The sequence below is a fragment of the Azonexus sp. genome, assembly GCF_030824335.1.
Taxonomy (GTDB): domain Bacteria; phylum Pseudomonadota; class Gammaproteobacteria; order Burkholderiales; family Rhodocyclaceae; genus Azonexus.
Map to the genome: position 1 here is coordinate 1 of NZ_JAVBXX010000016.1, position 55,063 is coordinate 55,063.

Here is a 55,063-nt window from a genome sequence, read left to right on the forward strand (position 1 = left end):
GTCGTGCAAAGCAGCGAAACCGGCACCGCCTATCTGGTCAAGGACACGATCACCGTCAGCAACCTGGCCAGCATCACCGGTGCCGCCGACAACCAGTTCAACAGCGTGACGATCAGCGCCGCCGGCACCAACACCAATCTCCCGGCCACGGGCTTGGTCGATGGCTCGTACAAAGTTTATGCCGTCGATGCCGCCGGCAACCTGAGCGCTGCCGCAGCCAATCTGGTCACCATCGACGGCAGCGCGCCCACGGCCAGCGTCACCACGGCCAGCCTCCAGCCCAGCGGCAATGCCGTCGTGCAAAGCAGCGAAACCGGCACCGCCTATCTGGTCAAGGACACGATCACCGTCAGCAACCTGGCCAGCATCACCGGTGCCGCAGACAACCAGTTCAACAGCGTGACGATCAGCGCCGCCGGCACCAACACCAATCTCCCGGCCACGGGCTTGGTCGATGGTACTTACAAGGTCTATGCCGTCGATGCCGCCGGGAATCTGAGCGCTGCCTCGGCCAATACGGTCACCATCGACACTTCAGCGCCCACACGGCAATCCAGCACCCCCGCCGATAACGCACTGGCAGTGGCCGTCGGCGCCAACATCACGCTGACTTTCAGCGAGCCGATGCTGGCGGCAAGTGGCAATCTGCTGATCAAGAAAGCCTCGGACGACAGCGTGGTCGCCAGCATCGCCATTGGCGATGCCAGCCAGATCACCATCAGCGGCAGCACCGTCACGATCAATCCGACCAACGACCTGGCGGCTGGCGTCACCTATTACGTCGAACTCGCCAGCGGCGTGCTGACCGATCAGGCGGGCAATGCCTACGCCGGCATTAGCGACAAGACGACGCTGAATTTCACGACATCGCCGGCCAATGTGCTGTTTCCGGTGGCCTCCACGCAAGGTGCCGCCAACGGCTTGACCTTTGGTTTTCTCGATGTCAATGGCAATGGTGCGGTAAATACCGATTACACCGGGAATAACGCCGATGATCGCGTCACCTGGACCGAGTTTGATACCCTTGATCAAGCCGCCCCTGCCTGGCGCATGGCCACCAAGCAGGAATTGATCGACTTGTACGCCGACCCGCTCATTAGCAATCCCCCCACTGGCTGGTCGGCAAGCTACGGTCTTTATTGGTCTTCCGACTTGTCGGGCGGAAATCACTGGGGTGTAGACCTCATTGGCGGAGGCTCCGATGCTTCCGCCGGCCTGGATATATACGCTGCTGTGGTGCTGGTCGAACCAGATACCACCGCCCCCACCCTGCAATCCAGTACGCCGGCTGACAACGCACTGGCGGTGGCCGTTGGCGCTGACATCACGCTGACTTTCAGCGAAGCGATGAAAGCCGCAACGGGCAACCTGTTGATCAAGAAAACCTCGGACGACAGCACGGTTGCTACCATCGCCATTGGCGATACCAGCCAGATCACCGTCAGCGGTTCCACCGTCACCATCAACCCGACCAACGACCTGGCGGCAGGCGTCACCTATTACGTCGAACTCGCCAGCGGCGTGCTGACCGATCTGGCAGGCAATGCCTACGCTGGCATCAGCGACAAGACGACGCTGAATTTCACCACCGGCAGCAGCGTACTGTTCCCGGTCACCTCAACCAATGGCGCCGCCAATGGCCTGACCTTCGGTTTTCTCGATCTCAATGGCAGTGGCACGGTGGATACGGCTTATGGTGGCAGTGGCTCGACGACCGACGATTACGTCACCTGGACCGAGTTCGACATCCTCGACCAGGCCGCCCCGGCCTGGCGTATGGCGACCAAGCAGGAATTACTGGATTTGTACGCCGACCCAACTATCGCCAACCCACCCGCTGGCTGGGCGGATACCGACTACTATTGGTCTTCCGACCCGGCCGGTGCGGGGGATCACTGGATTGTGTTCCTCACTGCAGGCTACACCAACGACAACTACGACGGCGACGGGAGATACGCTGCGGTGGTGTTGGTTGGGTAGGGTTGCCCGGCGTGTGGCCCATCAAGGGGCGGCGGATGCCGCATCGGGCCACCGGCTTTGTTCTTTGACATTTGATATTTCGATCAGGCACACAGGGAAGTGTCTGGCTCCCGAAGGAGGCCAGGGTCAAGGCCCGGCCCAAAGGGCAAGAAGGGCATCACGGGCGTTTTCCCAACCCCGGTCGCTTGGCGTTGCCCAATAGGTCGGGGTTGATCGAGCCAACCGGCACTGCCGCGTGGAAGATGGCTTGCATCAGAGTGGCGAAGGGTGCGTGGAGAAGGCGGTGGATGGCTTCTCGAACCGCCCGGTGCGGACCCGCATGCCGGGTGGTGTGGCAGGGGCGCAGCCTGCAATGGCTGCCCCCTATGCCGATGCAATTTACTTGACCCGCATCCCCGGTTGCGCCCCGGAATCGGGCGAGAGCAGGAAGATGCCCGGTGTCTTGCCTTCGACGTCCGAAGCCGCCAGCACCATGCCTTCGGACAGGCCGAATTTCATCTTGCGTGGCGCCAGGTTGGCCACCATGACGGTCAGGCGACCAATCAGTTGGGCCGGATCGTAGGCCGCCTTGATGCCGGCAAAGACATTGCGTGTTTCGTCATTGCCGATATCCAGCGTCAGACGAACCAGCTTGTCGGCGCCTTCAACGTGTTCGGCGTTGGCAATGCGGGCAATGCGCAGGTCGACCTTCATGAAGTCGTCGATGCTGCACAGCGAACCGGCCTCGGCGGCGATTTCGGCGGCTGCGGCTTTGACCTTGCTGTCTTTCTGCTGCTGTTCGGCGTGGCGCTGCTGCGAGTGTTGCTGCCCGGCGGCTTGCGCTGCCCCGGCCTCCGTAGCCGGGGCCAGCGATTCGCGGTTGGCTTCGATCAGCTTTTCGATCTGCTTTGGATCGATGCGGGTCATCAGGTGTTCGTAGGTGTTGATCGCATGACCGGCGGCGAGCAGGCTCTGCGTGTCGTTCCAGGTCAGCGGCGCGATATTGAGGAATTGCTCGACCTTGCCGGCGAGCACTGGCAACACCGGCTTGAGCAGGATGGTAAGCAGGTGGAACAGGTTCAGCGCATTGCTGCAGGCGGCGTGCAGTTCGCTTTCCTTGCCTTCCTGCTTGGCCAGTTCCCAGGGCTTGACGCTATCGACGTACTGGTTGGCACCATCGGTCAGCGCCATGATTTCGCGCACGGCCTTGCTGAATTCACGCGCTTCGTACAGTTCGGCAATGCGCGGTGCGGCTTCCTGGATGGCTTTGATGGCCGGCAGACTGGCATCGGTCGGCGCCAGCTGGCCGGCGAAGCGTTTGGCGATGAAGCCGGCCGAGCGGCTGGCGATGTTGACGAATTTGCCGACCAGGTCGGAATTGACGCGGGCGCAGAAGTCCTCGAAGTTGAGGTCGATGTCTTCCATCGTGTTCGATAGCTTGGCGGCAAAGTAATAGCGCAGCCATTCCGGATTGAGGCCGGTTTGCAGGAAGCTGTCAGCGGTAATGAAGGTGCCGCGCGATTTCGACATTTTTGCCCCGTCGACCGTAAGAAAGCCGTGCGCGAAGATCTTGGTCGGCGTGCGGAAGCCGGCATGCTGCAATTCGGCCGGCCAGAACAGCGCGTGGAAGTACAGGATGTCCTTGCCGATGAAGTGGTACAGCTCTGTCGTTGAATCGGGCTTGAACCATTCGTTGAAGTCCAGGCCATTCCGGGCGCACAGGTTCTTGAACGAACCCATGTAGCCAATCGGCGCGTCGAGCCAGACGTAGAAATATTTGCCCGTGCTTTTGCCAAACTCGTCGGGGATTTCGAAGCCGAAGTAGGGCGCGTCGCGCGAAATGTCCCAGTCGGTCAGTTTATTGTCGCCGGGCGCACCCAGCCATTCCTGCATCTTGTTGGCGGCTTCGTTCTGCAGCACGCCGTTGGCGCGGCCGGTGTACTGGCGCAGGAAAGCTTCGCAACGCGGGTCGGAGAGTTTGAAGAAGTAATGCTCGGAGTTGCGCAGTTCGGGCTTGGCGCCGGAAACTGCCGAGAATGGCTCGATCAGGTCGGTTGGCGCGTAGGCGGCGCCGCAGACCTCGCAGTTGTCGCCGTACTGGTCCTTGGCGTGGCACTTCGGGCACTCGCCCTTGATGAAGCGGTCGGGCAGGAACATTTGCTTGACCGGGTCGTAGTACTGCTCGATGGTCCGCACATCGATCAGGCCGGCGGCTTTCAGGCGGCCGTAAATGTCGTTGGCGCACTCGCGGGTTTCCGGCGAATGGGTGCTGTAGTAATTGTCGAAACCGACGCCGAAACCGGCAAAGTCGCGCGAATGTTCGCCATGTACGCGCTCGATCAGCGCTTCCGGCGTGATCCCTTCCTTTTCGGCGCGCAGCATGATCGGCGTGCCGTGCGTGTCGTCGGCGCAGACATACCAGCATTCGTTGCCGGACATTTTCTGGAAACGCACCCAGATATCGGTCTGGATGTATTCGACCAGATGGCCGAGGTGAATGGCGCCATTGGCGTAGGGCAGGGCTGAAGTGACGAGAATCTTGCGCGGCATGATGAGGGCCATGAATGTGAAGGCCGCAATTTTAGCGCGAGCGGACGCCAAGACGGACTCTGCGTTATACTGTACAGAATTACTCGGGTATTTCCCGGCCCTTCTGGAGAATTGCATGAGCGTATCTGAACAAAGCGTCAAGACAGCCCTGTCTACTGCGGTCGACCCCAATACCGGCAAGGATTTCGCGGCTGGCAAGGCGGTCAAGAACATCCGGATCGATGGGGCCGATGTGGCTTTCGACATCGAACTGGGCTATCCGGCGAAGAGCCAGATCGACGGCATCCGCCAGCAGGTGATTGCGGCGGTCAAGACCGTGCCGGGTATCGGCAACGTCTCCGCCAACGTGTACAGCAAGATCATTGCCCATTCGGTCCAGATGGGCGTCAAGCTGCTGCCGGGCGTCAAGAACATCATCGCCGTGGCTTCCGGCAAGGGCGGTGTGGGCAAGAGCACGACGGCGGTGAATCTGGCGCTGGCGCTGGCCCAGGAAGGCGCCACGGTCGGTCTGCTCGATGCCGACATCTATGGCCCATCGCAGCCGCAGATGCTCGGTTTGAGCGGCCGCGAGCCGGAGTCGAAGGATGGCAAGAGCATGGAGCCGCTGGTGGCTTACGGCGTGCAGGCCAATTCCATCGGTTTCATGGTCGATGTCGAAACGCCGATGGTCTGGCGTGGTCCGATGGTGGTGCAGGCGCTGGACCAGTTGCTGCACCAGACCAACTGGCATGACGTGGATTACCTGATCGTCGACATGCCGCCGGGTACCGGAGATACCCAGTTGTCGCTGGCCCAGAAAGTGCCGGTCACCGGCGCCGTGGTGGTCACGACGCCGCAGGACATCGCGCTGATCGATGCGCGCAAGGGGCTGAAAATGTTCGAGAAAGTGAATATTCCCATTCTCGGTATCGTGGAAAACATGAGCATCCATGTTTGTTCGAATTGCGGTCATGCCGAACATATTTTCGGCGAAGGCGGCGGCGAGCAGATGTGCAAGGATTACGACGTCGAATTTCTCGGCAGTCTGCCACTCGAAATGGCCATCCGTCAGATGGCCGATGGCGGCAAGCCGACCGTGGTTGGTGCACCGGATTCGCCGTCGGCGGAAATCTATCGCAAGATCGCCCGCCGGGTGGCCGTCAAGGTCGCCGAGAAGGCCAAGGACATGAGCTCGAAATTCCCCAACATCGTCGTGCAGAACACCTGATTTTTGTCGACATGCAGGGCAACAAAGGCGGGTAAAATCCCGCCTTTGTTTTTGTCGACCGCAGCAGGGAAAAATGACCATCAAATCAGACAAGTGGATACGCCGCATGGCCCAGGAGCACGGCATGATCGAGCCGTTCTCGCCGGAGCTGGTGCGCGAGGCCAACGGCCAGAAGATCGTTTCCTACGGCACCTCGAGCTACGGTTACGACATCCGCTGCGCCCGCGAATTCAAGGTGTTCACGAACATCAACTCGACGGTGGTGGACCCGAAGAATTTCGATCCCAAGTCCTTCGTCGAGATCGAATCCGACGTTTGCATCATTCCGCCGAATTCGTTCGCGCTGGCCCGGACCATGGAATATTTCCGCATTCCGCGCTCGGTGCTGACCGTCTGTCTGGGCAAATCGACCTATGCGCGCTGCGGCATCATCGTCAATGTGACGCCGTTCGAGCCGGAATGGGAAGGTTACGTGACGCTCGAGTTTTCCAACACCACCCCGCTGCCGGCCAAGATTTACGCTGGCGAAGGTTGTGCACAGGTGTTGTTCTTCGAGTCCGACGAAGTTTGCGAAACCTCGTACAAGGACAGAGGCGGCAAGTATCAGGGCCAGGTCGGTGTGACCTTGCCGAAAATCTGACGCCAGCTTGTAACAAAACCGTCTTATTCTTCGACCCGCTGCGGCGGGTCGCCGTCTTTCAGGGATAACACCATGCGCTTTCATTTTCCGGTCATCATCATCGATGAAGACTTCCGTTCCGAGAATGCTTCGGGACTGGGTATTCGTGCCTTGGCCGACGCCATGCAAAAAGAGGGACTGGAAGTGCTGGGCGTCACCAGCTACGGCGACCTGACCTCATTCGCCCAGCAGCAATCGCGCGCTTCCACCTTCATCCTGTCGATCGACGATGAGGAACTGGCGCTGGAGCCGGAAGAAACCTTGGCTGAACTGCGTGCCTTCGTGAGCGAAATCCGCCACAAGAATGCCGAGATTCCGATCTTCCTGCATGGCGAAACGCGGACCTCGCGACATATCCCGAACGACATCCTGCGCGAATTGCATGGCTTCATCCACATGCACGAGGACACGCCGGAATTCATCGCGCGCAACATCAAGCGCGAAGCCAACGCTTATCTCGATTCATTGCCGCCGCCGTTCTTCCGGGCGCTGGTCCATTACGCCGCCGACGGTTCCTACTCCTGGCACTGCCCAGGCCATTCGGGCGGCGTCGCTTTCCTGAAGTCGCCGGTCGGCCAGATGTTCCACCAGTTCTTCGGCGAAAACATGCTGCGCGCCGACGTCTGCAACGCCGTTGAGGAACTCGGCCAACTGCTCGATCATACCGGCCCGGTGGCTGCCTCCGAACGCAATGCGGCGCGCATCTTCAATGCCGATCATCTGTATTTCGTCACCAACGGCACCTCGACCTCGAACAAGATCGTCTGGCACTCGACCGTCGCGCCGGGCGACATCGTCGTGGTCGACCGCAACTGCCACAAGTCCATCCTGCACGCGATCATGATGACCGGCGCGATCCCGGTCTTCCTGATGCCGACGCGCAACAACTTCGGCATCATCGGGCCGATCCCGAAATCGGAATTCCTCTGGGAAAACATCCAGAAAAAGATTGCCGCCAACCCGTTCATCATCGACAAGAGCGCCAAGCCGCGTGTCTTGACCATCACCCAGTCGACTTACGACGGCATTCTGTACAACGTCGAGGACATCAAGGCTGAGCTGGATGGCAAGATCGATACGCTGCACTTCGACGAAGCCTGGCTGCCGCATGCCGCCTTCCATGACTTTTACGGCGATTACCACGCCATCGGTGCTGATCGGCCGCGCTGCAAGGAGTCGATGGTTTTCTCGACGCAATCCACGCACAAGCTGCTGGCTGGTTTGAGCCAGGCATCGCAAATCCTGGTGCAGGATGCCGAGAACAACCAGCTTGACCGCGACATCTTCAACGAGGCTTACCTGATGCACACCTCGACCTCGCCGCAGTACTCGATCATCGCGTCATGCGACGTGGCGGCGGCGATGATGGAAGAACCCGCCGGCACCGCGCTGGTCGAGGAATCGATTGCCGAGGCGCTGGATTTTCGTCGTGCCATGCGCAAGGTGGACGAGGAGTGGGGCGCCGACTGGTGGTTCAAAGTCTGGGGGCCGGATGACCTGTCCGAAGAGGGCATCGAGGAGCGCGACGCCTGGATGTTGAAGCCGGGTGAGCGCTGGCATGGCTTCAACAACCTGGCCGACGGCTTCAACATGCTCGACCCGATCAAGGCGACGATCATTACACCGGGGCTCGATGTTGATGGCGATTTTGCCGACGACATCGGTATCCCGGCGGCCATCGTTACCAAATATCTGGCCGAGCACGGCGTTATCGTCGAAAAGTGCGGCCTGTACAGCTTCTTCATCATGTTCACCATCGGCATCACGAAGGGCCGCTGGAACTCGCTGGTCACTGCTCTGCAGCAGTTCAAGGACGATTACGCCAAGAACCACCCGCTGTGGAAAGTGCTGCCCGAGTTCGTGCAGAAAAATCCGCGTTACGAGCGGATCGGCCTGCGCGACCTGTGTACGCAGATTCATGGGGTGTACAAGAAAAACGATGTGGCCCGCCTGACCACCGAGATGTACCTGTCGGACATGGTGCCGGCGATGCGTCCGGCCGATGCGTTCGCCAAAATGGCGCATCGCGATATCGAGCGCGTGCCGGTCGACGAACTGGAGGGCCGCGTTACCGCCGTGCTGCTGACGCCTTATCCACCGGGTATTCCGCTATTGATTCCTGGCGAGCGTTTCAATCAGACCATTTGCAGCTATCTGAAGTTTGCCCGCGAGTTCAACGCCGCCTTCCCTGGCTTCGAGACCGATGTGCATGGTCTGGTCAAGGGGACCGACGGGCGTTATTACGTCGATTGCGTCCGCTGATTTAAGCTTGCTGGCGACGCCGCCAGCTGACAAAAGAAAACCCCGTTCCGCTGCTGCTGGACGGGGTGTTTTTTTGCGCTATTGTCCAGTCGACCGCAGAAATCTCGGGAAACCACGTGTCGCCCTCGGGGGCGAGGTCGACTTCGGTGATTTCCAGGCGGTCGGCCAGTGCGATGGCCTGAGCGTAAATTTCGGCGCCGCCGATGATGAAGATATTGGCCGAATTGGCGGCTGATAGGTCGTTTGTTGCGGTCGACGCTAAAACAAGCGCATTTTCCAGCGAGCTTGCGATTTCTGCGCCGGGGGCGACGTAGTCGGCCTGCCGGCTGATCACGATATTGCGCCGACCGGGCAAGGGGCGAAAACGTGGTGGCAGCGATTCCCAGGTTTTTCGTCCCATCAGCACGGCTTGCCCGGCGGTCAAGGCCTTGAAATGCGCCATGTCTTCAGGAATGTTCCACAGCAAGCGGTTGTCCTTGCCGATGACACCATTTTTGGCAACGGCAGCAATCAGGATGATTTCAGGCATGCTCAACTCCGGAATTGACGTAAGTGCGTAATCAGGCCGCGTGTCGAGTCGTCCAGCGTATTGTCCTGACGCTCGCCGCGCAGGATCGGCGCCAGCCGGCTGGCCAATTGCTTGCCGAGCTCGACACCCCACTGATCGAAGGCATTGAGATTCCACAGCACGCCGAGGCAGAAAACTTTGTGCTCATACAGTGCGAGCAATTGACCAAGGGTAAATGGCGTCAGTTTGGGCAGGATGATGGTGGTCGATGGCTGGTTGCCGGGAAAGGTCCGGTAAGGCAGTAGCGCAGTCTCGATGCCGCTGGCCCGCGCTTCGTCGGCCGTCTGGCCGAAGGCCAGGGCCGAGGACTGGGCCAGGCAATTGGCCAGCAGGCCGCTATGGTGGCCGGGCAGCGGGAAATCCGAGCGGGCCAGGGCAATGAAATCGCAAGCGACCAGTGCGCTGCCCTGATGCAGCAACTGGAAAAAGGAGTGCTGGCCGTTGGTGCCGGGTTCTCCCCACAAAACCGGATTGGTGGCGTAGTCGACCGCCAGGCCGTTACGGTCGATACGCTTGCCGTTGCTTTCCATTTCGAGTTGCTGGAGATGGGCCGGCAACAGGCCGAGCGAATGGCTGTAGGGGAAAATGCCGTGGCTGTGGGCATTCAGGAAGTTGGTGTTCCACAAGCCGAGCAGGGCCAGCGTCAGTGGCAGGTTGCTTTCAGCCGGTGCGGAGAAAAAATGCTCGTCCATGTTTCGTGCGCCGGCCAGCAACTGCTCGAAGTGGCGAAAGCCGATGGCCAGTGCGATGGGCAGGCCGATCGACGACCAGAGCGAAAACCGTCCGCCGACCCAGTCGCTGAAGGCGAAAACGTTTTCTGGTGCGATGCCGAAGGCACTGGTCGCTGCCAGATTGCTCGAGGCGGCAACAAAGTGCTGGCTGATGGCACTGTGCCGGCCTGCGGCGGCCAATAGCCAGTTGCGTGCCGTTTCGGCATTGGTCAGTGTTTCCAGCGTGGTGAAAGTCTTGCTGGCAACGACGAACAGCGTGGTGCGCGGGTTCAGGTGGGTCAGGGTGCCGGCCAGGTCGGCGCTGTCCAGATTGGAGACGAAGTGTACGCGCAGGTCGGCCTGCTGAAACGCAGCCAGCGCATGGACGGCCATGCGCGGGCCAAGGTCGGAGCCGCCAATGCCCAGGCTGACGATGTCGGTGATGCGCTCACCGGTGTAGCCACGGTATTGTCCGCTGTGAATGCGTTCGCAGAAATCGGCCATGCGTACCAGCACCTGGCGGACTTCTTCGGGGGCCTGTTCGCCGGCGCGCAGTCTGCAGTGACCGACGGCCCGGCCTTCTGTGTGATTGATCGCCTCGCCCTGGCGCATGCGCGCGATCCAACCTTGCCAGTCGGCTTGCGCCGCAAGCTGGCGGAGCAGATCAAGGGTGGTGGCGGTGATGCGCTGCTTGGAGAAGTCAAGCAGCAACTGCTCGTGCGTCAGTGAGAAACGGGTGAAGCGTTCGTCGTCTTCGGCAAACAACTGGCGCAGATGTTGCGGTCGGATTTCTTTGGCGTGCGTATCCAGTGCTTGCCAGGCCTTGGTTTCGGTTAGGCGCTGCATGTTTAAACAGCAACCGGTGCCGCGATATGCGGATGCGGGTCGTAGCCATCGAGACGGAAATCCTCGAATTTGAAGGCAAAAATGTCGTCGACCGCAGGATTGATCCACATTGACGGCAAGGGGCGTAGCTCACGCGTCAGCTGGAGGCGCGTTTGTTCGAAGTGGTTCGAGTACAGGTGCGCATCGCCGAAAGTGTGCACAAATTCGCCCGCACGATAACCGCAGACCTGGGCCAGCATCAGGGTCAGCAAGGCATAGGAAGCGATGTTGAACGGTACACCGAGGAAAATGTCGGCGCTACGCTGGTACAACTGGCAGGAAAGCTTACGCGGTTCATCCGGGTGGCTGGCCGGAGAAACGTAGAACTGGAACAGGCAATGGCAGGGCGGCAAGGCCATGCTGTCCACATCGCCGGGATTCCAGGCGGAAACGATATGCCGACGCGAGTCGGGATTGTGTTTCAGGCTATGCACCAACTGGCTGATCTGGTCGATCAGGCGACCATCCGGCGTTTCCCAGCGGCGCCATTGCTTGCCGTAAACCGGGCCGAGATCGCCTTGCTCGTCAGCCCATTCGTCCCATATCTTGACGCCGTTCTGTTGCAGGTAAGCGATATTGGTATCGCCCTGCAAAAACCACAGTAATTCGTGAATGATCGATTTCAAATGCAGTTTCTTGCTGGTCAATACCGGAAAGCCCTGTGCCAGGTCGAAGCGCATCTGCCAGCCGAATACCGAACGGGTGCCGGTACCGGTACGGTCCGATTTGTCCTGACCATTTTCCAGAACGTGACGCATCAGGGCGAGGTATTGCTGCATGGCTATTGTTCATTTATGAAGTGATTTTCGGCATTCTAACGTTCCCGACGGGTTTTCGCTGCCCTCGCGAGTGGCATAGAATGGGCGACCGGTGCCGATATGCTGGCCGTGTTTGGTGCCAGACCGGCTGAGAGATTCCGAGGAGAACGAGTTGCTGAACAAGATGGCTAATCTGGGAGGGCTGTTCGAGAAGAAGGTCGGCCACCCGCTTGCGGACTCTCGAGAGTTGCAGAGGATTATTAGTGAACTGCCGAAAGACAATGCTTTCAAGGCGCTGGATGAAATTGCCGGTTGGCTTGAGTCCTTGCTGGCCGCCGATGATTTTCCCGTCGAGCGCTTGTTCGAGACCGGACGGCAACTGGAAGATGCGGCTGGCGCGCATTTGCGGCGACTGGCACGGGATTATTTGCAGACCTTGCGCTTGTCGAAGGCTGAAGAGAAGCGTCTATGGCTGATCAATGGCGGACTCTGGCGTTTGCTGTCCAGCGTGTACGAGCGGGCGCTGGATGGCCTGCTCGGTTTGGGTGTGACCGCCGATTTCAAACGGAACACCTTGCCGGCGCTGAGTACGCGCCTGATTGCGGCGTTGCGGGCTGTCGTCAAATGGGAGCAATTTCATTACGGGCCGATGCCCGGGGATATTTGGCAGCGTCTGGGGCGGGTGCTACTCGTCGCCGAGGCGGCTGGCGTGGCAGATCGGCCGGTTAGCCTGGGTGGCTTGCTCGGTGGCAGTTCGGCGATTCGCGAGTATCAGAAAGTCATGGTCTTCCAGGCGGCTTCGATGGACAGCCTGCTGCCGCTCGAAATTGAAATTGCCGAACGCTTTATCAATCACTTTCTCGGCCTATTCGAGTTTCCTTTGCTGGCCGAGCACGATTGCGTTTATTGGGCCGACTTGTCTTTGCCGCAGCCGCCGCAGCGTTTGGCGAAAATGCCGGCCGTTGCGACGCCATCGCTGCGCTTTTTCCGACCGGGGCGCGCGCATGCCGCCATGCAGGAAGTTTTGCGAGGGCTCGAGCAGGGCCTTGAGCTGCCGGCCGATATCAAACTCAATGGGGAGTTTCCGGCGCGGACCCTGATCCCGGTCTTGCGCCATCTATGCGCTTACCTGGCGCCCGTGCCGCCACAGCGCCGGCACGACCGGCATCGGGTCAAACACCGGATGTCGGTGCTCAATGGGCTGATCAATGCATTCGTTGTTTTTTCCGGTGAGTTCGGCGGTCGACCGGCGGGCCTGCAGATTGAAAGCTGGGTGGTAGAGAATGTCAGCCGGGGCGGGTTTGGTGCCTTGCTTAACGATATTCCCGGCGAATGGCTGAAGGTCGGTGCCTTGCTGGCAATTCAGCCGGAAGGCGGCGATAACTGGTTGCTCGGCTGTGTGCGACGCTATCGCCGGGAGTCTGTTACCGAGGCGCATGTCGGGATCGAAACGCTGGCCCGTCTGGTTCAGGCTGTTGAGTTGAAGCCTAAAATGGCCTCCAGCTATGCGGCCGTGGCGGGGATTCCATCCTTGTTGCTGCTCGAAGGAAATGCGCCGGGTGAGGTGCGCGCCATCCTGCCGCAATACACCTTTGATCCGCGCGATTCCCTCGAATACCAGCAGGACGGGCGTCGGGTGGTGCTTGAGCCTGTACTGCTGGTCGAGCAGACCGCCGATTATGAACTGGCCCGCTATCGGGTGTTGAGCTGAGGCGGGTTGAGTCGAGCCGTCTGACGCGGGTCAGTTTGCCTGTGTCGGCGGTTTGATTGCCGATTTGGGGCGAAATGCCTTGATCACGTCGGCATTCGTTTCGGCGTAAGGGCCGCCGATCAGGTCGATGCAATAAGGAACCGCCGCAAAAATGCCGACGTGAGCCACGCTGCCGTCGGCATTGCGGACGCCTTCCAGCGTTTCCCGAATCGACTTCGGCTGGCCCGGCAAATTGATGATCAGGGCCTGCTTGCGAATTACCGCAACCTGGCGCGATAGGATGGCGGTCGGTACGAAATTCAGGCTGATCCGGCGCATTTCTTCGCCGAAACCCGGCATTTCCTTGTCGGCCACTGCCAGCGTGGCTTCCGGCGTGACGTCGCGCAGGGCTGGGCCGGTACCGCCAGTGGTCAATACCAAGTGGCAATTATTGCGGTCAACCAGCTCGATGAGGGCTTTTTCAATACTTTCGCGATCATCGGCAATCAGCCGGGTTTCCGCTTGCCACGGGCTGCTCAGTGCTGCGGTCAACCATTCATGCAGGGCTGGAATGCCTTTGTCTTCATAGACGCCGGTTGACGCGCGGTCGCTGATTGAAACGAGGCCGATGCGTAGCACGTTGCCGATATCACTCATCTGCCGCCTCATCGGTCGCCGCGTCAGCCTCTGCCGTCGGCGTGGCGTCGAGTTCCTTCAAAATCTGGAAAATGGCGCGGAAGCTCTTCGGGGGCTTGTTGCCTTCCTGCTCCTTCAATGCATTGCGCCGCAACTGGCGCAGGTGCTGGATATCGACACCGGGCCACTGGTTGGCGATTTCGGTCAGCACACTTTCATCTTCCATCAAGCGAACCCGGAAACGTTCCAGGCGGTGCATGCGGGCAATTTCGGCCGATGATTCGCCACGCAGCAGGGCGAGGCCGGCGCGGATCGGTTCGTCGTCAACGCCGCGCATCAGCTTGCCGATGTACTGCATTTGCCGGCGTCGCGCCCCGTGTGCGGTGATTTTCTGGGCTTCGCGCACGGCACTGAGCAGTGTTTCCGGCAGGTTGATGCGCTTTAATTGGCTGACGGAAAGTTCGACCAACTCCGCACCGAGGTCGCGCAGCTCGTGCATCGCCTCCTTCTTCTTGGTTTTGGAAGGACGGCGGTCGTCTTCGGTAAAGTCTTCTTCTTGCATGGCGTGCATCCGGTACGGCAATGGCGGGCTGCTATGATAGCGACTTTTCCCCCAAACGACGCCGCTTCCATGCCCGAGACCGCCGCTTTTTCCTACGCTTTCCCTGCGCTGCAACAACTCGCCGAGGATGTCCTGACACATGCCCGAGCCAAGGGAGCGACTGCCTGCGAGGTTGATGTATCCGAAGGCTTCGGTCAGTCGGTCACGGTGCGCTGCGATGAGGTCGAGACGATCGAGTTCAATCGCGACAAGGGTATCGGTATCACCGTCTATGCCGGCCAACGCAAGGGGTACGCCAGCACCTCCGACTTCTCGGCACAGGCTTTGCGCGAGACGGTCGAAGCGGCGCTGAACATTGCTCGCTTCACCGCCGAAGACGATTGTGCCGGTCTGGCCGAGGCCGGGCTGATGGCGAAGGATTGTCCCGATCTGGATTTGTATCATCCATGGGCGTTGACCGTGGAAGACTCAATCGAAATCGCCCAACGTTGCGAACAGGCGGCTTTTGATAGTAGTCCGCTGATCGATAATTCCGAAGGGGCGACGGTTTCGACGCAGCAGGCGCATTTCGTTTCCGCCAACAGCCTGGGTTTCATGGGCGGCTATCCGACCTCGCGCCATTACATTTCGGCCTCGGTGATCGCTGGCGAGCGCGAGCAGATGCAGCGCGACGACTGGTACACCACGCACCGGAATGCAAGTCGACTGGAGAGTCCGGAAAGCGTCGGCCGAATGGCGGCCGAGCGTGCAGTAGCACGCCTCGGTGGGCGCAAGGTCAAGACTGGCGAATTCCCGGTACTGTTCGAGGCGCCGCTGGCCGCAGGTCTGCTCGGCAGTTTGGTGCATGCGGCGAGCGGTGGCGCGCTGTATCGCAAGGCGTCGTTCCTGCTCGATCACTTGGGCAAGAAAATCATGCCGGATTTCGTCAAGATCAGCGAGCGCCCCCATATTCCCTGCGGCCTGGGCAGCGCATCGTTTGATAGCGATGGCGTGGCAACGCGCGATAGCGATGTCGTGGTCGGCGGGGTGTTGCAACGTTACTTCCTGTCCACCTACACGGCGCGCAAGCTGGGTATGCAGACGACGGCCAATGCCGGCGGCAGCCACAACCTGATCATCGAACCGGGCGACCTGGATTTTGAAGGTATGCTGGCCAGAATGGGCCGCGGTCTGCTGCTCACCGAAATGCTTGGTCACGGAGTCAATTACGTGACCGGTGACTATTCGCGTGGCGCCGCAGGCTTCTGGGTGGAAAACGGCAAGATCGTGCATCCGGTCGAGGAAATCACTATTGCTGGCAATCTGCGCGACATGTTTGCCGGCATTCTGGCGGTCGGTAATGATGTGCAGATCCGGGGTACGAAGCAGACCGGCTCCATCCTGATCGACCGCATGATCATTGCCGGGGAGTGAGTGAAGCGGCAGGGCTTTTTCGGCATTTCTCATCCTCGGTTGCTCAGCTACAATAAGCTCGCTACAACCCCCGATGTTCCAAACACACAAGAAGGAGACACAAGATGCAACGTCGTGATTTTCTGAAAAAAGCTTCGCTGGGCGCCGTCGCTGGTGCTGCGGCTACCGTCGCAGCTCCGGCCATTGCTCAGTCACTGCCCAATATCAAGTGGCGGCTGACTTCAAGCTTCCCGAAGAGCCTGGATACGATTTACGGCGGTGCTGACGTTCTGGCCAACCGCTTGCGTGCGATGACCGGTGGCAAGTTCGATATTCGTGTCTTTCCTGGCGGTGAAATCGTCCCCGGCCTGCAGGCACTGGATGCTGTGCAGCAAGGTACGGTCGAAATGTGCCATACCTGCTCCTACTATTACGTGGGCAAGGACAAGACCTTCGGGTTTGGTACGGCAGTGCCTTTCGGCATGAATGCCCGTCAGCAGAACGCCTGGATTTACTACGGTGGCGGTCAGAAGCTGCTGGATGATTTTTACGCCAACTACAATGTGGTCTCCTTTGCCGGCGGTAATACCGGTACCCAGATGGGCGGTTGGTGGCGCAAGCCAGTAAAGACCGTGGCCGATCTCAAGGGGGTAAAGATGCGTATCGCCGGTCTTGGTGGCACGGTCTTCTCCGAACTCGGCGTTGTGCCGCAGCAGATTGCCGGTGGCGATATCTATCCGGCGCTGGAAAAAGGCACCATTGATGCGGCCGAGTGGGTCGGTCCGTTCGATGACGAAAAGCTCGGTTTCTACAAGGTAGCCAAGAACTACTACTACCCGGGTTTCTGGGAATCTGGTCCGGCCATTCACTTCTTCGTTAACAAGAAGGAGTGGGACAAGTTGCCGAAGGAATACCAGGAAGCCTTCCAGGCGGCTGCTTACGAGGCCAATGTGACGATGATGGCTGAGTACGATCACAAGAACCCGATCGCACTTTCCAAGTTGTTGCAGAATGGCGTCAAGCTTCAGGCATTCTCCGATGAAATCCTGAATGCGGCCTACAAGGTGACTCAACAGGTGTATGCCGATGAGTCGGCCAAGAATCCGGCATTCAAGAAGATTTACACGGAGTGGGAAAAGTATCGCAAGACGCAGAATGCCTGGTTCAGTGTCGCTGAAATGCGAATGGACCGTTTCCTGCAGTCACGCAAGTAAGTTCGTACCTCGGCAGCAGAAACCCGCGAGTTTCGCGGGTTTTTTTTTGGCCAAAAAAACGGGGCCGGTGATGGCCCCGTTTTCCGGATGTGTTGAGCTAGCTTCTTAGTTGTCGTTGCTTTGCAGGCCCTTCAGGAGTTCTCCATCGCCCTTTGTTTCCTCGCCATCGTCACCCTGCGGAATCAAGGTGTCCAGATTGATGACGGGGGCGGTGCCTTCACGTTCCATGCGCTGCATTTCCTTCTGCGCCGGATCGCCGTAGCTGACGATGTTCGGGAACAGGATGATCAGGGCGACCATGATGATCTGGATGCAGACAAACGGAATGGCGCCCCAGTAAATGTCCGTGGTCTTGATGGCTGCCGGGGCAACCGAGCGCAGGTAGAACAGCGCGAATCCGAATGGGGGATGCATGAAGGAGGTTTGCATGTTGACCGCCAGCAGCACACCGAACCAGACCAGGTCGATCCCCAGCTTGTCTGCTACCGGAGCCAGCAGGGGCACGATGATGAAGGCGAGTTCGAAGAAGTCGAGGAAGAAGGCCAGCAGGAAGACCATGATGTTGACCACGATCAGGAAGCCGACTTCGCCACCAGGGAGCGACAGCAGCAGATGCTCGACCCACAGGTCGCCGTTGACGGCACGGAAGGTCAGGCCGAAGACCGTGGAGCCGACCAGGATGAAAACCACGAAGGAGGACAGCTTGCCGGTGGTTTCCATTGCCTGCTTCATCAGCTTCCAGGACAGGCGCTTGCGGCTGATGGCCAGGATCAGTGCACCGGCTGCACCCATTGCACCACCTTCGGTCGGTGTTGCGATACCGAGGAAGATCGTACCGAGGACCAGGAAAATCAGGATCAGCGGCGGAACCAGCGAGGTCAGGGCGCGGGTCATCAGCTTGAGACCGCGCAAGCTGCGGGCTTCCGGCGGCAAGGCCGGGGCTGCGTCTGGCTTGATGATTGTGATCAGGGCGACGTAGCCAAAGTAAAGGCCGGTCAGGACGAGGCCGGGGATCATCGCGCCTTCGTACATGTCGCCGACCGAACGACCGAGTTGGTCGGCCATGATGATCAGCACCAGCGATGGCGGGATGATCTGGGCCAAGGTGCCGGAGGCGGCAATAACCCCGGTGGCGAGGCGTTTGTCGTAGCCATAGCGCAGCATGATGGGCAGCGAGATCAGTCCCATCGAGATCACCGAGGCGGCCACCACGCCGGTCGTTGCGGCGAGCAGTGCGCCGACGAAAATCACTGCGTAGGCCAGACCGCCGCGAATCGGGCCAAAGAGTTGCCCGATGGTGTCGAGCAGGTCTTCGGCCATGCCGGATCGTTCAAGGATCAGCCCCATGAAGGTAAAGAAGGGGATGGCCAGCAATGTGTCGTTGGCCATGATGCCGAAGATGCGCTCGGGTAGTGCCTGAAATAGTGCCGGCTGCAATAAGCCGAGTTCAATGCCGATCAGTCCGAAAACAATACCGTTGGCGGCCAGTGCAAAGGCGACCGGATAGCCGAACAACAGGAAGGCGACGAGGGCGCCGAACATCAGCGGCGCCATGTTGGCGATGACCCATTCCATTATTTTGCCTCCTGGGCTTTGGCTGCAGCGATGGCGGCGGCCAGTTGTTCTTCGGGGGTGGGTTCTTTCTTCTTGGCGTTGGGGTCTTCAATCATGCCGGCCAGGAAGGCGAGGCGCTTGATCAGTTCGGAGATGCCCTGCAGCGCGAGTAGTGTGAAGCCGATCGGCAACAGAATTTTTACTGGCCAGCGGATCAGGCCGCCAGCGTTGGCCGACATTTCATTGATTTTGTAGGATTCCGCGATCAGCGGCAGCGACAGCCAGAGGACAGCGATAACCATTGGCAACAGAAAAAACAGCGTGCCGATGATGTCGATGATGGCGAGACCGCGTGGTGATAACTTGCCAGATAGTACGTCGATGCGGACATGCTCGTTCTTCTGCAGCGTGTACGGAGCGCACAGCAGAAAGATGGCAGCAAACAGGTACCACTGGATTTCCAGCAGACCGTTGGAGCTGTAGTCGACGGTGAAACGTACGGTTGCGTTGCCGGCACTGATCACGGTCATGATCAGGACCAGCCAGAAAGCGCCTTTGCCGACGCGTTCGTTCAGCCAGTCGATCAACTGTGAAAGCTTGAGTAATAAGGTCACGAAAATTCTCCTCCGTTGATAGAATTCCCGGCTTCTGCTGTGGCCGGAATCTGGTGACGTTCACCGCTACCCACAATGTACTCGAATCTTCTGGAGGCAACATGCTGGAAACCCCGACCAGTGTGCCCACGCGCATCTGTCTGGTGCGTCATGGTGAGACCGAATGGAATGCCGCACGTCGCATCCAGGGTCAGATCGACATCGGTCTGAATGAAACCGGTGTACGTCAGGCCGAGGCAGCAGGCCGATGGCTGAAAACAGCCGGTATTGTCGCGCTTTACAGCAGCGACCTCAAGCGCGCGTGGCGTACCGCAGAGGCGATTGGCCTGGTATTGGGCCTCGCGCCGCGTGCCGTTCCGGCGATGCGTGAACGACGTTACGGCGTTTTTGAAGGCCTGACCTACGCCGAGGCCGAGGCGACGTTTCCTGCTGGCTATGCCGCCTTTGAAGGGCGTAATGCCGATTATGATTTTGAGCATGGCGAAAGCCTGAAAGTCATGTTTGCACGGGTGACCAATCAACTGCTTGAGCTGGCTGGGCGGCATCGTGGACAGCAAATTGTGGTTGTGGTTCATGGTGGCGTGCTGGATGTGATCAATCGCTTTGTGCGCGGCAATCCGCTCGAAATGCCGCGCGATTTCCTGATTCCGAACGCAGGCATTAACTGGATTTCCACGGTCGACGGCCGGTGGACCGTGGAAACCTGGGGCGAAACCGCACATCTGGCAGACGGTGCGCTGGACGAACTGCCTTCGTGATAAAATTCCTGCCCTTTTCAACGGCTTGAGGCATTCCCCCATGTTTTCTGCGCAAGATACCCTGGCAAAAGTTGATCCCGAACTCTGGCAGGCCATCGAGGCCGAAGTCCAGCGTCAGGAAGACCATATTGAACTGATCGCGTCCGAAAACTACGTGAGCAACGCCGTGATGGAAGCGCAAGGCTCCCAGCTCACCAACAAGTACGCCGAAGGTTATCCGGGCAAGCGTTACTACGGTGGCTGCGAGCACGTCGATGTCGCAGAGCAGATCGCCATCGACCGCATCAAGTCGCTGTTCGGCGCCGATGCCGCCAACGTCCAGCCGAACTCCGGTTCGCAGGCCAACCAGGCCGTGCTGATGGCCTTCTGCAAGCCGGGCGACACGATCATGGGCATGAGCCTGGCCGAAGGCGGTCACCTGACCCACGGCATGCCGCTGAACATGTCCGGCAAGTGGTTCAACGTCGTCTCCTACGGCCTGAACGAAAAGGAAGAAATCGACTACGACAAGATGGAAGCGCTGGCCCGCGAACACAAGCCGCGCCTGATCGTCGCCGGTGCCTCGGCCTACGCGCTGCGCATCGATTTCGAGCGCTTCGCCAAGATCGCCAAGGAAGTCGGCGCCATCTTCTGGGTGGACATGGCCCACTACGCCGGCCTGATCGCCGCCGGTTTCTACCCGAACCCGGTGCCCTTCGCCGATGTCGTCACCACGACCACGCACAAGACGCTGCGCGGTCCGCGCGGCGGCGTCGTGCTGATGAAGGCCGAGCACGAGAAGGCGATCAATTCCGCCATCTTCCCCGGCCTGCAGGGTGGTCCGCTGATGCACGTGATCGCCGCCAAGGCCGTCGCCTTCAAGGAAGCCGCATCGCCGGAATTCCGGAACTACCAGGAACAGGTGATCATGAACGCCCGTGTCATGGCTCGCGTGCTGGGTGAAGAGCGTGGCCTGCGCATCGTTTCCGGGCGCACCGAAAGCCATGTCTTCCTGGTCGACCTGCGTTCCAAGAACATCACCGGCAAGGAAGCCGAGGCCGCACTGGGTCGTGCCCACATCACCGTCAACAAGAACGGCATCCCGAACGACCCGCAGAAGCCTTTCGTCACCTCCGGCATCCGCATCGGTTCGCCGGCGATGACGACGCGCGGTTTCACCGAGATCGAAGCCGAGCAGGTTGCCCACTTGATCGCCGACGTGCTCGATGCGCCGAACGATGAAGCCGTGGCGGCAACGGTGCGCGCCAAGGCTGCCGAACTGTGCAAGCGTTTCCCGGTTTACGGAAAATAAGCCGCGATGAAATGCCCTTTCTGCGGCAATGACGAAACCGGGGTCGTCGATACCCGGGTTTCCGATGAAGGCGATATTGTTCGCCGCCGCAGAAAGTGCAGTGCCTGCGACAAGCGTTTCACCACCTACGAGCGGGCCGAAATCCAGCTGCCGCAGGTGGTCAAGAAGAACGGCCTGCGCGCCGACTTCAGCCGTTCCAAGCTGCGTGCCAGCCTGGAACTGGCCTTGCGCAAGCGGCCGGTATCGATCGAGTCGGTCGATGCCGCGGTCGCCGATATCGAAGAAAGGCTACTGACCGCCGGCGAGCGCGAAATCAGCACGCAGCAACTGGGCGAATTGGTGATGCGCGAGTTGAAGAAGCTCGACAAGGTCGCCTACATCCGCTTTGCCTCGGTCTATCGCAATTTCGAGGACGTCGACGCCTTTTCCAAGGCGATTCGCGAAGTTTCTCCCGCCAGTACGCCGCGGAAAAAATGAGTTTCACCGCCGACGACTATCGGCTGATGGCGCGTGCGCTGCAACTGGCCGAGCGGGGGTTGTGGACGACTTCACCCAATCCTCGCGTCGGTTGCGTACTGGTTCAGGCTGGTGAAATCGTTGGCGAAGGCTGGCACGCAAAGGCCGGCGAGCCGCATGCCGAAGTCCATGCGCTGAAGGCTGCCGGTGAGCGGGCGCGGGGCGCAACGGCCTATGTCACGCTGGAACCCTGCAGTCATTACGGCCGTACGCCGCCCTGCGCCGAAGCGCTGATCGCGGCTGGCGTTTCCCGTGTGATCGCGGCGATGACCGATCCGAACCCGCTGGTTGCCGGCAAAGGCCTGGCCATGTTGCAGGCGGCCGGCATCGAGACGGCGAGCGGCGTGCTCGAAAACGAGGCGCGCGAACTGAACATCGGCTTTGTCTCGCGCATGACCCGCGGTCGTCCCTGGTTGCGCCTGAAGGCGGCGGCCAGTCTGGATGGCAAGACGGCGCTGAACAACGGCGTCAGCCAGTGGATCACCGGGCCGGACGCCCGGCGCGATGGCCATCGCTGGCGGGCGCGGGCATGCGCCATCCTGACGGGCTACGGCACGGTGCGCGACGACGACCCGAGCCTGACGGTGCGCGAGGTCGAGACGACGCGCCAGCCGCTGCGGGTGGTCGTCGACAGCCGGCTGGAGACGCCGGCGACGGCGAAAGTTCTGCAAGCTGGCCCGGTGTTGATCGCCGCGGCCGTCGACAATCCGGAAAAGGCTGAAATATTGCGGTCGACCGGTGCAGAAATCGTTTTTCTGCCGAATTCGCAGAGCAAGGTCGATCTGCCCGGATTGATGCAAGAACTCGGGCGGCGCGGCATCAATGAAGTTCACGCCGAAGCCGGCTGCAAGCTCAATGGCTCGTTGTTGCGCGAAGGGCTGGTCGATGAGTTTCTGTTCTACTTCGCGCCGTGCCTGATCGGTGACGACGCCAATGGCCTGTTCGGCCTGCCGGCGCTGACTACGCTGGCCGGCAAGCAGGCGTTGCAGATTCGTGATGTGCGCCAGATTGGCCCGGATATTCGCCTGATCGCCCGGCCGAGTTAGGGCCGCAAACCGCGCAGTCGGCGTCCTGCCGGAATTTCACCGTGCGCCATTCCATGTTCAATGCATCGAGCAGCAGCAAGCGGCCGCTCAACGATTCACCGATGCCGGCCGCCAGCTTCAGCGCCTCGGCTGCCTGCATCGTGCCGACGATGCCGGTCAGCGGTGCGAACACGCCCATCACGGCGCAGCGGACTTCCTCGACATCCTCACCCTCGGGGAACAGGCAGTGATAGCACGGCGCATCGTCGCGGCGCAGGTCGTAGACGCTGACCTGGCCGTCGAAGCGGATGGCGGCGCCGGACACCAGCGGTTTGCGGTGATGCGCGCAGGCCCGATTGATGGCGTGCCGGGTGGCAAAGTTGTCGGTGCAGTCGAGGACGATGTCGGCGCTGGCAACCAAGGCATCGAGTTCGGCGCCGGCCAGCGTTTTTTGCACCGGAACGACGTCGACCGCAGGATTGATCGCGGCCAGTGCAACCTGGGCCGATGCGGCCTTGGCCATGCCGACGCGGGCTTCGGTGTGAATGATCTGGCGCTGCAGGTTGGTCAGGTCGACGACGTCGTCATCGACCACCGTGATCCGGCCAATGCCGGCCGAGGCGAGGTAGAGCGCGGCCGGCGAGCCCAGGCCGCCGGCGCCGATGATCAGCGCATGCGTGTCGAGGATGCGTTGCTGGCCTTCGATGCCCAGTGCGTCGAGCAGGATGTGGCGGCTGTAGCGCAGTAACTGCTCGTCGGTCACTTGTACTCGCGCCACTCCGGCGGCGTATCGTCGTGGTCGCCGTGCGGTCGTTGCTCCCAGGCTTGCACATAGGCTTCCTGGGCTGACGGTTTGATAAGCTTTTCCGGTACGCCCAGATTGTGCAACTGGGTGTCTTCGACGTAATGGATCAGGGCACGGGTCAGCTTGCTCATCAGGGTATTGTCGAGATGAAATCCCTTGTCGACCAAGTGTTCTTCCAGTTCTTCCAGTGTGTGTTGCTGAAGGTTGTAAGCGACATCCAGCGCACGCTTCTCATACTTGGGTTCGACACTGAGTTCTTCCATGTGCTGCAAATCATCCGCCGCCTCGGGCACCTGCCCGGGCGGGAACTTTGAGAACAGGATTTCGCGTTTTTTCTTGAGGTCTGGGTTCATCATCCCTCCCGATGAGAATGCCTATTTCGTTTTGCTTTGCATGATCTGCAAGCCTTTGAGGATGTTCAGTGCCTGCTGGAACTGGTAATCCTCCTTGCTGGCATATTCCAGCCGGGCCGGCATCTCATCATCGCTATCTTTTGCGTCCTTGCCATTCTTGGTGGTTGGCTTTTGCGGTGTCTTGGTATCCACCGGTTTCTGGCTTTCGGTTTCCCGCTTGTTTTCCAGGTGGCGCTCAAGGTCCGCTTCACGGATACGTGGGGCGTTGCCCGCGCCGTTGGCGCTTTCTTCGACGATGATGTCCGGCGTGATTCCCTTGGCCTGAATGGAGCGGCCTTCCGGTGTGTAGTAACGTGCCGTGGTCAGTTTGATGGCAGTGTTGCCGGGCAGCGGAAGGACCGACTGAACGGAGCCCTTGCCGAAGGTTTGTGTACCGACAACCGCTGCACGTTTGTGGTCTTGCAGGGCGCCGGCGACAATTTCCGAAGCCGATGCCGAGCCGCCGTTGACCAAAACAACCATTGCGACTTTTTTGACGCCGGTTGGCAAAGTGCGCAACGGATCTTCGCGGGTGCCGCGCAGGTAGTCGCGCGGGCGGGCGAGGAATTCCTGCTTGGCATCTTCGGTGCGGCCATCGGTCGATACGATCTTCACATCAGGCGGCAGGAATGCTGCCGATACACCGATTGCCCCATGCAGCAAACCGCCCGGGTCATTGCGCAGATCAAGGACCAAGCCTTTCAGTTCGCCATCCTTGTAAAGGTTGTTCAGGTGCTTGGCCAGATCGGGGATGGTGGTTTCCTGGAATTGGGTGATGCGCACCCAGCCGTAGCCGGGTTCGATAATTTTCGACTTGACGCTCTGCACCTTGATGACTTCGCGCACCAATGTGATTTCGAGCGGCTTGGTTTCACCCTTGCGCAGGATGCCCAGCTTGATCGAAGTCTTGGGCTTGCCGCGCATTTTCTTGACGGCATCGGACAGGCTCAAGCCCTTGACCGGTGTTTCGTCGAGCTTGAAGATCAGGTCGCCAGCCTTGACGCCAGCGCGGTAGGCCGGGGTGTCCTCGATCGGTGAGACAACTTTGACCAGGCCGTCTTCCATGCCGACTTCGATGCCGAGACCGCCGAATTCACCCTGGGTGCCAACCTGCAGATCCTTGAAGGCATCGGCATCCAGATAGGCGGAGTGCGGGTCGAGGTTGGACAGCATGCCGGAGATGGCATTGGAGATCATTTTCTTGTCTTCAACCGGCTCGACATAGCCCTGTTTGATGGCGCTGTAGACCTCGGCAAAAGTGCGCAAGTCCTCGATCGGCAAGCCAGGCTTGACGTCCTTGTCGGCGAAGGCCGGCAGTTGCAGGGTGATCAGGGCGCCAGCGATAAAACTGCCGACGGTGAGACTAAGAGTTTTGATTTTGCTCATTTCAGACTGGCCCAAGACAGGGGGTCGATCGGTTGCCCTTTGTGGCGGATTTCAAAGTATAAACCGGATTCTTGATTGCCTCCGGTATTGCCGACGCTGGCAATGGTTTCGCCACCACTGACTGCTTGCCCGACTTGTTTGAGCAAGGATTCATTGTTGCCATAAATCGACAGGTAGGCATCGCCGTGGTCAATGATCAGCAGATTGCCAAAACCACGCATCCATTCGGAAAACACGACGCGGCCACTGGCTACCGCCTTGACCTCGCTGCCGCTGCCGGCGCGGATGAACAGACCGCGCCATTGGCCACCGCCTTCGCGGCTGCCGCCAAAACGACCGACCACCGTGCCGCGTGTCGGTAAGCGCAGCTTGCCTTTTTGCCGGGCAAAGCTGCCGTTGTTCGCCGCTGGCTCGTAACGGTTCTCGGCTTCAGCCTGGTGGCGTGCTGGCGGTTCGCTGCGTTCTTTCGGTGGCTCGTTGCGCGCTTGCGATTTTTCTGTTTTTTCGTTGCGCCGTGCTGCTTCTGCCGCGGCTTGTGCCGCCTGGCGCCGTCGAATATCCTCGGCGGCGCGCGCAGCGGCTTGTTGAGCCAGGATTTTGGACAGGCGGTCGACCAGTTGGCTCATGCGTTTTTCATCGCGTTGTAGCGAGCCAATCTCCTGCCGTTGGGCACGCACCTTGTTCGATAGTTCAGCGTGCAAGGCTTTGCGTTCCTGGCGCTGCTTTTCCAGTTCGGCGTGATGCTTTTTCTGTTCGGTTTCAACGCCACTGAGTTCGTCGGTGCGTTCCCTTGTGTCGGCTGCCAACGCTTTTTTCTGCGCGATGGTTGCGCTGACTTCACCCATTAGCTCGGCTCGCGTGGCAGCGATGGCGGATAAGTAGTGCAAGTCGCGCGCCATCTGGTTGGGGTCGTTGCCATTCAGCAGGAGGTGGAGGGAGTCGGGGTTGCCGCGCAGGTATTGCCGATAGAGCAGCTTTTCCAGTTGCGCTTGTTGCTGCAACAGCGTTTTGCCGAGCTCATGGGATTGCGCTTCCAGTGTTTCCAGTCGGCGTTGCAAGTTTCCTCGCTGCTGTCCGAGCTCATGGAGTTTTTGTTGCAGCCGGGATATCTGGCGTTCCGATTCGCGCAGGCGGTCGCTGGCGTCCGCGCGGGTGCCTTCGCTGGCGCTCAGTTCCTTGCGCAAGCCTTCGATACGATTGCGCAATTCATCGAGATCGGCGCGTTTTTCTGCCACATCGGGTGCGCTGCTTGCAGCGGGGCGGGCATGCACCGGTTGGCCGCTGATGGCCAGCGCAATAAGCAAAAACAGGCGCGGAAGCAGTCTTCGGGCCGGCACGAAGGGACCGGAAGTCTTGCTTGTTGGGGGCTGGGGCATCAGGGAAATTCTTGAATGAGTTCTTGGAATTGCGAGGCTTATTCTATAATCAACCGTTCAACCAAACAGAGGTTTTATCTTGGACGCTCCTTCCTTCAGCTTGATCGACAAGCAGGAACACATCGAATTGGCCGCGCGCGCGCTGAAGGCGATCGCCCATCCGTTGCGCCTGAAGATTCTTTGTGTCGTCGGCGATCAGGAGGCGTGTGTACAAGAGATTGTGGAAGCGGTAGGGACCTCGCAGAGCAATATTTCCCAACATCTGGCCATTCTGCGTGAAAAAGGTGTTCTGCTGACGCGCAAGGATGCCAATCGTGTTTTTTATCGGGTGGGCGATCAGCGCACCCTGCAGCTCGTCGGCATGATGCGCGAAGTTTTTTGTGGTGTGGAGAATTAAGTAATGCCGATGGACTTTATCAATCAGAATATTTTGCTTGTCGGGATCGTTGTGGTCAGCGGTCTGGGTTTGTTGTGGCCTCTGGTTTTCCGCCCAGTTGGCCGTCAGGTCAGCCCGGCAGAGGCAACCCTGTTGATCAATCGTGAAGACGCGCAGGTGATCGATGTACGTGAACCGGGGGAGTTTGCCGCCGGCCATATTTCTGCTGCGATCAACATCCCGGTCGGCAAATTGGCTGAGCGTTTGTCCGAGCTCGAAAAATTCAAGGCCAAGCCAGTCATCGTCTGCTGTGCTGCCGGCATGCGCTCCAATCAGGCATGCAGTGCATTGAAAAAGAACGGTTTTGAGAGTTTGTACAATCTGGCCGGCGGCCTGGATGCCTGGGTTGGTGCGAGTTATCCCCTTAGCAAGACCGGACGTAAAAAATGACGCAAGCTGTGTTGATGTACACCACGGCTGTTTGCCCGTATTGCATTCGCGCCAAGCAGTTGCTTTCAGCGCGTGGCGTAACGGCTATCGAGGAGGTTCGGGTGGATCTTGATCCCGAGCGCCGCGATGAAATGATGCAAAAAACCGGACGGCGCACCGTGCCGCAGATTTTTGTCGGTGAGACGCATGTCGGTGGTTGTGACGACCTCTATGCGCTCGACTCGGCCGGTAAACTCTTGCCCCTGCTGGCTGGCGAAGCCTGAAACTATTACTTATCAGAAAGCGAAACATGGAACAGAACGAACAGCAGCCGGTTTTCGGCATCGAGAAGCTTTACGTCAAGGATCTGTCGGTAGAAGTGCCGAATTCCCCGGAAATTTTCCTGGAACAGGAAGCGCCGCAAGTCGGTGTTCAGCTCAACACTTCCGGCCGTGGTGTCGGTGAAGGTGTCTACGAAGTCGTGCTGACAGTGACGGTGACTGCCAAGATTGGTGAAAAAACGGTGTTTCTGGTTGAAGTCGGCCAGGCGGGTATTTTCCGTATCGTCAATGTTCCCGAAGAGCAACTTGAGCCGCTGGTCGCCATTGCCTGCCCGAATGTTCTGTTCCCCTACGCCCGCGAAGCCGTTTCAGACGCAGTGACTCGTGCCGGCTTCCAGCCGATCGTGCTGCAGCCGGTCAACTTCGAATCGATGTACATGCAGCGCATGCAAGAGCAGCAGGAAGCTGCCGGGGCTTCGCTCCAGTAATCCGATGAAGTGTCGACTGCTTCTTGCTGCGTTGTCCTTGAGTTTTTCTGCCTCGGTGATGGCGGTGGATTACCGTTCGGTGGCCGTTCCTGCAGCCATCCTCTATGACGCCCCATCGCAGAAGGCAAAAAAGCTTTATCTGATCAAGGCGCAAACACCGGTTGAAGTTGTGGTCAGGCTTGAGGGCTGGCTCAAGGTGCGCGATGCCGAAGGTACGCTGGCCTGGATCGAAGCCGCTCAGTTGGCAGAAGGGCGAACCTTGATTGTTACAGCAGCGACTGGCGAGTTGCGCCAGGCGGAGCAAGCTGATGCACCGCTTGTCGGTCGCTTGGACAAGTGGGTCGTGCTGGAATATCTCGGTCCGGGTACTACAGGTTGGGTGAAGGCGCGCCATCGCGATGGCGCGACTGGCTTCGTGCGGTCGACGCAGGTCTGGGGCTTATGAAACTGACGCTTTTGGGGGCGGGTGCCTGGGGCACTGCGCTATCCATTGCCTTTGCCAAAGGTAATGACGTCACCCTGTGGTCGCGTGAGGCGGATGTTGCGGTCGACTTACAAAATAGTCGGGAAAATAAACGGTTTTTCCCTGGCTATCGTTTACCGGACAGTGTTCGTGTTGAAACCGATTTTGCGCTGGCCGTTGCCGGTGCGGAGTTGCTCATTATCGCAACGCCAATTGCTGGTTTGCGGCCGACTGTCGAACACCTGAAGGCAGTTGCCTGTCGGGTGCCCCTGCTCTGGGTCTGCAAGGGTTTTGAGGCGGGGTCCGGTAAGTTGGCGCATCAGGTGGTCGGTGACATTCTGGGCGCCGATGCTGTATTCGGCGCGCTGTCCGGTCCGAGCTTTGCCGAGGAGGTCGCCTCGGGACAACCAACTGCCGTGGCCCTGGCTGCGAATAATCCAGCATTCGCCCGTGAGGCAGCCCGCTCTTTGCATGCCACCCGCTTGCGTATTTATGCCAATGATGACCTGGTTGGTGTCGAGGTTGGGGGGGCGGTAAAGAATGTGCTGGCCATCGCGACCGGTGTTTGCGATGGGCTTGGTTTGGGCCTGAATTCGCGGGCGGCGCTGATGACGCGGGGACTGGCCGAGATTGCCCGCCTGGGCGTGGCCTTGGGCGCTCAGCGCGAAACCTTCATGGGTTTGGCCGGCATGGGCGATCTGATTCTGACCTGTACCGGTGACTTGTCGCGTAATCGCCGTGTTGGTCTGGCGCTGGCCGAAGGCAAATTGTTGCCGCAGATACTCGAAGAACTCGGACACGTGGCGGAGGGGGTCTATACCGCACGTGAAACGGACCGTCTGGCCCGGGAGTTGGGCATCGAGATGCCGATCAGTAGCGCCGTGGCCGCAGTGCTTGATGGCCGTCTCAGTGCCCGTCAGGCACTTGAACAATTGATGGCACGTGACCCGAAGGAAGAAGCGGTCTGATCGTTGCCCGTGTGACAAGAGCTTCTTAAGCTGTCAGGCAGCATTGCCAAAGCCGGTCTGGCGCCAGGCCTCAAAGACTGTGACGGCTGCAGCATTTGACAGGTTCAGACTGCGTTGTCCTGCTTGCATGGGCAGGCGCAGCCGGTATTCCGGCGCAAATGAATCGCGTACCTCGGCGGGTAGTCCGGCGGTTTCCTGACCGAAAACAAAAACATCGTCTGCTTTGAAGTTGACCGTAAAAAGATTGCGGCTGCCCTTGGTCGTCATGGCAAACATGCGCCGAGGTGATAGTGCTGCGAGGCAGGCGGCCCAGTCCGGATGACGAACGACTTTGGCGTATTCGTGATAATCCAGTCCGGCTCGGCGCAACTGTTTGTCGCTGAGGTCAAAACCGAGTGGTTCGACCAGATGAAGTTCAGCGCCGGTATTGGCGCACATGCGGATGATATTGCCGGTATTGGGCGGGATTTCGGGCTGGTATAGGACGACGGCGAACACGGCAGGGTTTCAGGCTGGAAAGCTGCCGATTAAAACATGGATTCACGCTTTCTGGGCGCGTGCCACGATGCCAACATGGATCAGTTGCGCACCGTGCAGGGCAAGAATGCGGCTGCATTCGTTGGCGGTGGCGCCAGTAGTCATGACATCGTCGATCAAAAGGACGCGCAGGCCGCTCAGGTCTTCTTGGCACTCAAAGGCGCCACGGACATTGCTGTAGCGTTCCTTGAGCGGCAAACTGGCTTGCGGCAGCGTTGCGTTACGCCGTTGCAGGCTCTTGCGGTCGACCGGTATGTGCAGGCATTTTTCCAGGGTACGGGCAATTTCGGCTGATTGATTGAAGCCGCGTTGGCAAAGGCGCTGTGGATGCAGCGGCAAGGGAATGATGCGATCAAAGACATGCGCGCGGAGCTTTTCTGCCAAGCGGGTGGCGAACCACTCGGCCAGCACCAGTTGATGTCCGTATTTCAGCGCATGAATCATGCGGTCTACCGGGAAATCATAGCGAAAAAGCGTGGTGATGCCGGCAAAGTGGGGGGGCTGGACCAGGCAGCTGCCACAACGTTCGCCATGCGTCGTGCTTGTGCCGCATTGGGGGCAGGTGTATTCCGGCTGGCCGGGAAGGTCTGTCTGGCAGGCTGGGCACAGCAGTTCTGTCCCAGTGTCAGCCAGGCAAAGCAGGCAGCTTCCAGGCAGCCAGGCAGGTCGTGAGTTTTGCCTATGCGCTTGCAAATCCGCTGGCTGGGGTAAAATTGACATCCGGCCCCCCGTTTCGGATAATTCATAATTACCGATGGTATTCGCCGTTGATTTTTCAAGTCTTTTTTCAAGGTCTTCCATGCAAGCCAGTTCCCTCTCCGCTGCTTCTTCCTGTGCCCAATCTGCACCCGTTCGTCGCTGGACAACCGAGGCTGTTCTGGCACTCTATGAAATGCCGCTGATGGATTTGATTTTTCGCGCCCAGCAAGTTCATCGCGAAAATTTTGATGCCAATGCCATTCAGCGCTCAGCGTTGTTGTCTGTCAAGACGGGAGGGTGTTCGGAGGATTGCAGTTATTGCTCGCAGTCAGCTCGTTACGACACTGATCTGGCCCGTGAGCGACTGATGCCGATTGGCGAGGTTGTTGCGGCAGCGCAGGCGGCAAAGGACAAAGGGGCGTCTCGCTTCTGTATGGGCGCTGCCTGGCGCGGTCCGAAGGACAACGATCTGGACAAGGTGCTCGAGATGGTGCGCGAGGTCAAGGCGTTGGGCATGCAGACTTGCGTGACGCTTGGCATGCTCAAGGATGGTCAGGCCGAGAAGCTGAAGGAAGCCGGCCTTGACTACTACAACCATAACCTGGATACCGACAAGGAATTTTACGGTCAGGTGATCAAGTCGCACACCCACGATGATCGTCTGGATACGCTCGATCAGGTGCGTGATGCCGGAATCAATGTCTGCTCCGGCGGCATTATCGGGATGGGCGAGTCGCGCAAGAACCGCGCCGCACTGATTGTCCAGTTGGCCAATCTGCCGGTGCCGCCCGAGTCCGTGCCGATCAATAATCTGGTGCCGATCCCGGGTACGCCGCTGGCTGATAACCCGCGTCTCGATCCTTTCGAGTTCGTCCGGACGGTCGCTGCCGCCCGTATCACCATGCCGGGCTCGTGGGTTCGTTTGTCAGCCGGGCGTCAGGAAATGAGCGATGAATTGCAGGCGCTGTGTTTCCTGGCGGGGGCCAATTCGATGTTCTACGGCGACCATTTGCTGACGACGGGCAATCCGGAAGTGGATCGCGACGACGCCTTGTTTGCCCGACTGGGCCTGAAAGCCGTTTGAGCGCAGATCAGACAGGCGGCGGTTTTGTCGACCGTCGCCAGGTTGCCCGGCGCTTTTCACGCGTCGCGCAGGACTATGGCAATGGCGATTTTCTTGCTCGGGAAGTCGACCAGCGGATGTTGGAGCGCCTCGACTATGTCAAGTTGGCGCCGCAGCGAATCCTTGATCTCGGTTGCAGTCGTGGCCGAAGTTTCGATCAATTGAGCCAGCGCTATCCCGAAGCGCAGATGATTGGTCTTGATCTCTCCTTGCCCATGTTGCAAGCAGGGCAAGTGCCCCGCCCGGCCTGGCAGCGCTGGTTGGGTTTGGGCAAGTCGGTGCCGGCACGGGTCGTGGCGGACGCGCTGCATTTGCCGGTGCAATCGCGGTCGACCGCAATAATCTGGTCAAATCTGCTGTTGCACTGGCTGGATGATCCGTTGCCAGCGCTGGCAGAGGCGCATCGCGTCCTGGAGGTTGGCGGATTATTGATGTTCTCAACGCTGGGGCCGGATACGCTCAAGGAACTTCGCGCAGTCTTCGCTGACGGCTATGCGCATACGCAGCGCTTTACCGACATGCACGATCTTGGCGATATGCTGATCGAATGTGGCTTTTCCGATCCGGTGATGGATATGGAAGTCATTACCCTGACTTATGACGATCTGGATGCCCTGTTTGGTGATTTGCGTGCGGCAGGCTCAAGTTGTGCCATGAAGGCCCGGCGCCATGGTTTGACCGGGCGTGGGCGTCTAGCCGCCGTGCGGGAGGGCTATGAAGCCTTGCGTCGGGATGGCAAGCTGCCGGCGACCTTTGAGATCATTTACGGTCATGCCTGGAAGCCGGAGGCGCGACAGATAGCGGACGGTCGCGCGGTAATCCACGTTGATTGGCCGCGCAAAGGTTAGCGCGCGTACTTAATCCGGGCGCTTGCTGAAAAACTTCAGAGGCTTGGCTATCGGGTATTGCGCTACCGGGATTGCCTTGCGTTGGCGATCCTGATGGCGCCACCACAGCAGAATTGCCAGTCCGGCAGAGTAGGTTAGTGGCCATATCAGCGACCGTTCGGCTGCCTGGCTTAGCCATAGGTAATGCACACACCCCAAAATTGCAATGAGATAGATGGTTCGATGGAGTTCCTGCCATTTTCTTCCACCCAGTCGGCGCAATGCCCATTGGTTTGATGTTGCGGCCAATGGAATCAGGAGTACGAATGCGGCAAAGCCGATGCTGGTGTAAGGATGTTTTATAACATCGCGGGCAATCGCGTCGACCGAGAAAGCGTGGTCCAGGCCGATGAAACAAAGAAAATGCAGTACACCGTATGCAAAAGTGAACAAGCCGAGCATCCGGCGCAAGCGGATCAGCCAGTGTTGCCCTGTGATTGCCCGAAGTGGTGAAATGCACAGCGTCACCAACAGGAAGTTTAGCGTCCAGATGCCGGTCCAGCGCTGCACGGCTTCGACAAGCTTTTCGTCCTGGGGTTGGCCTGATAGCGTATGGGCAAGCCAGCCGATAGGGAGCAGGCAGATCAGGAAAAGGAAAGGCTTGAGCAGTTTGAGTGCGGTGTTTTTGTCTGTCATGTGTCTGTTGTTTTGCGGCCGCTGGCGAACCGCTGTGTTGCCTTAGCTTGAAACGTTGAGCGCGCTACGCAGCTCGGCAATATCCTCTTCGGCCTCTTCAACCAGATCTTGGTAGCGGGCCCGGTCGGCATCCATCAATTCCTGTTCTTCCGGCGTATATTTGCGTGCGGTCCATTCGTTGTCGCAGCCGGCAAGCAAATTGGCAAAATAGAGGACGTCACGTATCGTGCAAGGTGTCTCGACATTTTGCAGACTGTCATGATCGCGCACGGCTTCAGCAATGCGTTCTGGCAGACCAAGTGCATAGATAAGGCTTTCGCCAATCCCTTCGTGCCAGCCGACGAGCAAATCGAGCAATGCGGCGCGGTCATTCTTGTATTCCGCGTATTCCGTCGCCCGATAGAGCAGGTAGAAAATCCCGATATCGTGCACCAGGCCGGCCAGCATCGCTTCGTCCGGGTTGATGCGACCGATGCGACGGGCGAGAACCCGTGCTATCGCGGCAACGTGCAAAGAGTGTTCCCAGGCGTTGTGAGAAATGCTTTCATAGTTGGCCAGGTTGCGTGATTTCAGCATCTGTTCCATGGCAACAGCCAGCGAAATGGTCCGCACGGAGTCGAAACCAATGCGGCTGATGGCAGTGGTCAGGTCGTTGATACTTTTGCCCGAAGGGTTGTAGCTGACGGAGTTGGCCAAGCGTAAAAGTTTGCTAGAAATCAGCGGGTCGACACCAATCACCTTGACGACCCGTTCGAGGCTGGCAAACGGGTCTTTGAGGGTGTTGCGGACAAGCAGGGCAGCATCCATGCAGGTTGGAAAACTGATGTCCCCGGAAAGATCGCGGGCGATATCTTCAAGAATACGGAAATGGACGCTGCCTAGTGTGTTCATGTTATCCAGAGATGTAACGTTCGAGTTCTTCGATCAGAAATTGCTGGGCACTGATTGTTTCCTTGACCAAGTCGCCAATTGACAGAATGCCCAAGACTTTTCCCTGTTCATCAAGGACGGGCAGGTGGCGGAAACGTTTCTCGGTCATCAGTGACATGCACTCTTCCAGCGATGTGTTCAGGCTGACGTAGGCAACGCGGGCGCTCATCAGGTCACGAACCGGTGTTTCCTTCGACGAACGTTGGTTGCGAATCTGCTTTCGCGCGTAGTCCCGTTCGGAAAAAATGCCGACCAGTTGTTCGCCCTCAAGAACCAGAAGCGCCCCGACATTGTGCTCGGCCATGATGCACAAAGCGTGATAAACCGTATCGTCGGGCGTTGTCGTGGCCAGGTTTGTCGGTTTGTCGGCAAGTAGTTGCTTGAGTGTTTTCATGGTTTGCCTCTTCGTTGTTGGTTTATGTGCGTTCAGTCTAAACTCAGTGCGGAGGCTCGACAAGAAAACCCGATATTCGCGTGTATCAATAATGCGCAGACAAACAAAAGGCAGCCCGCCGGGCTGCCTTTTTGGGGATGCTGTAGCGAATCAGCGCAGGCCGGCAGCGTATTCAGCAACAGCCTGAATTTCAACGTCGGACAGCTTTGCGGCAATCATCCGCATCATTTGTTCCGGATCGTTGGCGCGTGCGCCGATACGGAAAGCCTTCAACTGGGCTTCTGTGTATTCGGCAAACTGACCAGCAAGACGCGGGTATTGTGCGGGCAGACCTGCACCGGCCGGGCCGTGGCAGCCTGCGCAGGCTGGGACGCCCTTCTTGAAGTCGCCTTGGCGCCAGAGTTTCTTGCCCAGAGCAATCTTGGTTTCATCCTTGGCTGTTTCCGGCTTTAGCTTCTGGCTGGCAAACCAGGCGGCGACATTTCTCATGTCTTCATCGCTCAGGGCGGCAACCATGCCCGCCATGATGGCGTTGTCGCGTGCTGCCGGCTTGCCGTCGGCTGCCTTGAAGTTGCTCAGTTGCTTGTAGATGTAGGGTTCGATCTGACCGGCCAGGTGCGGATTGGCCGAAGTCATGCTGTTCCCGTCAGCGCCGTGACAGGCGACACAGATGGATTCAGCAACAATTTTGCCCTTGGCAGGATCGGCCTTGGCCGAAGCTTGCTCGGAAGCGTGAGAGAGAACACTGGTGGCAAACAGAATTGCCATTGCCGCGGTACGGATCATTTTTCGAACTCCTAATGCGCGTAGGTGGGCGCTTTGGCCGGAACGGAAGTCACAAACCTGTTATTCTATATCAGTTCCCCTTTACCTAGGCGGGTTATCCGCGTTTTTTATGCCTCTGTTCCAGAAGGCGGTTTTTCATACAACCGTCGCCCATCTGCGCGATCTACCCCCGGATTCCATTTGCGAAGTTGCCTTTGCCGGGCGCTCCAATGCGGGTAAATCTTCGGCAATCAATACCTTGGCTGGGCGGGTTCGCCTGGCTTTTGTCAGCAAGACGCCGGGCCGTACCCAGCATCTGAATTACTTTACGTTGGCCGATGGAAAATATTTCGTCGACCTTCCCGGCTACGGTTACGCCAAGGCGCCAGAGGAAATCCGCTCGCAGTGGGAGGGGCTGATCGGGCCTTACCTGAGCAAGCGGCAGCAACTGGCTGGTCTGGTAGTCATCATGGATGTGCGGCGTCCATTTACCGACCTCGACTTGCGACTGATCGACTGGTTTCGACCGACCGGTCGGCCGATTCATATTTTGTTGTCGAAGGCCGACAAGCTCAGCCGTCAGGAACAAACCAAGGTCTTCCAGTCGGTCAAGGCCGAGATTGCCACCTGGGGTGATGCCGCGCTGTATTCCGTGCAGCTTTTCTCCAGCTTGAAGAAAACCGGTGTCGAGGATGCCGAGGCTGTGCTGTCCGGCTGGCTCGATATCGCTAAACCGGAAAAGCCGGTCAAGGAAAACAAAGGGCCCCCGGATAAGGGGAGTCCGGGGGCCAAAATGCCTCAACGTAGTCAAGGCACCCGCTCAGGGAGGTGAAGCGGGAGATAGCGCGTGCCATCTGTTTGCTCTGACGTGTCGAGCCAATGGAAGTTCCGCGTTTCGCCATAAATTTTTACAATTTTTTCGAGGTTAGAGCATGACGATGCGTGATGGCATTTTTCCCGGTACCCGCATGCGCCGGATGCGGCGCGATGATTTTTCGCGCCGCTTGATGCGTGAGTCCGTTCTTACGGTCAACGACTTCATCTACCCGGTTTTCGTGCTTGAAGGCGAAAATCGCAGCGAAAAAATTTCGTCGATGCCTGGCGTCGAGCGCCAGTCGCTGGATGTGCTGCTGAAAACGGCCGAACGGGCGGTCAAGCTGGGCATCCCTGCACTGGCGCTGTTCCCGGTGATCGATGCGGCGCAGAAGTCGCTGGCGGCGGAAGAGGCCTATAACCCGAACGGTCTTGTCCCGCGTACCGTGCGTGCGCTGAAGCGTGAGTTTCCCGAGCTGGGGGTGATAACCGATGTCGCTCTCGACCCCTATACCAGTCATGGTCAGGATGGTCTGATCGATGCAAACGGTTATGTGCTCAATGACGAGACGCTGGATGTGCTGGCCCGCCAGGCCTTGTGCCACGCGACCGCAGGTGCCGACGTGGTGGCGCCGTCGGACATGATGGATGGACGGGTTGGCCGTCTGCGGGCGGAACTGGAAGCGGCGGGTCTGATCTATACGCGCATCCTGGCTTATTCCGCCAAATACGCGTCGAGCTTTTACGGGCCATTCCGCGATGCGGTCGGCTCGGCGGGTAATCTTGGCAAGGGCAACAAATATACCTACCAGATGGATCCGGCCAATACCGATGAAGCCTTGCGGGAAGTCGCCCTGGATATTGCCGAAGGCGCCGACATGGTCATGGTCAAGCCGGGTATGCCGTATCTGGATATCGTGCGGCGGGTTAAGGATGAGTTCAAGGTGCCGACCTACGCCTATCAGGTGAGTGGCGAGTACGCGATGCTGAAGGCGGCGGCGCAGAACGGTTGGCTGGATGAAAAAGCCTGTGTGCTGGAGAGCCTGCTGGCCTTCAAGCGGGCTGGTGCGGACGGCATCCTGACCTATTTCGCACTGGATGCGGCCGAATATTTGCAAGCTTGATTGCCGTACGGCACATGGCAAAAGGGCGGCTCCTTGGCCGCCCTTGTTCGTTTACGTGGTCGCGGCTTGCGACAGGCAGGCCAGGTAAAGCATAGGCCACTGTTGCGGCCAGAGGGAGAGCGGTTCGCGGCTGAACCCCGAGCGGGCGTACTGTTCCCAGCGGCCGACCACGTAGCAGCGCAGCAAGTTGGCCAGTGCGCCAAAGTCGGCGTCCGGTTTCAGGTTTTCCTGAGTTGCCGCGATGCGCAGCGATTGCTTCAGTGCCGCTTCGAGTTTGTCGAGCAAACCATTGATGCGGGTTTGCAGGCGCTCGTTTTCATTGACCAGCGCGTCGCCGATCAGGACGCGGGTCATGCCGCGATTTTTCTGGGCAAAATTAAGCAGCAGGCCAAGTGTCATTTCAACCTGGCGCAATCCGCGTTCTTCTTCGCGCCCGATCTGGTTGATGACACCTAACAGGCTCTGTTCGATGAATTCGATCAGTCCTTCAAACATCTGCGCCTTGCTGGCGAAGTGGCGATAGAGCGCAGCTTCGGAGCATTCGAGCCGGGCGGCCAGTGCGGCGGTGGTGATTTTTTCCCCTTTCGGGGTTTCCAGCATTTCTGCCAGGGTTTGCAGAATCTGCAGGCGACGTTCGCCCGGTTTGCTTGCCATGAAAGCTTACCCTCTCGTTGATTTTTATGCCGAAATTATAGTCGACCGCAACGTTGGGGCAGTTGCAGGACCGAGGAAACCTTCAGGTCCACATAGGGCGGCTGGCGAGAGTTGGTGCTCACCAGCACGGTGCGCATGCCGAGTTTTTTTGCCGTCACCAGATTGGGCAGGCTGTCTTCGACCATGATGCAATGCCGTGGATCGAGTCGTTCGGCATGGAGCAGGGCACGGAAACCGGCGGGCATCGGCTTGGGCTGGAATTTCAGGCTTTCCACCGTGTAGACCGCAGCAAAGCACTGTCCGAGACCTGTCAGGTCGAGGATGGCTTTGGTGTAGTGACGGGGGGCATTGGAAAAAAGGATCTTGCGGCCGGGCAAGCGCTTCAGTGCGTTCAGCAGCGGCTTTTCAAAGACCAGCATGCGCTGCAGATCGGGAAATTGATGCGTTTCCCACAGAAAGTGATGCGGGTCGATGTTGTGGTGGCGGATCAGACCGAGCAGCGTGGCGCCGTAGCGTGTCCAGTAGCGTTGCCGGATGCGGTTGGCCTCGTCTTTGTCGACGCCTAGATGTCGCTCGATGTATTCGCGCATCGAGCGATTGATGTGCGGGAAGATGTGTGGGGTCGCGTTGTGCAGTGTGTTGTCGAGGTCAAACAGCCAGACGCGATCCCCGGGCATGCTTAGTGCGACTTGATCATCGTGCCGACGCCATGGTCGGTCAGAATTTCCAGCAACAGCGCGTGTTCGACGCGGCCATCGATGATGTGCACGCCCTTGACGCCATTGCGTGCAGCATCGAGGGCCGAGCCGATTTTCGGCAGCATGCCGCCGGACAGCGTGCCATCGGCCACCATCTCGTCGATTTCCTTGGGCGTGATGCCGGTGATCAGATTGCCCGCCTTGTCCAGGACACCTGGCGTGTTGGTCAGCAAGACCAGCTTTTCGGCCTTCAGGACTTCGGCGATCTTGCCGGCTACCACATCGGCATTGATGTTGTAGGTTTCGCCATCCTTGCCAACCCCGATCGGAGCAATGACCGGGATGAAGGAACCCTTGTCGAGATGGTCGATCAGCGAGGGATCGATCGAGGTGATTTCGCCGACCTGGCCTACATCGATCAGGTCGCCCGGGTTGTCCTTGTTTTCCAGCATCAACTTCTTGGCGCGAATGAAATTGCCATCCTTGCCGGTCAGGCCGACGGCCTTGCCGCCGTGCTGGTTGATCAGGTTGACGATGTCTTTGTTCACCTGGCCGCCGAGGACCATTTCGACGACTTCCATGGTTTCGGCATCGGTGACGCGCATGCCCTGAATGAACTCGCCCTTTTTGCCGACGCGTGCCAGCAGGTTTTCGATCTGCGGTCCGCCGCCGTGCACGACGACGATGTTGAAACCGACCAGTTCAAGCAGCACGACATCGCGCGCGAAGCAGTTTTTCAGGTGTTCGTCGGTCATCGCATTGCCACCGTATTTGACGACGATGGTCTTGCCGTGGAAACGCTTGATGTAAGGCAGTGCTTCGGCCAGAACGGCGGCCTTGGTGCCGGGGGTAAGGTTTGCGGTGCTCATGGCAGGCTCCTGAAGGAATCGCGGCGAATTGTACAAAGAAAAAGGTCGGAGCGGGATCCGGCCGGTGTGGGCTTAGTCGGCTTTGGCGACAGCCGGCAGCAAGCGGATGGCATCACGATTACTCCAGGAAAAGCAGCGTTCGGCGGCTTCCTGCCAGGGCAGCCAGCAGCAGGCGCGATGTTCGTCCGGGGCAATCGTAATATCGACCCTGTCCGGGAGTTGCAGGCCGAAAACATGTTCGTTGTTGCGCGTTACACCGGCAGGATAGCGATGGCGCCAGGCCGGGAAGATTTCGTAATCATTCTCGATGTGCCAGTCGGTCAGCGTGTACTGGCTGCTGTCAATGCCGGTTTCTTCAAGCACTTCACGATGCGCCGTTTCAGCCAGGCTTTCCGTGCCTTCCCGGCTGCCGGTGACCGATTGCCACAAATCCGGATGGGCTGCCCGCTCAAGCAGCAGGACATCCATGTTGCGGGTGTAGATGACGACGAGAACGGAGACGGGTTGTTTGGCTGGTTTGGCAATTTCCGGCCAGTTGGCGACTCCGGTTGCCGGATAATCGATCAGGATGGACAGGCCCAAGCCTTCCTCGCTGCGGCTGTCACTTGCTGCACGCAAGACATCAAGCAGGGTTTCCAGTTGTGCTGCTTTTGATTCGCCGAGGGCGCGCAAACCTTCGACAAGAATGACCGGGCTGCTACCTGGCTGCCAGTCCGGATCGCTCAGGCAGTCCATCAGTGCATCGAAGTTCGCGCCATACCAATCCGGAAATTGAAGCACCGTACCAATCCGTTCCAGGATGGCACCGATTTCAGTCATTCCCGAGACGTCGACCGTAAAAGTCGGATGGCTGGTGGTGTTTGGCGGTAACAGAAATACGCCGGATGGCAAGGCAGTGTTGTCCATGCTCATCTACTCCCGGATGCGCCGGAAGGACTTGTAGTGGTCTTCCGTGTAGTAATACTCGGGCTGCTTGCCGGCAACGATGCGCCGTGGCCCGCGATCCTTGCGTCCTGGCGTCTTCACGGTGTATTCCCGGTAATACCCACGGGGTTGCGCGGGCAGCAATTTCTCGAAATTATTGAAGACGATGCCGTCCCGCTTGTAGGGGAAAGGCCCATCCTGTTTGATCAGTGCCAGCGTTTCGCGCGCTTCCGGTGGCAGATCGGCAACGCCGATCCAGTCGCTGGAAGCCTTGCTGCCAAAAAAAGCAAAAGCGCTTCCGATCGCCAGGAAAAAAACGATCAGGAAGCGCTGCCATTGGCGCATGGCTTAGGCCTTTTCGCCTTTGGCTTGCTCGACTTCGACCTGGGTCTCGACCTTCTGGCGCAGACGAACGTGCAATTCGCGCAATTGTTTCTCGTCGACCGCAGAAGGTGCATCAGTCAGCAAACACTGGGCGCGCTGGGTCTTCGGGAAGGCGATCACGTCACGGATCGACTCGGCACCGGTCATCATCGTGACGATACGATCCAGGCCGAAGGCCAGGCCGCCGTGCGGCGGGGCACCGTACTTCAGCGCGTCGAGCAGGAAGCCGAACTTGGCCTGCTGTTCTTCCGGACCGATGTTGAGGGCCGAGAAGACCTTTTCCTGCACGTCGGAACGGTGGATACGCACCGAGCCGCCGCCCAGTTCCCAGCCGTTCAGCGCCAGGTCGTAGGCCTTGGCCAGGCACTTGCCCGGATCGGTCACCAGCAGGTCGAGATGCTCGTCCTTCGGGCTGGTGAAAGGGTGGTGGCAGGCGGTCCAGCGCTTGTTTTCGTCGTCGTATTCGAACATCGGGAAGTCGATGACCCACAGCGGCGCCCACTTGGCGCCGGTGACGAAGCCCTTTTCGTGGCCGATCTTGATGCGCAGTGCGCCGAGGGCGTCGTTGACCACCTTGGCCTTGTCGGCGCCGAAGAAGATCAGGTCGCCGGACTGGGCGCCGGTGCGCTCGATGACGGCGCGCAGCGAGGCTTCCGACAGGTTCTTGACGATGGGCGATTGCAGACCGGTTTCGTTGATCTGTGTGACGTCATTGACCTTGATATAGGCCAGACCACGGGCGCCGTAAATGCCGACGAATTGGGTATAAGCGTCGATTTCGCCACGGGTCAGCGTGGCGCCGCCCGGAATGCGCATGGCGGCGATACGGCCGCCTTCGCTGTTGGCAACGCCGGCGAAGACCTTGAAGGCGACATCCTTGAAGGCGTCGGTGACTTCGGTCAGTTCGAGCGTGACGCGCAGGTCCGGCTTGTCCGAGCCGAAGCGGTGCATGGCTTCGGCGTAGGTCATGCGCGGGAACTCCGGCAGATCGACGTTGATCGCTTCCTTGAACACGGTGCGGATCAGCTTTTCCATCAGCGCGGTGATTTCTGCCTCGCTCATGAACGAGGTTTCGATATCAACCTGGGTGAATTCCGGCTGACGGTCAGCGCGCAGGTCTTCATCGCGGAAGCACTTGACGATCTGGTAGTAACGGTCGAAACCGGCGACCATCAGCAGTTGCTTGAACAACTGCGGCGATTGCGGCAACGCAAAAAACTGACCGGGGTGAACGCGTGACGGCACCAAGTAGTCGCGAGCGCCTTCCGGGGTCGATTTGGTCAGCATTGGTGTTTCGATGTCGACAAAACCGGCATCGTCGAGGAAGCGGCGGAAAGCACGGGCCGTCTTGTAGCGCAGCATCAGGTTATTCTGCATCTGCGGGCGGCGCAGGTCGATGACGCGATGGGTCAGGCGGACGTTCTCGGAGAGGTTTTCCTCGTCGAGCTGGAACGGTGGCGTGACCGACGGATTCAGGACTTCGATTTCATGGCAAAGGATTTCGATTTCGCCGGAGGCCAAGTTGGCGTTGGTCGTGCCGGCCGGACGTGGGCGAACTTTGCCGGTGATCTTCAGACAGAACTCGTTGCGGACGGATTCAGCAATCTTGAAACTGTCGGCCCGGTCCGGGTCGCAAACGATTTGTGCCAGACCCTCACGGTCGCGCAGGTCAATGAAGATGACGCCGCCGTGGTCGCGACGACGGTGAGCCCAGCCACACAGGGTGACGATCTGCCCGTCGAGGGCGGCATTGAGTTGTCCGCAGTAATGAGTACGCATGAAACTTTCCGTAGGTTGCTTTTAAGTATGATGAACAATGTGAGGGCGTGGCGGCGGGGCCACGACACCCATCGAGATGATGTATTTGAGGGCTTCGTCCACCGTCATGTCGAGTTCAATGGCGTCGCTGGCCGGCAGCATCAGAAAGAAGCCCGAGGTTGGGTTGGGGGTGGTCGGTACGTAGACACTGACGTAGTTGCCTGTCAGGTGGTTCCGGATGTCGCCACCCGGCGTGCCGGTTAGGAAGGCGATGGTCCATGTGCCCTGGCGTGGATACTGGACCAGAAGTGCTTTGCGAAACGCATTGCCATTAGGGGCAAACAGTGTGTCGGAGACCTGTTTGACGGCTTTGTATACTGAATTGACGACTGGAATGCGAGAGAGCAGCTTGTCCCACCAGCCAACCAGTTTTTGGCCAATGAAATTGGTCGCCAGCAAGCCGGTGAGCAGGATCATTCCCAAGGTAAGCAGCGCACCTACGCCTGGGATCGAAAAGCCAAAAAGACTCCGCGGATGTAACACTTCCGGGAGTAGATGCAATGACTGGTCCAGCGCACTGACAATGACTGACAGAACCCAAGCGGTGATGACCAGCGGAACCCAGATCAGGAGCCCCGTGATGAAATAGCGTTTAATCAGTTGGCCACGCACGACGAACAACTTCCTTCCCCGGTTTGGCAGGGAGGTGGTGTGGCGGGCTTGCTGCCGCCCTTGAAATCTGTCGCATACCAGCCGCTACCTTTTAACTGGAAGCCTGCTGCTGACAACAGTTTGCTGTAGCTGTCCTTGCCGCAAGAAGGGCAGGTGGTGAGCACGGCATCGCTCATTTTCTGCAGGTGTTCCTTCTGAAAACCGCAGGAGTCGCAGCGATATTCGTAAATCGGCATGGGAATCCTCCAAAACCTTGAATTATAACCGAGAGAGTGAGCTAGCTATATCGGGCTGAAGTCACCGGATTTCAATAGATCAATCCAAGGTAGCTCTGCGTCAGTGTCTTTCCCCAGAATAGGGTGATCAGACCGGCTGCTGCAAGATAGGGACCGAATGGGATCGGCACGTTGCGTCCGTGGCGGGCAACAACAATCAGGGTGATGCCGACGGCGGCACCCACTATTGAAGAAAGCAGGATGATGGCCGGCAACATCTGCCAGCCCAGCCAGGCGCCCAGTGCTGCGAGCAACTTGAAGTCACCGTAGCCCATCCCTTCTTTTCCTGTTGCCAGCTTGAAAAGCCAGAACACGCTCCAAAGTGCCAGGTAGCCTGCCATGGCACCAATCACTGCGGTATGAAGGTCGGTGAAGGTGTTGTGGAGATTGAATGCCAAGCCCAGCCAAACCAGGGGAAGGGTGATGCTATCCGGTAGCAACTGGGTATCAAGGTCGATGAAAGTTAGCGCAATGAGTGCCCAGAGCAGCAACAGCGCACCTGCGCCCTGCATGTTGAGTCCGAAGTGCCAGATGGCAAAGGCCGAGAGGGCAGCCGTCAGAGCCTCTATCAGTGGATAGCGAGCCGAGATCGGTGTCTTGCAGGCTGAACATTTCCCTTTGAGTATCAGCAGATAACTGATTAGCGGGATGTTCTCCAAGGCGGTGATCCGATGGCCGCAGTTCGGGCAGCGTGAGCGTGGCTGTGCGAGGTTAAAGCTTTCTGCGGTGGACGTGGCTTCTCCCTGTATTTCTGCACATTGTGTCCGCCATTCCCGCTCCATCATCTTGGGCAGGCGATAAATGACAACATTCAGGAAGCTGCCGACGCACAGACCGAACAGTCCGGCGGTAATGGTGCCAAGCAGTGATTCTGCAAGCATTAGACCACCGCGCCAATCTTGAAAATTGGCAAGTACATGGCAACAACCATGCCACCGATCAGCGTACCGAGTACCACCATGATGAGCGGCTCCATCAGACTGGACATCGCGTCGACCGCATCATCCACTTCGGCTTCGAAGAAATCGGCAACTTTTGACAGCATGGAGTCAAGGGCGCCGGATTCCTCACCGATGGCGACCATCTGGGTCACCATGTTCGGAAAAATATTTGCATTCTGCATCGCAGCAGTCAGGCTGGTACCGCTGGAAACCTCGCTCTGGATTTGTCGGGTTGCCAGTTTGTATACGTGGTTACCTGCCGCTCCGCCGACAGAGTCCAGCGATTCAACCAGGGGAACGCCGGCAGCAAACATGGTAGCCAAGGTCCTGGTCCATCGTGCAATGACTGATTTTCGTACGATTTCACCAAAAATAGGCATGCGAAGCATTAGTCGGTCCATGACCATCTGCATTTTTTCGGAGCGTTTCCACGCCTCGAAAAAGCCGTAGATGCAGCCCCCGATCAAACCGAAAATGGCCCACCACCAAGCAACGAAGAAGTCCGAGATGCCCATGACGATTAGTGTGGGGGCCGGCAAGTCGGCACCGAAACTGGTAAACACCTCTTTGAACGCCGGTATGACGAAAATCATGATCACGGCAGTGATGATGAAGGCGACGACCAGAACGGCAATCGGGTAGAACAGTGCTGATTTGATTTTGCCCTTGATGGCCAGAATTTTTTCCTTGTAGGTTGCCAGTCGATCAAGGAGCGAGTCCAGAATCCCTGCCTGTTCTCCGGCGCTAACCAGATTGCAGAATAGGGTATCGAAATACAGGGGATATTTTTTGAAAGCTTGGGACAGTGAACTGCCTGTCTCGACTTCGGCTTTGATATCCAGAAGCAGTTTTCCAACGGCTGGATTGCTGTGACCGCGGCCTACAATGTCAAAAGACTGGAGCAACGGAACCCCCGCTTTCATCATGGTTGCCAATTGGCGGGTGAAAAGCGCGATGTCTTTGTCGGTGATTTTCTTGCCGCTGCCGATCCGCTGCTTCTTGATTTTTTGTGTGGAAATCCCCTGGCGCCGCAATGTGGAGCTTACGACGGTGGATGAGGCGGCACGAATCTCACCACGAACTGTCTTGCCTTCGCGGTTCGTCCCCTCCCACAGGAAGGTGAATTCCTTGACTTTACTTGCCTTGTCAGCGGTCGCCATTGAGATGGTCCTTCAGTTTATGCATTTGTTGTGCTCAAAACCTCGTCAAGCGAGGTGACGCCCTGTCTTACCTTGAGGAGGCCAGATTCGCGCAGATCCTTGACGCCTTCAGATTTTGCTTGCTGTGCCAAATCCAGTGCGGTTGCGCCACTCATGATCAGACGTTGCATGGCTTCGGATACCGGCATGACCTGATAGATGCCAACCCGTCCCTTGAAGCCGCTTCCCTTGCAGCGTTCGCAGCCGCCCGGGCCATACAGCGTCCAAGAGCCATCCAGGTCTTCCGGCTTGTATCCGGCATCAAGTAAGGTTTTTTCGGGCACAGTCATGGGCTGCTTGCAGTTACACAGGCGACGGGCCAGGCGTTGTGCGGTAATCAGCAAGATGCTTGAGGCGATGTTGAATGTCGGGACGCCCATGTTCATCAAGCGGGTTAGTGTCTGAGGGGCGTCGTTGGTGTGCAGCGTGGACAGCACCATATGGCCAGTCTGGGCTGCCTTGATGGCAATTTCGGCGGTTTCCAGATCACGAATTTCACCGACCATGATGATGTCCGGATCCTGACGGAGGAAGGCTTTTAATGCGACAGGAAAGGTTAATCCGGCCCGATCATCGATATTGACTTGATTGATGCCGGAGAGATTGATTTCTGCCGGGTCTTCTGCCGTTGCAATATTGACGCCGTCTTTGTTGAGAATATTAAGACAGGTGTAAAGCGATACCGTCTTGCCTGAACCGGTTGGTCCCGTCACTAGCACCATGCCGTATGGCCGGTTGATTGCATCCAGAAGGGCTTCTTTTTGTTCTGGTTCGTATCCTAGCGCTTCGATGCCCAGAGTGGCCGATGCGGGATCTAGGATGCGCAGTACGATTTTTTCTCCTTGCAGTGTCGGCAAGGTGCTGACCCGGAAATCGATGGCTCTGGTCTTGGAAAGTACCAGTTTCATGCGTCCATCTTGTGGTATGCGTTTTTCTGCAATATTCAGACGTGATATTACCTTGATGCGAGATGCTATTTTTTCCTTGATGGCAAGTGGCGGTGTCGCCACTTCGCGCAGGATTCCGTCTACGCGAAAGCGAATGCGATAGTACTTTTCATAAGGTTCGAAATGGATATCTGATGCACCATCGTTGATGGCGTCGAGCAGCATTTTTTGAATGAACTTGACGACGGGAGCATCGTCGATCTCCTGCCCCGCTGCTTCGTCGACTTTGGCCGCAGCCTCTTCGTCGAGAAAGTCCAGATTGAATTCGTCATCGGTGAGGTTCTTTAATGCGTCGGCGCTGGATTCCGAAAATTTCGCAACGAAGGGGGCGAGCTTTGGTAGCTCAACGACGATCGGGTCGACGGTAAGTCCAGTCTGGAATCGAATTTCATCCAGTGCCCGCAAATTGGTAGGGTCGGCGACGGCAACCGATAGCCGATTACCACGCTTGTTGAGTGGGATTACCTTGTGTGTCGCTATCAGTTTGCGGTCGATCGCATCCTGTGGAATCTGCGCATCATCAAATGCGGCGAGGTCAAGTAGCGGATAACCAAAAGTTTCTGCCGCAAAGCGGGCAATCTCTGTCGCCGTTGCTTTTTTGGCTAAAATGATCTGCTCGATCAATGGAAGTTTCGCGGCAAGTGCTTGCTGCGTCAATTCTTCGGCTTCTGCTTCTTTCAATCTGCCAGCTTGGACCAGGGCGCGCGCCAAGCCGCTAAGCGGAGAGTTTTGAGGGGTTGCTACCATCGAATTTGTGAATTTCCGTTGCCAAGAGTATCGCCCGATAATGCTACCGGGAAGTGGCTTTGTAAAGGTTGTCAGGGGTTTTGCCCGCAGTGGGCCGATAAAGGCGTGCGGTCACAACACTACGATCCTGGGTTTGCAGTATTTCTACGGCAACGTCATTCAGTTTGAGACTGACATCCGCCTCCGGAATATCCTGAAAGTGTTCAAGGATAAGGCCATTGAGCGTTTTTGGACCGGTAAGAGGAAAGTCGAGACCGAGCATGCGATTAAGATCCCGCAGTTGTCGGGAGCCTTCCACGACAATGCTTCCATCATCAAGCCACTCTAGGTCGGCATCAAGTCCGGGGATGGTTGTTGTAAAGTCGCCGACAATTTCTTCGATGATGTCTTCGAGTGTCAGCAAGCCAAGGATCTCACCATACTCGTCGACAACGAAGCCGATGCGCTGGCGGTTTTCCTGGAAAAAGGCCAGTTGGGAAAACACTGCGGTGCCGGCAGGAATGTAATAGGGCTGCTGCAGCGCGTCCACCAGTGACGCTTCGTTGAAGTTGGTGCTGCCGATTGCGGTCAGCAGACGGCGAACCGGGAGAACGCCGAGCAACTGGTCCAGTGAGCCACGGCAGACCGGTAGGCGACTGTGGTGACTGGTCATCAATTGGTTCAGGACTTCACTCCATTCCTGCTCAATATCCAGTATTTCAATGCTGCCGCGCGGTGTCATCATGTGCTCGACCGTGATTTCGTTCAGGTCGAAAAGGCTGTTAAGAATGGCTTGGTGTTTCTTTGGGATGACGTTGGATGATTCCAGGACGAGGCTGCGTAACTCTTCCGGGGAGAGGCGGGTGGATTCGGCAGACGGATGAAGAGACAAGCCAAGCATGCGCAGGATTGCCGCTGCAAAAAGGTTAACAAACCAGATGATGGGGTAGCAGAAGCGCAGGAGTGGCGTTAGGGCGTAGGCAATAATTGGTGCGATGCGGTCAGCGTAAGTGGCCCCAATGATCTTGGGCGTGATCTCGGAAAAAACCAGAATGGCGAAAGTTACGACCAGGGTGCTGGCACCCAGTGCCCATTTTTCATCGCCAAACAACTCCATGGCGATGACACTGACCAATGTTGCGGCTGCCGCATTGACCAGGTTGTTGCCAAGCAGGATGACCCCGAGCATCTTGTCTGTCTTATCCAGCAACGCAATGGCTTTTCTCGCCCCGGGAGAGCCACTTTGGGCTAGATGGCGAAGTCGGAAACGATTTGCTGCCATCATCGCCGTTTCGCTCATCGAAAAGAAGGCCGACATGGCGAGCAGGGCGATCAACACGCCCAGTTGAACGGAGATCGGAATATCGTTCACCTCAGAGTCGCCCGAGAATGATTTCGACGACAAAACGGCTGCCGAAATATGCCAGAATTAACAGCGCAAAACCCGCCAGTGTCAGACGCAAGGCGCGTTTCCCGCGCCAACCCCAAACGTGGCGGCCGATCAGCAGCGTAGCAAAAATGCACCACGAGGCAATGGCGAAAAAGACTTTATGATCCAGTGCCAGCGGTTTGCCAAAAATCCATTCGGAAAACAACAGGCCACTGCCAACGGCCAGTGAAAGAAGGATGAAGCCGAGCATCAGCATGCGGAACAACAGAGACTCCATTGCCATCAGTGATGGCAGGCTGGTCAGGCCACGCTTGATGAGTCGGCGATGCAGGGCGTTTTCGGTAAACCCCATGAAAATTGCGTGCAGGGCGGCCAAGGTGAGCAGGCTGTAGGCCAGCATGGCCGCAAGAAAGTGGAATTGGAAGCCTGTTGCATCGGCATTGGCGACCACGTGGTCTGCAGGGAAAAAGATGGGCAACAGCGCGCAAAGTGCGGCCAGTGGCAAAACCATCGGTTGCATGCCTTCCATGCGCGCCATGAAACTTTCCAGCCAGTAAATCAGTACGGCAAGCCACATCATCAATGATAGGGCGAGCCCAAAGGAAAAGTGCATGCCGTCCCGGGCCAAAAGCGCCGAGAACAAACCGTAAGCGTGAATTGCCAAGGCGCTGCCAATGGCCATTCGCTCCCAGGTTTTCATTGGGCAGGCAATGCATTGTTCATCGTGGTCACGCCAGCGGGTATTCCAGAAATGGAAACCGAGTGCCCCGTAAATCAGGGCGGCGAGGCTGTGAGGGAGAAGCTGAATTACAATGTCGACCATTCGCGAATTCTACTAGAAGCCTATCTGACATGCTCGACAACCTGACCACCCGCCTTGCCCGCGTCATGAAGACGCTGAAGGGCGAAGCCCGCCTGACAGAATCCAATATTGCCGATGCCTTGCGTGAAGTACGCATGGCCTTGCTGGAGGCCGATGTGGCCTTGCCTGTCGTCAAGGATTTCATTGCCGCAGTCAAGGAACAGGCGGTGGGCGAGGCCGTTATCGGTTCGCTTAGCCCTGGCCAGGCGCTGATTGGCGTTGTTCATGCCGAGCTGACCAAAATCATGGGCGATGCCCACGAAGGCATCAATTTCAATACCCAGCCGCCAGCCATTGTATTGATGGCCGGCCTGCAAGGTGCCGGGAAGACCACGACAGTCGGCAAGCTGGCCAAATTTCTCAAGGAAAGCCACAAGAAAAAGGTTTTGGTGGTGTCCTGTGACGTTTACCGTCCGGCGGCGATCGAGCAGTTGAAATCGGTGGCCGGGCAGGCCGGGGTTGATTTCTTCCCGTCGGCTGTCGGTGAAAAGCCCGAGGCGATTGCCGAGGCAGCGATCGATTGGGCCAAGCGTCACTACCATGATGTCTTGCTGGTCGATACCGCCGGTCGTCTTGCGGTCGACGAGGAAATGATGGCCGAAATCAAGCGTCTGCACGTAGCCATCAATCCGATCGAGACCTTGTTCGTGGTTGATGCGATGCTCGGTCAGGATGCGGTCAATACCGCCAAGGCCTTCAACGAGGCGTTGCCCTTGACCGGTGTGGTGCTGACCAAGCTGGACGGCGATGCGCGCGGCGGTGCGGCGTTGTCGGTTCGCCATGTAACGGGCAAGCCGATCAAGTTCGCCGGTGTGGGGGAAAAGCTCACCGGTCTGGAAGCCTTCCATCCGGAACGTATGGCGTCGCGGATTCTCGGTATGGGCGATGTGCTCTCGCTGATTGAGGAGGCACGCAAGGGGCTGGACGAGGAAAAGGCCGTCGCCTTCGCCAAGAAACTGAAGTCAGGCAAGGGTTTCGATCTTAGCGATTTCAAGGAGCAGATCGGTCAGATGCGCAACATGGGTGGTTTGAGTGCGCTGATGGACAAAATGCCGGCGCAGTTTGCCCAGGCTGCAGGTCAATTGCCTGCTGGGGCGGAAAACAAGATGATTGCCAGGGTTGAGGGCATCATCAATTCGATGACGCCAGCCGAACGCGCCAAGCCCGAGTTGATCAAAGCCAGCCGGAAGCGGCGTATTGCGATGGGGGCGGGCGTCCAGGTGCAGGAAGTCAATCGCCTGCTCAATCAGTTCGAACAAACGCAAAAAATGATGAAGCAATTTTCCAAGGGCGGCATCGGCAAGTTGATGCGTGGCATGAAGGGCATGATGCCTGGCATGGGCGGCTTGGGACGTTGAGTTGACGTTGATCGGGCGCGGTCAGTTGGCTGTTCGGGCCAGACTGGCCGTCGCTTCGTAGTGCCAGTGGTTGTGCCAGGCGGCACGGATCAGGTTGGGGTACTCCGCCTTGCCGAGGCTGCCGTTATAGCGCCCCAGGGCGCGGAAAAGATCACCCTTTTCGATATCCAGATAATGGCGCAGGATCGTGCAGCCATAACGCAGGTTGGTGCGCATGTCGAATAGCTTGTCTTCCGGTCGACCGATCACTTTGACCCAAAATGGCATGACCTGCATGTAGCCGCGGGCGCCCACTGACGAGACGGCGTATTTACGAAAGGCCGATTCGACTTGAATCAGGCCAAGCACCAGTTGTGGGTCCAGGCCGGCACGGGTGGCTTCGTAGTGAATGCTACGCAACAGGTCGATCCGGTAGTCACGATTCGGGATGCGTTTTTCCAGTCGGCGCGACATTTCGCTCAGCCAGTCTGCCGCTTCAAGTGATGACTTGAATGAACTGACCGCCGGGCGACTGTCCGATACCGCTTCATGCAATGCGGCGCGGACGCTGGCCGACATCGGTTCATACTGCTGCGCACCGGCAAATGCTGCCGATGCGCCGCATAACAGCAGTGCGGCAATTAGCTGCCGCACAGTTTTCCTTGCAGGAAGGTGAGTGCCTCTGCCTGGGCAAGCATGGTGGCCTCGCTGTCTGTCCGAGCCTTGTATTCGAACTGGCCGTCTTTCAGTCCGCGCTCACCGATCACGATGCGGTGCGGAATGCCGATCAATTCCATGTCGGCAAACATGACGCCCGGGCGTTCGTTGCGGTCGTCGAGCACGACATCGATGCCGGCTTTTTTCAGGCAGGCGTAAAACTCGTCTGCCGCGACTTTCACCGCTTCGCTCTTGTGGTAGCCCATTGGCACGATACAGACCGCAAACGGTGCGATCGCTGCCGGGAGAACGATACCGCGTTCATCGTGGCCTTGCTCAATGGCCGAACCGACTATGCGCGAAACGCCAATGCCGTAGCAACCCATTTCCATGATCTGGTTTTTGCCGTTTTCATCCAGATAGCAGCAATTCAGCGCTTCGGCATATTTCTGACGGAGCTGGAAAATGTGGCCCACTTCGATGCCGCGGCAAATCTCAAGTTTGCCCTTGCCATCCGGCGACGGATCGCCAGCGACCACGTTGCGGATGTCGAACACTTCGGGTTCCGGCAGGTCGCGACCGAAATTGACACCGGTCAGATGGAAGCCAGCCGTATTGGCGCCACAAATGAAGTCGCTCATCGCCGCGACGCTGCGGTCGGCAAAAACCGCAATTTTTTCGCGGTCGACCGCAACCGGACCGATAAATCCGGGAATGCAGCCGAGGTGCTCCTGGACTTCGCTTTCGCTGGCAAAGCGGAAGGCGCCCAGTGCGGCGATCTTGCTGGCCTTGATTTCATTGAGTTCGTGGTCGCCACGCAACAGGAGCAGGGCGAAAGTCTTGTTGTCTTCCTCTTCGCTCACCACGGCAATGGATTTGACGATTTTGCATAGGTCGACCGCAAGAAATGCAGCCACATCGGCGCAAGCCATCTTACCCGGCGTGGCGATCTTTTCCATGGCTTTGCCAGGTGCTGCGCGCTGCGTAGCCGGTGCCAGTGCTTCAGCCAGTTCGACGTTGGCGGCGTAGTCGGAGTCAGGACAGAAGGCGATGTCGTCTTCGCCGGAGTCGGCCAGTACGTGGAATTCATGGGAGCCGGTGCCGCCAATCGAGCCGGTGTCGGCGGCGACGGCGCGGAATTTCAGGCCAAGGCGCGTGAAGATCCGACTGTACGTTTCGTACATGTTGCCGTATTCACGTTTCAGGTCATCAAACGAGGCGTGGAAGGAATAGCCATCCTTCATCAGGAATTCACGACCACGCATGACGCCGAAGCGCGGACGGATTTCGTCGCGGAACTTGGTCTGTATCTGGTATAGATGGATCGGCAACTGGCGGTAGCTTTTCACGTCACGACGCACGACATCGGTGATCACTTCCTCGTGTGTCGGGCCAATGACGAATTCCCGCTGGTGACGGTCCTTGAAGCGCAGCAGTTCGGGGCCATACTGTTCCCAGCGACCGGATTCCTGCCAGAGTTCCGCGGGTTGCACGGCCGGCATCAACAGCTCCAAGGCGCCTGCGTCATTCATCTCTTCGCGGACGACGTTTTCAACCTTGCGTAGGACGCGCAGGCCGAGCGGCATCCAGGTGTAAATGCCTGCTGCGGCACGTTTGATATAGCCCGCGCGCAGCATCATTTTCTGGCTTATGACTTCCGCGTCGGCCGGGGCTTCCTTGAGGGTGGAGAAGAAAAACTGCGAGGTGCGCATGGGGTGCTCTTGAATTCGTGGCAAAAGGGCAATTTTACACGGAGCCTGTTCTTTGCCGCTTTTTTGCGTATCGACGTCCTTTGTGAAAGAATTGGGGTAACCCAATATTTTTAGCAGGATTTCTATGCTCGATCGCGAAGGCTTTCGCCCGAACGTCGGCATCATTCTTTGCAACGCCAAAAACGAGGTTTTCTGGGGCAAGCGCATACGTGAACATTCCTGGCAGTTTCCACAAGGTGGCATCAAGCGGGGCGAAACGCCCGAAGACGCGATGTACCGGGAACTGCACGAAGAGGTCGGGTTGCATCCCGAACACGTGCGCATCCTCGGTCGAACCAAGGGATGGCTGCGTTACGAAGTGCCGAATCAATGGATCAAGCGTGAATGGCGTGGTTCATATAGAGGCCAGAAACAAATCTGGTTTTTGCTCCGTCTTGTCGGGCGCGATAGTGATGTTTGTCTGCGAGCAACGTCTAAGCCGGAATTTGACGCGTGGCGTTGGAATGACTACTGGGTGCCACTCGATGCTGTCATCGAGTTCAAGCGCGGGGTGTATCAGCAAGCGTTGAATGAATTGGTGCGTTTTCTGGAGCATGATCGTCGTCAGGCAAAGCCTTTTCGGACTATCGACTCCGACGTTCATGATGATGAAGGTAAAGAAATTTGATGCGTTCGGTTATTTTTAAGGCGCTGTTATGCGCTTTTCTTTATGCGAGGGCGATGTTTTCGTTTGCCATTGATTTCGATGAGGCGTATGAAACCCGTCAATGGCAGGAGGTTGAGCACTCATTACCTGGTGCACCAAAGCAGGAGGCGATGCAGTCGTTTTACGTCAGCGCAACAAGTACTAATGTGTTTTCTATCGATCTCTCGTCGTTGACGGTCGGTCAGGATGGTGTTGTGCGTTATGTTCTTCTGGTGGATACGCCGGGCGGGGTGCGCAATATTACCTACGAGGGAATTCGCTGTGAAACTGCTGAGCGCCGAATATACGCTTCCGGTAGACGTGACGGGCGTTGGTCAAAATCACGTAACAATTCTTGGTCGCGCATTCGTGATATCCCGCCGAATCGGCACCATGCTGAGCTGTTTGTAGAGTACTTTTGCCCGGGGGGCTTCATTGTTTCCGGGGTGGCAGAGGCTGAGGATGCCTTGCGCAAGGGCGGTCATCAGTTGAACCGGCAATGGTAATTCCTGTGTCTATTGATCTGCTGATTTTGCAATTTGACCGAGCTTTGCAGACATTGGCTGCTCCTGCACGAAGTCGGCGTCCTGTTCCTGGTGCCAGCTTGCTTGAGTGTGAGCTAGATGCTGTTCAGCGTCGGCACGTCATTGGGTTGATGCGGGTTAATCATT

General features: G+C 58.2%; 58 protein-coding genes (1 of these 58 cut by a window edge). 25 read left to right on the forward strand and 33 right to left on the reverse strand.

The window, feature by feature from the left end:
• Window positions 1–1,980, forward strand: a 1,980-nt coding sequence (locus RCI20_RS10850) for an Ig-like domain-containing protein (protein WP_306605360.1), incomplete at its 5' end; no start/stop codon positions are given.
• Between the two features lie 378 nt (window positions 1,981–2,358).
• Here RCI20_RS10850 and metG read toward each other — a convergent pair.
• Complete coding sequence (metG, locus tag RCI20_RS10855; protein ID WP_306605472.1) at window positions 2,359–4,509, reverse strand: methionine--tRNA ligase; 2,151 nt, start codon at window positions 4,507–4,509, stop codon at window positions 2,359–2,361.
• Between the two features lie 115 nt (window positions 4,510–4,624).
• Here metG and apbC point away from each other — a divergent pair, with 115 nt between their 5' ends.
• The 3 genes from apbC to RCI20_RS10870 all read left to right on the forward strand — a co-directional run bounded on the left by apbC (window position 4,625) and on the right by RCI20_RS10870 (window position 8,657).
• Entirely contained in the window at window positions 4,625–5,716 is a 1,092-nt protein-coding gene (gene apbC, locus RCI20_RS10860; protein ID WP_306605362.1) for an iron-sulfur cluster carrier protein ApbC, read from the forward strand.
• A 73-nt stretch (window positions 5,717–5,789) separates the two neighbouring features.
• Window positions 5,790–6,356 carry a dCTP deaminase gene (dcd, locus tag RCI20_RS10865; RefSeq protein WP_306605364.1) on the forward strand — a complete coding sequence of 189 codons (567 nt, stop codon included), beginning with the start codon at window positions 5,790–5,792 and terminating at the stop codon, window positions 6,354–6,356.
• Between the two features lie 72 nt (window positions 6,357–6,428).
• Window positions 6,429–8,657 (forward strand): arginine/lysine/ornithine decarboxylase, encoded by a 2,229-nt coding sequence (locus RCI20_RS10870; protein ID WP_306605366.1) that lies wholly within the window; start codon window positions 6,429–6,431, stop codon window positions 8,655–8,657.
• Window position 8,658: 1 nt separating this feature from the next.
• Here RCI20_RS10870 and RCI20_RS10875 read toward each other — a convergent pair whose 3' ends face one another.
• Genes RCI20_RS10875 through RCI20_RS10885 form a run of 3 tightly spaced genes read right to left on the reverse strand, consistent with a single transcriptional unit; the run spans window position 8,659 to window position 11,599 of the window.
• Window positions 8,659–9,186 (reverse strand): dihydrofolate reductase, encoded by a 528-nt coding sequence (locus RCI20_RS10875; RefSeq protein ID WP_306605367.1) that lies wholly within the window; start codon window positions 9,184–9,186, stop codon window positions 8,659–8,661.
• Between the two features lie 2 nt (window positions 9,187–9,188).
• Complete coding sequence (pgi, locus tag RCI20_RS10880; RefSeq protein ID WP_306605369.1) at window positions 9,189–10,781, reverse strand: glucose-6-phosphate isomerase; 1,593 nt, start codon at window positions 10,779–10,781, stop codon at window positions 9,189–9,191.
• Window positions 10,782–10,783: 2 nt separating this feature from the next.
• Window positions 10,784–11,599, reverse strand: a complete 816-nt coding sequence (locus RCI20_RS10885) for a thymidylate synthase (protein WP_306605371.1) — start codon at window positions 11,597–11,599, stop codon at window positions 10,784–10,786.
• A gap of 151 nt (window positions 11,600–11,750) precedes the next feature.
• Between RCI20_RS10885 and RCI20_RS10890 the strand changes: the two genes are divergently transcribed.
• Entirely contained in the window at window positions 11,751–13,289 is a 1,539-nt protein-coding gene (locus RCI20_RS10890; protein ID WP_306605373.1) for a hypothetical protein, read from the forward strand.
• 30 nt (window positions 13,290–13,319) lie between these two features.
• Here RCI20_RS10890 and mog read toward each other — a convergent pair whose 3' ends face one another.
• Window positions 13,320–13,925: a molybdopterin adenylyltransferase gene (gene mog / locus RCI20_RS10895; protein ID WP_373691518.1), complete on the reverse strand. Its 606-nt coding sequence runs from the start codon at window positions 13,923–13,925 to the stop codon at window positions 13,320–13,322.
• Entirely contained in the window at window positions 13,918–14,466 is a 549-nt protein-coding gene (gene yjgA, locus RCI20_RS10900) for a ribosome biogenesis factor YjgA (RefSeq protein ID WP_306605375.1), read from the reverse strand. Before yjgA ends, mog begins: the two co-directional genes overlap by 8 nt.
• A gap of 69 nt (window positions 14,467–14,535) precedes the next feature.
• Here yjgA and pmbA point away from each other — a divergent pair, with 69 nt between their 5' ends.
• Window positions 14,536–15,879: a metalloprotease PmbA gene (gene pmbA / locus RCI20_RS10905; RefSeq protein ID WP_306605377.1), complete on the forward strand. Its 1,344-nt coding sequence runs from the start codon at window positions 14,536–14,538 to the stop codon at window positions 15,877–15,879.
• A 104-nt stretch (window positions 15,880–15,983) separates the two neighbouring features.
• Window positions 15,984–17,072 (forward strand): TRAP transporter substrate-binding protein, encoded by a 1,089-nt coding sequence (locus tag RCI20_RS10910; RefSeq protein ID WP_306605379.1) that lies wholly within the window; start codon window positions 15,984–15,986, stop codon window positions 17,070–17,072.
• Between the two features lie 105 nt (window positions 17,073–17,177).
• Here RCI20_RS10910 and RCI20_RS10915 read toward each other — a convergent pair whose 3' ends face one another.
• On the reverse strand, window positions 17,178–18,650 hold the full coding sequence (locus RCI20_RS10915; protein ID WP_306605476.1) for a TRAP transporter large permease subunit: 1,473 nt from the start codon (window positions 18,648–18,650) through the stop codon (window positions 17,178–17,180).
• A complete protein-coding gene (locus tag RCI20_RS10920) occupies window positions 18,647–19,240 on the reverse strand; it encodes a TRAP transporter small permease subunit (RefSeq protein WP_306605381.1) in 594 nt (197 codons plus the stop codon). Before RCI20_RS10920 ends, RCI20_RS10915 begins: the two co-directional genes overlap by 4 nt.
• A gap of 101 nt (window positions 19,241–19,341) precedes the next feature.
• Here RCI20_RS10920 and RCI20_RS10925 point away from each other — a divergent pair, with 101 nt between their 5' ends.
• From RCI20_RS10925 to ribD, 4 genes are read left to right on the forward strand one after another with little or no spacing between them, the layout of a single operon-like run.
• Complete coding sequence (locus RCI20_RS10925; protein ID WP_306605383.1) at window positions 19,342–19,998, forward strand: histidine phosphatase family protein; 657 nt, start codon at window positions 19,342–19,344, stop codon at window positions 19,996–19,998.
• Window positions 19,999–20,038: 40 nt separating this feature from the next.
• Entirely contained in the window at window positions 20,039–21,289 is a 1,251-nt protein-coding gene (gene glyA / locus RCI20_RS10930) for a serine hydroxymethyltransferase (protein ID WP_306605385.1), read from the forward strand.
• A gap of 6 nt (window positions 21,290–21,295) precedes the next feature.
• The gene (nrdR, locus tag RCI20_RS10935; protein ID WP_076095398.1) at window positions 21,296–21,766 is read left to right on the forward strand and encodes a transcriptional regulator NrdR; all 471 of its coding nucleotides are present in this window, start codon (window positions 21,296–21,298) and stop codon (window positions 21,764–21,766) included.
• Complete coding sequence (ribD, locus tag RCI20_RS10940) at window positions 21,763–22,851, forward strand: bifunctional diaminohydroxyphosphoribosylaminopyrimidine deaminase/5-amino-6-(5-phosphoribosylamino)uracil reductase RibD (protein WP_306605389.1); 1,089 nt, start codon at window positions 21,763–21,765, stop codon at window positions 22,849–22,851. The genes nrdR and ribD overlap by 4 nt, the downstream gene beginning before the upstream one ends.
• Here ribD and RCI20_RS10945 read toward each other — a convergent pair.
• Genes RCI20_RS10945 through RCI20_RS10960 form a run of 4 tightly spaced genes read right to left on the reverse strand, consistent with a single transcriptional unit; the run spans window position 22,766 to window position 26,789 of the window.
• Window positions 22,766–23,593: a molybdopterin-synthase adenylyltransferase MoeB gene (locus RCI20_RS10945; RefSeq protein ID WP_306605478.1), complete on the reverse strand. Its 828-nt coding sequence runs from the start codon at window positions 23,591–23,593 to the stop codon at window positions 22,766–22,768. The genes ribD and RCI20_RS10945 overlap by 86 nt on opposite strands.
• A complete protein-coding gene (locus RCI20_RS10950) occupies window positions 23,590–23,988 on the reverse strand; it encodes a hypothetical protein (protein ID WP_306605391.1) in 399 nt (132 codons plus the stop codon). The genes RCI20_RS10945 and RCI20_RS10950 overlap by 4 nt, the downstream gene beginning before the upstream one ends.
• A 21-nt stretch (window positions 23,989–24,009) precedes the next feature.
• The gene (locus RCI20_RS10955; protein ID WP_306605393.1) at window positions 24,010–25,413 is read right to left on the reverse strand and encodes a S41 family peptidase; all 1,404 of its coding nucleotides are present in this window, start codon (window positions 25,411–25,413) and stop codon (window positions 24,010–24,012) included.
• Complete coding sequence (locus tag RCI20_RS10960; RefSeq protein ID WP_306605395.1) at window positions 25,410–26,789, reverse strand: murein hydrolase activator EnvC; 1,380 nt, start codon at window positions 26,787–26,789, stop codon at window positions 25,410–25,412. The genes RCI20_RS10955 and RCI20_RS10960 overlap by 4 nt, the downstream gene beginning before the upstream one ends.
• 100 nt (window positions 26,790–26,889) lie before the next feature.
• Between RCI20_RS10960 and RCI20_RS10965 the strand changes: the two genes are divergently transcribed.
• The 6 genes from RCI20_RS10965 to RCI20_RS10990 are packed head-to-tail and all read left to right on the forward strand — an operon-like array spanning window position 26,890 to window position 29,794.
• Window positions 26,890–27,186, forward strand: coding sequence for a helix-turn-helix transcriptional regulator (locus RCI20_RS10965; protein ID WP_306605397.1), 297 nt, complete (start codon window positions 26,890–26,892; stop codon window positions 27,184–27,186).
• Between the two features lie 3 nt (window positions 27,187–27,189).
• Entirely contained in the window at window positions 27,190–27,615 is a 426-nt protein-coding gene (locus RCI20_RS10970) for a rhodanese-like domain-containing protein (RefSeq protein ID WP_306605399.1), read from the forward strand.
• Window positions 27,612–27,878, forward strand: coding sequence for a glutaredoxin 3 (grxC, locus tag RCI20_RS10975; RefSeq protein WP_306605401.1), 267 nt, complete (start codon window positions 27,612–27,614; stop codon window positions 27,876–27,878). The genes RCI20_RS10970 and grxC overlap by 4 nt, the downstream gene beginning before the upstream one ends.
• Before the next feature lie 26 nt (window positions 27,879–27,904).
• Complete coding sequence (gene secB / locus RCI20_RS10980) at window positions 27,905–28,363, forward strand: protein-export chaperone SecB (protein ID WP_306605403.1); 459 nt, start codon at window positions 27,905–27,907, stop codon at window positions 28,361–28,363.
• A 4-nt stretch (window positions 28,364–28,367) separates the two neighbouring features.
• Window positions 28,368–28,808, forward strand: coding sequence for an SH3 domain-containing protein (locus tag RCI20_RS10985; RefSeq protein WP_306605405.1), 441 nt, complete (start codon window positions 28,368–28,370; stop codon window positions 28,806–28,808).
• Complete coding sequence (locus tag RCI20_RS10990) at window positions 28,805–29,794, forward strand: NAD(P)H-dependent glycerol-3-phosphate dehydrogenase (RefSeq protein ID WP_306605407.1); 990 nt, start codon at window positions 28,805–28,807, stop codon at window positions 29,792–29,794. Before RCI20_RS10985 ends, RCI20_RS10990 begins: the two co-directional genes overlap by 4 nt.
• A gap of 33 nt (window positions 29,795–29,827) precedes the next feature.
• On the opposite strand, the gene trmL is transcribed toward RCI20_RS10990, so the two are convergent.
• Entirely contained in the window at window positions 29,828–30,292 is a 465-nt protein-coding gene (trmL, locus tag RCI20_RS10995) for a tRNA (uridine(34)/cytosine(34)/5-carboxymethylaminomethyluridine(34)-2'-O)-methyltransferase TrmL (protein WP_306605409.1), read from the reverse strand.
• 42 nt (window positions 30,293–30,334) lie between these two features.
• Window positions 30,335–31,051, reverse strand: coding sequence for a ComF family protein (locus RCI20_RS11000; RefSeq protein WP_306605411.1), 717 nt, complete (start codon window positions 31,049–31,051; stop codon window positions 30,335–30,337).
• 79 nt (window positions 31,052–31,130) lie between these two features.
• Here RCI20_RS11000 and bioB point away from each other — a divergent pair, with 79 nt between their 5' ends.
• Together bioB and RCI20_RS11010 are read left to right on the forward strand one after the other, a co-directional pair.
• Window positions 31,131–32,114: a biotin synthase BioB gene (gene bioB, locus RCI20_RS11005; protein ID WP_306605413.1), complete on the forward strand. Its 984-nt coding sequence runs from the start codon at window positions 31,131–31,133 to the stop codon at window positions 32,112–32,114.
• A complete protein-coding gene (locus tag RCI20_RS11010) occupies window positions 32,111–33,001 on the forward strand; it encodes a methyltransferase domain-containing protein (protein WP_306605414.1) in 891 nt (296 codons plus the stop codon). The genes bioB and RCI20_RS11010 overlap by 4 nt, the downstream gene beginning before the upstream one ends.
• Window positions 33,002–33,010: 9 nt before the next feature.
• Here RCI20_RS11010 and RCI20_RS11015 read toward each other — a convergent pair whose 3' ends face one another.
• From RCI20_RS11015 to RCI20_RS11030, 4 genes are all read right to left on the reverse strand, one after another.
• Window positions 33,011–33,676, reverse strand: a complete 666-nt coding sequence (locus RCI20_RS11015; protein WP_306605416.1) for a sulfite oxidase heme-binding subunit YedZ — start codon at window positions 33,674–33,676, stop codon at window positions 33,011–33,013.
• A 42-nt stretch (window positions 33,677–33,718) separates the two neighbouring features.
• Window positions 33,719–34,567, reverse strand: a complete 849-nt coding sequence (locus tag RCI20_RS11020) for an HDOD domain-containing protein (RefSeq protein WP_306605418.1) — start codon at window positions 34,565–34,567, stop codon at window positions 33,719–33,721.
• 1 nt (window position 34,568) lies between these two features.
• Entirely contained in the window at window positions 34,569–35,000 is a 432-nt protein-coding gene (locus RCI20_RS11025; protein WP_306605420.1) for a CBS domain-containing protein, read from the reverse strand.
• Between the two features lie 150 nt (window positions 35,001–35,150).
• Window positions 35,151–35,786, reverse strand: coding sequence for a cytochrome c (locus RCI20_RS11030; protein ID WP_306605422.1), 636 nt, complete (start codon window positions 35,784–35,786; stop codon window positions 35,151–35,153).
• A 109-nt stretch (window positions 35,787–35,895) separates the two neighbouring features.
• Between RCI20_RS11030 and yihA the strand changes: the two genes are divergently transcribed.
• Window positions 35,896–36,597, forward strand: a complete 702-nt coding sequence (gene yihA, locus RCI20_RS11035) for a ribosome biogenesis GTP-binding protein YihA/YsxC (protein WP_306605424.1) — start codon at window positions 35,896–35,898, stop codon at window positions 36,595–36,597.
• Window positions 36,598–36,703: 106 nt separating this feature from the next.
• Window positions 36,704–37,702 carry a porphobilinogen synthase gene (gene hemB, locus RCI20_RS11040; RefSeq protein WP_306605480.1) on the forward strand — a complete coding sequence of 333 codons (999 nt, stop codon included), beginning with the start codon at window positions 36,704–36,706 and terminating at the stop codon, window positions 37,700–37,702.
• A 51-nt stretch (window positions 37,703–37,753) separates the two neighbouring features.
• Here the strand turns inward: hemB and slmA are convergent, their stop codons facing one another.
• The 13 genes from slmA to RCI20_RS11105 form a co-directional block, all read right to left on the reverse strand.
• Complete coding sequence (slmA, locus tag RCI20_RS11045; protein WP_306605426.1) at window positions 37,754–38,356, reverse strand: nucleoid occlusion factor SlmA; 603 nt, start codon at window positions 38,354–38,356, stop codon at window positions 37,754–37,756.
• Between the two features lie 35 nt (window positions 38,357–38,391).
• Window positions 38,392–39,033, reverse strand: a complete 642-nt coding sequence (locus tag RCI20_RS11050; protein ID WP_306605427.1) for a pyrimidine 5'-nucleotidase — start codon at window positions 39,031–39,033, stop codon at window positions 38,392–38,394.
• A 2-nt stretch (window positions 39,034–39,035) separates the two neighbouring features.
• Window positions 39,036–39,923 (reverse strand): acetylglutamate kinase, encoded by an 888-nt coding sequence (gene argB, locus RCI20_RS11055; protein WP_306605429.1) that lies wholly within the window; start codon window positions 39,921–39,923, stop codon window positions 39,036–39,038.
• 72 nt (window positions 39,924–39,995) lie between these two features.
• Window positions 39,996–40,829: a dihydroneopterin triphosphate diphosphatase gene (gene nudB / locus RCI20_RS11060; RefSeq protein ID WP_306605431.1), complete on the reverse strand. Its 834-nt coding sequence runs from the start codon at window positions 40,827–40,829 to the stop codon at window positions 39,996–39,998.
• Between the two features lie 6 nt (window positions 40,830–40,835).
• Window positions 40,836–41,192, reverse strand: coding sequence for a ribonuclease domain-containing protein (locus RCI20_RS11065; RefSeq protein WP_306605433.1), 357 nt, complete (start codon window positions 41,190–41,192; stop codon window positions 40,836–40,838).
• Between the two features lie 3 nt (window positions 41,193–41,195).
• Complete coding sequence (gene aspS, locus RCI20_RS11070) at window positions 41,196–43,010, reverse strand: aspartate--tRNA ligase (RefSeq protein WP_306605435.1); 1,815 nt, start codon at window positions 43,008–43,010, stop codon at window positions 41,196–41,198.
• 21 nt (window positions 43,011–43,031) lie between these two features.
• A complete protein-coding gene (locus tag RCI20_RS11075) occupies window positions 43,032–43,646 on the reverse strand; it encodes a DUF502 domain-containing protein (protein ID WP_306605482.1) in 615 nt (204 codons plus the stop codon).
• Complete coding sequence (locus RCI20_RS11080) at window positions 43,646–43,897, reverse strand: zinc ribbon domain-containing protein (protein ID WP_306605437.1); 252 nt, start codon at window positions 43,895–43,897, stop codon at window positions 43,646–43,648. The genes RCI20_RS11075 and RCI20_RS11080 overlap by 1 nt, the downstream gene beginning before the upstream one ends.
• A gap of 71 nt (window positions 43,898–43,968) precedes the next feature.
• On the reverse strand, window positions 43,969–44,817 hold the full coding sequence (locus RCI20_RS11085) for an A24 family peptidase (protein ID WP_306605439.1): 849 nt from the start codon (window positions 44,815–44,817) through the stop codon (window positions 43,969–43,971).
• Window positions 44,817–46,037: a type II secretion system F family protein gene (locus RCI20_RS11090; RefSeq protein WP_306605441.1), complete on the reverse strand. Its 1,221-nt coding sequence runs from the start codon at window positions 46,035–46,037 to the stop codon at window positions 44,817–44,819. Before RCI20_RS11090 ends, RCI20_RS11085 begins: the two co-directional genes overlap by 1 nt.
• Window positions 46,038–46,054: 17 nt before the next feature.
• The gene (gene pilB, locus RCI20_RS11095; protein ID WP_306605443.1) at window positions 46,055–47,770 is read right to left on the reverse strand and encodes a type IV-A pilus assembly ATPase PilB; all 1,716 of its coding nucleotides are present in this window, start codon (window positions 47,768–47,770) and stop codon (window positions 46,055–46,057) included.
• A 43-nt stretch (window positions 47,771–47,813) separates the two neighbouring features.
• Window positions 47,814–49,121 carry an HlyC/CorC family transporter gene (locus RCI20_RS11100; RefSeq protein WP_306605445.1) on the reverse strand — a complete coding sequence of 436 codons (1,308 nt, stop codon included), beginning with the start codon at window positions 49,119–49,121 and terminating at the stop codon, window positions 47,814–47,816.
• A gap of 1 nt (window position 49,122) precedes the next feature.
• The gene (locus RCI20_RS11105; protein ID WP_306605447.1) at window positions 49,123–49,962 is read right to left on the reverse strand and encodes an inner membrane protein YpjD; all 840 of its coding nucleotides are present in this window, start codon (window positions 49,960–49,962) and stop codon (window positions 49,123–49,125) included.
• 29 nt (window positions 49,963–49,991) lie between these two features.
• Between RCI20_RS11105 and ffh the strand changes: the two genes are divergently transcribed.
• Window positions 49,992–51,359 (forward strand): signal recognition particle protein, encoded by a 1,368-nt coding sequence (ffh, locus tag RCI20_RS11110; protein ID WP_306605449.1) that lies wholly within the window; start codon window positions 49,992–49,994, stop codon window positions 51,357–51,359.
• A gap of 21 nt (window positions 51,360–51,380) precedes the next feature.
• On the opposite strand, the gene RCI20_RS11115 is transcribed toward ffh, so the two are convergent.
• Together RCI20_RS11115 and RCI20_RS11120 are read right to left on the reverse strand one after the other, a co-directional pair.
• Entirely contained in the window at window positions 51,381–51,992 is a 612-nt protein-coding gene (locus RCI20_RS11115; RefSeq protein WP_306605451.1) for a lytic transglycosylase domain-containing protein, read from the reverse strand.
• Window positions 51,980–53,707: a proline--tRNA ligase gene (locus RCI20_RS11120; RefSeq protein WP_306605453.1), complete on the reverse strand. Its 1,728-nt coding sequence runs from the start codon at window positions 53,705–53,707 to the stop codon at window positions 51,980–51,982. Before RCI20_RS11120 ends, RCI20_RS11115 begins: the two co-directional genes overlap by 13 nt.
• 124 nt (window positions 53,708–53,831) lie before the next feature.
• Here RCI20_RS11120 and RCI20_RS11125 point away from each other — a divergent pair, with 124 nt between their 5' ends.
• The 3 genes in view from RCI20_RS11125 to coq7 are tightly spaced (each overlapping or abutting the next) and all read left to right on the forward strand, a layout consistent with a single transcriptional unit that may run on beyond the window.
• Window positions 53,832–54,374 (forward strand): RNA pyrophosphohydrolase, encoded by a 543-nt coding sequence (locus RCI20_RS11125; RefSeq protein ID WP_306605455.1) that lies wholly within the window; start codon window positions 53,832–53,834, stop codon window positions 54,372–54,374.
• A complete protein-coding gene (locus tag RCI20_RS11130; protein ID WP_306605457.1) occupies window positions 54,374–54,898 on the forward strand; it encodes a CNP1-like family protein in 525 nt (174 codons plus the stop codon). Before RCI20_RS11125 ends, RCI20_RS11130 begins: the two co-directional genes overlap by 1 nt.
• Window positions 54,892–55,063, forward strand: partial view of a 2-polyprenyl-3-methyl-6-methoxy-1,4-benzoquinone monooxygenase gene (coq7, locus tag RCI20_RS11135; RefSeq protein ID WP_306605459.1) — the start only. It continues 464 nt past the right edge of the window; 172 of the gene's 636 nt are visible here — the first part of the coding sequence; its start codon is at window positions 54,892–54,894; its stop codon lies off the right edge, out of view. The genes RCI20_RS11130 and coq7 overlap by 7 nt, the downstream gene beginning before the upstream one ends.

Bases quoted from the DNA above. Each gene is read 5' to 3' on its own strand.
- RCI20_RS11025 (WP_306605420.1), bottom strand. From the start codon at position 35,000: ATGAAAACACTCAAGCAACTACTTGCCGACAAACCGACAAACCTGGCC.
- RCI20_RS11130 (WP_306605457.1), top strand. From the start codon at position 54,374: ATGCGTTCGGTTATTTTTAAGGCGCTGTTATGCGCTTTTCTTTATGCG.
- yihA (WP_306605424.1), top strand. From the start codon at position 35,896: ATGCCTCTGTTCCAGAAGGCGGTTTTTCATACAACCGTCGCCCATCTG.
- RCI20_RS11065 (WP_306605433.1), bottom strand. From the start codon at position 41,192: ATGCGCCAATGGCAGCGCTTCCTGATCGTTTTTTTCCTGGCGATCGGA.
- RCI20_RS11125 (WP_306605455.1), top strand. From the start codon at position 53,832: ATGCTCGATCGCGAAGGCTTTCGCCCGAACGTCGGCATCATTCTTTGC.
- aspS (WP_306605435.1), bottom strand. From the start codon at position 43,010: ATGCGTACTCATTACTGCGGACAACTCAATGCCGCCCTCGACGGGCAG.
- argB (WP_306605429.1), bottom strand. From the start codon at position 39,923: ATGAGCACCGCAAACCTTACCCCCGGCACCAAGGCCGCCGTTCTGGCC.
- nudB (WP_306605431.1), bottom strand. From the start codon at position 40,829: ATGGACAACACTGCCTTGCCATCCGGCGTATTTCTGTTACCGCCAAAC.
- RCI20_RS10875 (WP_306605367.1), bottom strand. From the start codon at position 9,186: ATGCCTGAAATCATCCTGATTGCTGCCGTTGCCAAAAATGGTGTCATC.
- RCI20_RS10970 (WP_306605399.1), top strand. From the start codon at position 27,190: ATGCCGATGGACTTTATCAATCAGAATATTTTGCTTGTCGGGATCGTT.
- slmA (WP_306605426.1), bottom strand. From the start codon at position 38,356: ATGGCAAGCAAACCGGGCGAACGTCGCCTGCAGATTCTGCAAACCCTG.
- nrdR (WP_076095398.1), top strand. From the start codon at position 21,296: ATGAAATGCCCTTTCTGCGGCAATGACGAAACCGGGGTCGTCGATACC.
- hemB (WP_306605480.1), top strand. From the start codon at position 36,704: ATGCGTGATGGCATTTTTCCCGGTACCCGCATGCGCCGGATGCGGCGC.
- RCI20_RS10950 (WP_306605391.1), bottom strand. From the start codon at position 23,988: ATGAACCCAGACCTCAAGAAAAAACGCGAAATCCTGTTCTCAAAGTTC.
- RCI20_RS11105 (WP_306605447.1), bottom strand. From the start codon at position 49,962: ATGGTCGACATTGTAATTCAGCTTCTCCCTCACAGCCTCGCCGCCCTG.
- apbC (WP_306605362.1), top strand. From the start codon at position 4,625: ATGAGCGTATCTGAACAAAGCGTCAAGACAGCCCTGTCTACTGCGGTC.
- yjgA (WP_306605375.1), bottom strand. From the start codon at position 14,466: ATGCAAGAAGAAGACTTTACCGAAGACGACCGCCGTCCTTCCAAAACC.
- pilB (WP_306605443.1), bottom strand. From the start codon at position 47,770: ATGGTAGCAACCCCTCAAAACTCTCCGCTTAGCGGCTTGGCGCGCGCC.
- RCI20_RS10960 (WP_306605395.1), bottom strand. From the start codon at position 26,789: ATGCCCCAGCCCCCAACAAGCAAGACTTCCGGTCCCTTCGTGCCGGCC.
- ffh (WP_306605449.1), top strand. From the start codon at position 49,992: ATGCTCGACAACCTGACCACCCGCCTTGCCCGCGTCATGAAGACGCTG.
- RCI20_RS11085 (WP_306605439.1), bottom strand. From the start codon at position 44,817: ATGCTTGCAGAATCACTGCTTGGCACCATTACCGCCGGACTGTTCGGT.
- pmbA (WP_306605377.1), top strand. From the start codon at position 14,536: ATGCCCGAGACCGCCGCTTTTTCCTACGCTTTCCCTGCGCTGCAACAA.
- mog (WP_373691518.1), bottom strand. From the start codon at position 13,925: ATGAGTGATATCGGCAACGTGCTACGCATCGGCCTCGTTTCAATCAGC.
- pgi (WP_306605369.1), bottom strand. From the start codon at position 10,781: ATGCAGCGCCTAACCGAAACCAAGGCCTGGCAAGCACTGGATACGCAC.
- RCI20_RS10870 (WP_306605366.1), top strand. From the start codon at position 6,429: ATGCGCTTTCATTTTCCGGTCATCATCATCGATGAAGACTTCCGTTCC.
- RCI20_RS10990 (WP_306605407.1), top strand. From the start codon at position 28,805: ATGAAACTGACGCTTTTGGGGGCGGGTGCCTGGGGCACTGCGCTATCC.
- RCI20_RS11000 (WP_306605411.1), bottom strand. From the start codon at position 31,051: ATGTCAATTTTACCCCAGCCAGCGGATTTGCAAGCGCATAGGCAAAAC.
- RCI20_RS11080 (WP_306605437.1), bottom strand. From the start codon at position 43,897: ATGCCGATTTACGAATATCGCTGCGACTCCTGCGGTTTTCAGAAGGAA.
- RCI20_RS11120 (WP_306605453.1), bottom strand. From the start codon at position 53,707: ATGCGCACCTCGCAGTTTTTCTTCTCCACCCTCAAGGAAGCCCCGGCC.
- ribD (WP_306605389.1), top strand. From the start codon at position 21,763: ATGAGTTTCACCGCCGACGACTATCGGCTGATGGCGCGTGCGCTGCAA.
- RCI20_RS10910 (WP_306605379.1), top strand. From the start codon at position 15,984: ATGCAACGTCGTGATTTTCTGAAAAAAGCTTCGCTGGGCGCCGTCGCT.
- secB (WP_306605403.1), top strand. From the start codon at position 27,905: ATGGAACAGAACGAACAGCAGCCGGTTTTCGGCATCGAGAAGCTTTAC.
- RCI20_RS11050 (WP_306605427.1), bottom strand. From the start codon at position 39,033: ATGCCCGGGGATCGCGTCTGGCTGTTTGACCTCGACAACACACTGCAC.
- RCI20_RS10955 (WP_306605393.1), bottom strand. From the start codon at position 25,413: ATGAGCAAAATCAAAACTCTTAGTCTCACCGTCGGCAGTTTTATCGCT.
- RCI20_RS11020 (WP_306605418.1), bottom strand. From the start codon at position 34,567: ATGAACACACTAGGCAGCGTCCATTTCCGTATTCTTGAAGATATCGCC.
- metG (WP_306605472.1), bottom strand. From the start codon at position 4,509: ATGCCGCGCAAGATTCTCGTCACTTCAGCCCTGCCCTACGCCAATGGC.
- glyA (WP_306605385.1), top strand. From the start codon at position 20,039: ATGTTTTCTGCGCAAGATACCCTGGCAAAAGTTGATCCCGAACTCTGG.
- dcd (WP_306605364.1), top strand. From the start codon at position 5,790: ATGACCATCAAATCAGACAAGTGGATACGCCGCATGGCCCAGGAGCAC.
- RCI20_RS11030 (WP_306605422.1), bottom strand. From the start codon at position 35,786: ATGATCCGTACCGCGGCAATGGCAATTCTGTTTGCCACCAGTGTTCTC.
- RCI20_RS11015 (WP_306605416.1), bottom strand. From the start codon at position 33,676: ATGACAGACAAAAACACCGCACTCAAACTGCTCAAGCCTTTCCTTTTC.
- RCI20_RS10885 (WP_306605371.1), bottom strand. From the start codon at position 11,599: ATGCAGCAATACCTCGCCCTGATGCGTCACGTTCTGGAAAATGGTCAG.
- grxC (WP_306605401.1), top strand. From the start codon at position 27,612: ATGACGCAAGCTGTGTTGATGTACACCACGGCTGTTTGCCCGTATTGC.
- RCI20_RS11090 (WP_306605441.1), bottom strand. From the start codon at position 46,037: ATGGCGACCGCTGACAAGGCAAGTAAAGTCAAGGAATTCACCTTCCTG.
- bioB (WP_306605413.1), top strand. From the start codon at position 31,131: ATGCAAGCCAGTTCCCTCTCCGCTGCTTCTTCCTGTGCCCAATCTGCA.
- RCI20_RS10985 (WP_306605405.1), top strand. From the start codon at position 28,368: ATGAAGTGTCGACTGCTTCTTGCTGCGTTGTCCTTGAGTTTTTCTGCC.
- RCI20_RS10925 (WP_306605383.1), top strand. From the start codon at position 19,342: ATGCTGGAAACCCCGACCAGTGTGCCCACGCGCATCTGTCTGGTGCGT.